Source organism: Marinobacter bryozoorum, from assembly GCF_023156245.1.
In the GTDB taxonomy this organism is placed as follows: Bacteria; Pseudomonadota; Gammaproteobacteria; order Pseudomonadales; family Oleiphilaceae; genus Marinobacter; species Marinobacter bryozoorum.
Genome location: NZ_JAKZAH010000025.1, coordinates 1 through 53,530 on the forward strand (window position 1 = coordinate 1; position 53,530 = coordinate 53,530).

A 53,530-nucleotide genomic window follows, 5' to 3' on the forward strand; every position below is an offset into this window, starting at 1 on the left:
CTTCCGGTTCCGCCGTCGCCGGCGTTCCCTGTCGAAGTGGGGCGCATTCTACAGCCCCACCGATTTCTGTCAACGACCTTTTTGAACTTTTTTATGCGGATTTCGGTTTGCCGCTACCCGACTGCCTAGTATTTGCCCGAAACGGACATATTTCAAGCAATATCGGGTCAATCGAGCCTGACCTGCACTTTACCGGCCGCTTCGGTCGCAGCTCGGCGCGCTTCTTCGATGGTTTCCTTGCGTGCAACCGCTACACCCATACGCCTGCGACCGGACAATTCCGGCTTACCAAACAGGCGTAGCTGCACGTCGGGTTCAGCAAGGGCATCCTGCAGGCCGAGATAAGCCGGCGCGCTGGACTCGCCTTCCGGGAGGATGACGGCGGATGCACTCGGCCCCTGCTGACGAATCGCCGGCACGGGTAATCCGAGAATGGCACGGGCGTGGAGAGCAAACTCGGACAGGTCCTGGGAGATAAGGGTCACAAGACCGGTATCGTGAGGCCGTGGTGACACTTCTGAAAACCACACCTGGTCACCCTTGATAAACAGCTCGACACCGAAAACGCCATAGCCGCCCAGGTTATCGGTAATTGAGCGCGCGATATCCTCGCTACGCTTCAACGCTGTCCCGCTCATGGGCTGGGGCTGCCAGGACTCCCGGTAATCGCCGTCTTCCTGACGGTGACCAATCGGGGCACAGAAACTGATACCACCTGTATGTCGCACAGTTAACAGCGTAATTTCATAATCAAAGTCGATAAACCCTTCAACAATGACCCTGCCCTTTCCTGCGCGACCACCGGTTTGTGCGTAGTTCCAGGCGTCCGTAACTTCCGCAACTTCACGAACCAGGCTTTGCCCCTTACCGGAGGAGCTCATGACCGGCTTCACGACACAGGGGAAGCCAATCTCGGCCACCGCCTGCTCGAACTGCTCCCGGGTTTCAGCAAACCGATAGTCCGATACTGGCAACCCCAACTCTTCAGCCGCCAGCCGCCGGATACCCTCCCGGTTCATGGTGAGGTCAACCGCTCGCGCTGTCGGGATCACTCGATACCCCTCCTGTTCCAGCGCGACCAGTTCGCCGGTTGCAATGGCCTCGATCTCGGGGACCACCAGGTCAGGCTGCTCCTGTTCGATGACCTTGCGAAGGCTGGCCGGGTCGAGCATTTCGATCACATGGCTGCGATGGGCCACCTGCATGGCAGGCGCATTGGCATAGCGGTCACAGGCCACAACTTCCACGCCCAGGCGCTGCAGCTCAATCACCACTTCCTTACCCAGCTCACCGGACCCACAGAACAGGACCTTGTATGCATTTTCCTTAAGTGGTGTACCGATCGTTGTCATCATATCGTCTTCCTGCCTGTTACTACGTGGCCTTGATGGACGCGGGTGTACTCAGATCAAGCTGCCGCTTTCACGCTCAGCGACGTACTCCAATACCCGTTTCCGTTCTTCATCCGTCATCGTGGTCCAGCGCAGTATTTCATCGCCGGTACGATGACAACCGATGCAGATATCCTTTTCGTCAAGCGCGCACACGCTGACACAGGGGGAACGGACACGGCGCCGGGATTCCATTAGCGGCCACCGCTTTCCGGCATGAATGGCTTGAGGGCATTACGGTAACGCGCTGCGTTCTCTACGTAGTGTGCGGCGCTCAGTTCAAGCATCTTCTTCTGGTTATCGCCAAGTTCACGCTTCACCCGCCCGGGCGCGCCGATCACCAGGGAGCCGTCCGGCACTTCCATGCCCTCGGGGATAAGGGTGTTCGCCCCGATAAGGCAGTGTTTACCGATCCGGGCGCCGTTCAGGACCACTGCATTGATACCAATCAGGGAATAGTCACCGATTTCACAGCCATGGAGCATCGCCTTGTGGCCAACGGTAACGCCCCGGCCCAGGGTCAGCCTGATACCCGAATCCGTGTGCAGTACCGAACCATCCTGGACGTTGGATTCGGGCCCGATCGTGATCAGGTCATTGTCGCCACGGATCACCACGTTGAACCAGATGCTGGACTGCTCGTGCAGTGCCACACTGCCGACCACCGTCGCGTTGTCTGCCACAAACTGCCCTTCACCAATCAGTTCGGGCTTACGTTCTGCCAGTTCGTATAACATGCCAGTCCTCCTTTTAACCCGCCTCCACATCAGTCATGGCGGGGCTTGAGCAAATCGATGCGGGCATCGTACACGGCATTCAGAAACTCCACCAGAACCACGGCCGACAACCCCCAGATCTGATAATCCTCCCACCGATAGCAGGGAACATGGTAGGTATTATCGAGAAACGGCAGGACATCGGTGCGCTCCCTGCGATCCTCCAGGAAGAACTCAACCGGCACACGGAAAATGCTCTCAATCTCGTGGGGGTTAGGAACCAGCGGATGGTCGGCCGGCACAATACCAACGTAGGGTGTTACTAGGATGCCGTAGCGGGAAATCACCTGGCTCAGCGGACCCACCAGCTGCACCTGATCTGGTGGCAGGCCGATTTCCTCGTGGGTTTCCCGCAATGCGGTATGGGCGAGGTTGGGGTCTGTACTATCCTTTTTGCCTCCCGGAAAGGCGACCTGGCCACGGTGGGTTGATAAATTGGAGGAACGAAGCGTAAACAGGATCTCCGGAGAGCCAGCATTATCCGACACCGGCACCAACACACTGGCTTCTGGATAGTCCATCGCCAGGCGGCTCGGCGTGTGCCGGGCTAGCCTTTCCGTCAGTAAATCGCGCAAAATCGGTCTCCACACTTGAGATGAGACAAGGCACCCGGCGAACGATACACTGGGGCCATCAATCAAACTATTATACGGGGTATTTCATGAACTTCTGCAGTAGCTGCGGTCATCCTGTGGAAAGCCGCATCCCTGCCGGCGATAACCGGCCTCGCTATGTCTGCACCCGGTGCGAGACCATTCATTACCAGAATCCACGCATCGTTGCAGGCACCGTGCCTGTCTGGGAGGGGAAGATCCTGCTATGCCGCCGTGCCATAGAGCCGCGCTACGGTTACTGGACCCTGCCGGCGGGCTTTATGGAAAACTCGGAGACCACCGAAGAGGCGGCCTCCCGGGAAACCCTGGAGGAAGCCATGGCGGATGTGGAGCTGGCAGGTTTGTACACAATGATCCATGTACCCCATATCGACCAGGTACACATGTTTTACCGGGCCTTCCTCACTGAGGAGCGTTTCGGAGCAGGCGAAGAATCACTGGAAACAGAACTGTTCGAACTGAACCGCATCCCCTGGGACGAAATTTCGTTTCCCACGGTTCGACGTACGCTCGAGCACTTTGTAGAAGATGTTCAGCGCAATGACTTCCCGCTGCGCATCAGTGATATCCGGCACCGGATCAAGCCAAAGGAATAGTTGTCCGGTCCCCCCTCGATCTCAGAAGTCTTCCAGCCGGTATACCTCGTAAGCGGGCTCTTCATAGGGATGGGCCCGCTTCATAGCAGCCACTACATCGCGAATCAGCCGGTCTTCGCAAACCAGCTCTACCTTCACCTCGTCTACCCGCTCCAATCGACCCTGCTCCCCCAGATGTGGGTTGCTTCCCTGCAGCGGCCTGAACTGCCCCTGGCCAAGCGTTTGCCATGCGCAACTGTCATAGTCGCCAATACGCCCACCACCAGCCTCGAAAACCGCCTCCTTGGTCGCTTCCGCATCGTGTACCGGCACAAAGAAACAGAATTTGTACATGGATAAATCCCCCGACCGAAAATTGTGAAATCAAGACTGAAACAGCTTGACTCGGGCGTCAACCCGGGCCGTTTAAGGGCCTTAAGGGTTACCCACAAAATCTGTGGATAACTTTGGGGATAGTTTTTGGGTAGACGCCGGAAAGGCCCGTGGTTACGGCGCTCCACTCAAATTGGCGAGAAATCCACCTTCTAATTAAAAGTGTTTAAAATCATACCGTTATAAAAGTCGAGCATTTAATGCACGAGTTGCTGGCGTTTCAGGCACTGACGTACGGATAAGTCCGCCAGCGTGTGCATAAAACCATTTAGTCAAGGGTTTTTTTCGCTATAAAAGCCGCAAAAGCCCTTGCAATACGCAGCGTTAGGCAAAAGTTTTCAACAGTCACAAAAAAGCCGGTGACAGACAATCCTGCCACCGGCTTTCAGGTCAGTGAGCGGGCCAGGTCAGCCCGTCATATCACCCCAGCCATTTGCGGGCATTACGGAACATCCTCAGCCAGGGGCCATCTTCGCCCCAGCCTTCCGGGTGCCAGGAGAACTGGGCTGTGCGGAAGACACGCTCAGGGTGTGGCATCATGATCGTGACCCGACCGTCGTCGCTGGTCAGCCCGGTAATGCCGCCTTCCGACCCGTTGGGGTTATAGGGGTAACGGGTTGTCGGCTGCCCGTGGTGGTCCACATAGCGCATGGCCACCTGCCCGGAACGGTCAAAGGCTTCAAATCCGCCCTCCCCGAACTCTGTGCGCCCCTCACCATGGGCCACCGCGATAGGCATCCGGGATCCGGCCATGCCATCGAGGAAGGCAGACCTGGAGGATTGAACCTCAACCATCACCAGGCGCGCCTCGAACTGCTCGGACTGATTGCGAACAAAGCGCGGCCAGCCGGACGTACCCGGGATCAGTTCATGGAGATTGGACAGCATCTGGCAGCCGTTGCATACCCCCAGGGCCAGGGTGTCGTCGCGCCCGAAGAACCCGGCAAACTGGTCCCTGACCCGTGCATTAAACAGAATGGACTTGGCCCAGCCCTCACCGGCACCGAGTACATCACCATAGGAGAAACCACCACAGGCGACCAGTGACCGGAAGCCATCCAGCGTCACCCGGCCCGATAGCAGATCACTCATATGGACATCCACAGCGTCGAAGCCAGCGCGGTCAAAGGCGGCAGCCATCTCGGTCTGGCCGTTAACGCCCTGCTCGCGCAGGACAGCAACCTTCGGGCGAGCGCCGCTCGCAATGTACGGCGCCGTCACGTCTTCTGAAGGGTCGAAGCTCAGCTGGGCGTCGAGCCCGGGGTCGTCACTGGCAAGCAGGTTATCGAACTCTTCCTGTGCACAGTTGGCGTTGTCGCGAAGGCTCTGGATGCGATAGCTGGTCTCTGACCAGAGGCGCTGAAGGTCTGCACGGGGCTGGTCGATGACCGGCTCTCCTTCAAAGGAGAAACGTACCCTGTCTTCGTCGTTCAGGGTGCCAATGACGGAGGTATGCTCACCCAACCCGGCTCCCGAGAACTGCTGCAGTACAAACGGGGTATCCTCGCGCCGTACCTGGATCACCGCGCCCAGCTCTTCATTGAACAGCTCACGGGCAAACTGGCTTGCTTCCTCAGCAAGGCCGTCAAGGCGGATATCGACACCGGTACGGCCAGCAAACGCCATTTCGGCCAGTGTGACGAACACACCGCCGTCAGACCGGTCGTGGTAGGCCAGCAGTTTGCCCTCCTGGTTCAGGCCCTGGATCACTGCAAAGAAGGCCTTGATATCCTCCGGGTCATCTAGGTCTGGCGCTACAGCACCCATCTGGCCAAACACCTGCGCCAGGGCCGAGCCGCCAAGACGGTTCTGGCCAGCGGCCAGATCCACCAGGATAAGGTCCGTTTCACCCTGGTCTGTTTTCAGTTGGGGCGTGAGGGTACGGGTCACGTCCGTTACCGGTGCAAAGCCACTGATGATCAGCGACAGCGGTGCAGTAACACTCTTCTGCTCCTCACCCTCTTCCCACACGGTCTTCATGGACATGGAGTCCTTGCCCACGGGAATAGCAATACCCAGCGCCGGGCATAGCTCCATACCCACCGCACGAACCGTTTCGTAGAGGTTCTCGTCTTCGCCCGGGTGACCCGCTGCCGCCATCCAGTTAGCAGACAGACGGATGTCGGAAAGCTTCGCAACAGAAGCAGCCGCCAGGTTGGTAATTGCCTCACCCACGGCCATCCGGCCGGAGGCTGGTGAATCAATACAGGCCACCGGCGTACGCTCACCCATGGCCATGGCTTCGCCGGTGATGACATCGTAGCTGGTCGCGGTTACTGCCACATCAGCCACCGGGACTTGCCAGGGGCCAACCATCTGGTCGCGGGCAACAAGCCCTGTGATGGTTCGGTCACCAATGGTAATCAGGAAGCCCTTGCTACCCACGGATGGAAGGCGCAGCACCCGGCTCACGGCATCATTCAGATCGATCTTCGTGGAATCGAAGATGGACTTGGTGAACGATGTACGGTTGATGCTGCGGTGCATCCGGGGTGGCTTGCCGAACAGCACCTCCATGGGCAGATCGACGGGAGAGTCGCCATAGTAGGCATCCGCCAGGGCAAGGTGATGGGTTTCAGTGGCTTCACCAATGACGGCATAGGGGCAGCGCTCACGACGGCAGATAGCGTCGAACCGCTCCATGTTCTCTTCAGCAACGGCCATTACGTACCGCTCCTGGGATTCGTTGCACCAGATCTCAAGCGGCGACATACCAGGCTCATCGCTGGGGATATCCCGCAGCTCGAACTTGCCGCCGCGACCGCCATCCTTTACCAGCTCAGGCATGGCGTTTGATAGCCCACCGGCACCCACGTCGTGGATAAAGGCGATCGGATTATGTTCACCCTGCTGCCAGCAGCGGTCAATCACTTCCTGGCAACGCCGTTCCATTTCCGGGTTACCCCGTTGTACAGAGGCAAAGTCCAGGTTCTCGTTGCTGGTACCGGAGTCCATGGATGACGCAGCACCACCACCCAGGCCAATCAGCATGGACGGGCCACCCAGTACGATGAGGCGGGCGCCTACCGGGATTTCGCCTTTGTCGACGTGCTCTTCACGGATGTTCCCCAGGCCACCGGCAATCATGATGGGTTTATGATATCCCCGAACTTCCTCGCCGGCAGCTCCTGCTACTCTCTGTTCGAACGTGCGGAAATAGCCGGCCAGGTTGGGCCTGCCGAATTCGTTGTTGAAGGAGGCACCACCAACCGGTGCGTCAATCATGATATCCAGTGGCGAGGCGATGCGATCCGGCCGGCCATAGCCCTGCTCCCAGGGCTGAAGATCACCCGGAATTTCCAGGTTCGACACAGTAAACCCGGTAAGGCCGGCCTTTGGCTTGGAACCACGCCCGGTGGCCCCCTCGTCACGGATCTCTCCACCGGCACCGGTAGCAGAACCGGCAAACGGGGAAATGGCGGTAGGGTGGTTATGGGTTTCCACTTTCATCAGGATGTGGATCGGCTCGCTCACATACTCATAGCGGGCCGACTCCGGGTTCGGGAAGAACCGCCCCCCGACTGAACCCCGAATGACCGAGGCGTTGTCCTTATATGCAGACAGCACGCCCTCGCTGCTCATCTCGTGGGTATTGCGGATCATCGCGAACAGAGACTTCTGCTGCCCCTCGCCGTCAATATCCCAGGAAGCGTTGAAAATCTTGTGGCGGCAATGCTCAGAGTTCGCCTGGGCGAACATCATCAGTTCGACGTCGGTTGGGTCCCTGTCCAGGTTGCTGAACGACTCAACGAGGTAATCGATTTCATCCTCGGCCAGGGCCAGCCCCAGGCGCTGGTTTGCTTCGACCAGGGCGGGACGCCCACCGGACAGGACCGGCACGCGCTCCAGTGGACGGGGCTCTTCACGGTGGAACAGGAGCTCAGCCCCCCCCATCTCGTGAAAGACGGTCTCCGTCATGCGGTCATGGAGCAGCGCGGCAATTGCCTGGCGATCTTCCCGGCAGAGCTTCTTGTCCGCTGTGACATAGTAGGCGATACCACGCTCGATCCTGCGCACCTGACGCAGGCCGCAGTTACGTGCGATATCCGTTGCCTTGCTGGACCAGGGAGACACAGTGCCCGGCCGGGGAACGACCAGGAACAGGACACCATCCGGTTCGCGGCGGGAAGCGCTGGGGCCATAGGTCAGCAGCCGGTCAAGCACCGCCTGGTCAGCGTCACCAAGATCGGACTCGGCATCCACAAAATGCATGAATTCCGCATAGATGGCTCGCACGCCTTCAACGGCGCCGGCCAGTTGGCCAAACAGTTTTTCGGAGCGGAAAGGGGAAAGAGCGGGGGCGCCGCGGAGTTCCAGCATGGGTTATAACCTGTATCGCGCGAACTTGGGAAACCGGTACTTTACCACCCGGGGTTGCGTGGCTGGCAGGCGGGGGTCAGGGCACCGTTGATGATCGGGCGCAATAATACTGGAAACTGAAGCGGGGATACAGCAGCGAACAACAAATGTACAATAACGACAGGTACACGCGATCTTCCCCTGGTGAATTGACCTTCTTCGCCGTTCCGGGGGATGATGCAGGATCCTTTTCCGGAGGCCATGAACTTGGGTAACTCCCGAGACTTCATAACACACCGGCTCCCCAGGCACGGCATACTGGCCCTGTTGCTTTGGGTGCTGGCAATCGGTGGCTGCACCCGCCCAGATACCCTCGCAACCGTGAAGGCGGAGGGGGTGTTGCACGTGATCACTCGCAATGCTCCCTCCATTTATTACCAGGATCGGGAAGGCGCGACCGGTTTCGACTATGAGCTGGCGCAACGATTTGCCGATCACCTCGGTGTTGAACTCCGGGTCCGACTGGCCGAAGGCAACAGCGAGATCCTCCGTGTGCTGGACGACGGCTATGCCCACATCGGTTTTACCGGACTGTCGGCTGACCGTGACTGGGGGGACCGTTTTCGTTCCCTGGCCAACGGCCTGACCTCAGAATCGGTCATGACCTACCATCGCGGACTGGAACACCCCGAAAGCATCGAAGACCTGTTAGAACAAGAAGTGGCTGTGCATGTGGCCGCAGAGTCCAACCATCTGCCTCATCTGCAGCAATTGCAGTCAGAACACCCCACCCTGTCCTACCAGGTCCATGAAAACCTGGATTCCGCGGGCATGCTCGAGCGGGTAGAAACCGGCGAATTCCCGGCCGCCGTGGTGGACGCCAACGAACTGGCCCTGAACCATGTTTTCTACCCCAATGTGAAACGGGCTTTCAGTGTCAGTGACCAGGAAGCCATCGCCTGGCTTTTCCCGACCAGCAACGACGGCACCCTGTATGACGAAGCCCGCCGCTTTCTCCAGCAGATCGAGCAGGATGGCACCCTGGCTCACCTGCGGGAGCGCTTTTACGGCCACCTGGGACAACTGGGCTACGTGGGCGCCCTCACCTTTGAGGAACATATCCAGGAGCGCCTGCCTCAATACATCGACACATTCCGGGGCAACGGCGAAGAAACCGGCCTCGACTGGCGGCTGCTGGCTGCGATCGGTTACCAGGAATCCAACTGGCGCCGGGATGCCGTATCGCCCACCGGGGTTCGTGGCATCATGATGCTGACCCGGGCAACCGCCGAGCACATTGGCATCGACAACCGGCTCAACCCACAGCAGAGCATCGAGGGAGGCGCCCGCTACCTTCGCCAGGTCCACGGGATGATTCCGGAACACGTGCAGGAACCGGACCGGACCTGGTTCGCCCTGGCCTCCTACAACGTCGGCTTTGGTCACCTGGAAGACGCCCGGAAACTCACAGAATCCGCAGGCCGGAATCCGGACCGCTGGCTGGATGTAAAAGAGTTCCTGCCGTTGCTATCGCAAAAAGAGTGGTACTCGAAAACCCGCCACGGCTATGCGCGGGGCCATGAGCCAGTCATCTACGTGCAGAATATCCGCCGCTACTACGACGTGCTGGCGCGTCGCTATGACCTGCAATCCGAGCAGGACGCTCCCATGATCGCCGATGCCGGCAGCGGTGAGCTAAGCCCCCCAGCCACGACCCGAACCCGGAAAACCCGGGAGCCGCGACCAGAGCAGCAGGAAACCACCCTGACGCTACCCCGGGAAATGAGCCTCACTCCTCCGACGCTCTGACCGTCGCCAGCGCCTGCTCTATATGTTCAGCGGAATAGCCACGACGAGCTAGGAATGCGCCCTGGCGCTGGCGCTCGTGCCAGTCATCAGAAACATCCCCCAGGCCGAATCGCTTGTCCCTGAGCTGTACCGCCATGGCGACCCATCCTGAATCGGGTATGGCGGCCAATTCCGCGGGCGTATTCCGAATACCCTTTTGCTGGAGGTCAGCCAGTATCTTTAACGGACCATAACCGGCATCGACACGCTGGCGCACAAAGACCTCTGCAAAGCGGTCGTCGCTCAGCCACTTCCTTTCTTCGAAGTCATCCAGCACCTGCTCAATAACCTGTGTGTCGACCCGGCGCTGACGAAGCTTCATGGCCAGTTCGAAACGGCTGTGCTCACGACGCGCCAGCAGGCGCAGCGCGATTTCCGGCGCCTGTTCGTTGGGATCCTTTTTTTTGGTCAGGTTTGCCATACAGACCCTTTCCGCCAGCGGTTTCCAGAGGATAGACTATGCCACCTGCCCGGGCCCCGAGACCCTGACCAGCATCCTGGCCTGTTTCGGGGCCCGCTACCCGGGTAGCTCAACACACCCGATTGCATCTACGGGCGATACGCCCGGTGAACTGACTCCTGAAGGATACCGACATGGCCGCATTTATCCAGAGACTCTTCCAAAAGCGCTTCAGTGCCGCGACCAGTCAGGAGAACCGAAAGAAAGCCCGACAGGGAAGCACACCGGAAAAGACAACCACACCCGGTTCAGAGACATCAAATGAAAGCCAGGAAGCCATCGATGCCCAGCGTGCCCTGCTGGCGCAACAAAATTGCAGTCAACAGGCACTGGCCGGGCTGGCCATCGATGGCCAGGCCGCAGACATACGCCTGGGAGCTGCCCAGCGCCTGACCGACCAGGACCAACTGCAGCAGGTACAGAAACGTGCACGGGGCAAGGACAAGGGCGTTTATCAGCAGGTTCGCAATACCCTCAAACAACTGCGTCGCGATGAAGAACAGGCACAAGCCACCAGCGACGCCCTCGCAGCCGTTCAGCGCCAGGCCAGCGAACTTGCCTCAACCCGGGACACAAACCTCTACGAAGCCCGTTTACAGAAACTGGAACAGCAATGGCACCTGCTGGAGCCACAAGCCGATAACGACATTCGCACCCAGGTACTCAGCGCCCTGCACGAATGCCGACAGCGGGCCCGGGAGCTGGAACAGCAGCACCAGGCAGAAAAGCAGCAGGAAGCACAGCGGGCACAGCGGGAAGAGACCCTGGAACTACTGCGTGAAACCGCCGAAGACCTGGCAAGCGAACCACCGGCCCATAGCGCGCTCCCTGCCCTGGATGCCCTGCAGCGGACCCAGGAAAATCGCTGGCTGGAAGCTACCCGTGATACCGAAGTGTCGCGTCAGGAGCAGAAGTTATACGAACAGGCCATGCTGACCTTGCGGGCAGCCATAACCGCCCTCCGCCGCCTTGCCCAACACCAGGACGAGGTAGACCAGGTACTGAACGCCGATACACCAGTCCCCGAGGCCGCCAGGCGCCTTCTTGAACAGCTGGACTGGCCGCGGGGCATTGCCCGTCCCGATACCATACAAGGGCTGGGCAAGGCCTCCAGGATCCGCACTCCGCAGCAGCCCATGAAGGAAAGTCCGGAGCTTCAGCGTCAGAAAACGGTGCAATTCGAACAGGCGCTGACCCGGCTGGAGGAAGCCCTCGAAGCCCGCCAACTCAAAGAGTCGAGGCAGTTCCTGAAGCAGGCACAAGCCCTGCAGCGCGAACTTGGCGGCCGGGACGGCAGCCGTTACCGTGCGCGAATGCAACGCCTTGCCGGACAGGTTCGTGAGCTCGGAGACTGGCGCGGCTTCGCGACAGCACCCAAGCAGACAGCCCTGTGCGAACAGATGGAGTACCTGGCTGACCAGCCCATGGAGCCAGAGGCCAAGGCCACCCGCATCCAGGAACTGCAACAGGAATGGCGTGAACTCGGCGGCTCCTCAGACCGTGAACTGTGGCAACGCTTCCGTGCGGCTTCTGACAAGGCGTTCGAGCCCTGCCGCGCCTACTTTGAAGCCCGCTCGGACCTGAAAAAAATTCACCTGCAAAAACGCCAGACGATCTGCGACGAGCTCGAACGCTACCTGGAAGCCACCGACTGGACCCAAAGCGTGGACTGGAAGGCCGCCGAGCAGATCGAGAAAACCGCCCGCAAGGAATGGCGCGAAGCCTGGCCGGTTGAATTCCGGGACAATCGCGCGGTACAGAAAACCTTTGACCGCCTGATGAACACCCTGGCTGGCCACCTGGACGAAGAACGCACCCGAAACGAAGCCCGCAAACAGGCCGTTGTCGACCGGGCCCGGGAACTGATTGAACACAGCCCGCTGGCAGAAGCGATGACACAAGCAAAGGACCTGCAAAAGCAGTGGCAATCCATTGGAATCACCCGTCATCGCGAGGACCGCAAGCTGTGGAAAGCGTTTCGCGCAGCTTGCGATGAAATCTTCTCGCGAAGGGATGAACAGCGGCAACAGCAGGTCCGGGCCTCCGATGAAGCAGACAGGTTGGCGAGCGCCGAACTGGCGAAAGCCCGGGCCTGGCTCGACGACCAGCAACCGGATCCGGATGCAGCAGAGCCGCTGCTATCGGCGTTAAAGGCGTCGGCCGCCAGCCCGGTTTCCGACAACCTGCAGCAAACACTTCGGAAAACGAGGCGCGAGCTGGAGGAGCGCCGGCAGCAGCTCCGCCATCAGGCGAACATACGTGACTGGCAGCGGTGGATTGAACAACGCCGGTCCGGGGACCTGGAAGTGGATCAACTGCCAGCACACTGGCAAGCCCTCTCCGCGCAGGCGGACCTGGATGACCCGCAGGAACTCGTCGTGCTGGCCGAGATACTGGGTGGGCACCCTTCCCCTGAATCGGACCAGTCCCTGCGCATGGCCCTCCAGGTTCGCAGGCTAAAGCAGGGCCTGGAAGGTGACCAGGGCAACTCACCCCTGTCGCCGGAGGCGCTCGTGGCGCGCTGGTGCCTGGAGCTCCCCGCCGGTGACCTCACCGACGACCTCGCCAAGCGACTGCAACGGGCACTGGAACTTGCCTGAAGGTTAGCGGTCTACTTATGAAGAGATTGTCATTACATGACAAACTCCCAGTGTGGTAACGAAGAGAGCGGTTGCCTACAATGGATTTACAGGCCCGCGCAGGCTGCTGCCCGGAAGGGGTTGCCGGGAAACCGGACCCGATCGGCAGACAGCCTGGTGTGTGTCGCCGATACTGGTCATCGGCGCGTGAGCCCAGGCTTTAGCAGGTAACCCAAGATATGAAGACAACAAACATGCCGGTAGCATTCCGGGCCAGGAGCATCGCATTCGGACTTCTGGTTTCCCTTCCCCTGGCCGGGATCGGCACTTCCGTTTCGGCAAACGTCGACGAAAATGCCTATGAAGCAGTGGCACCCACCATCGAACAGGCCCGTGCCAACATCCTGATTTCCCGTCAGCTGCAGTTCACCCATTTCCGCGACCAAGCCATCAACGATGACCTCGCCAGTGAGGTATTCGACGATTACCTCGACTACCTCGACGGTCAGCGCGCCTACCTTACCCAGGAAGACATACGTTCATTCCAGTCGCTGAAACAAGACATGGCCTCGGCCCTGCGGACCGGCCAGTTACAGCCGGGCTTCGAGATCTATAACCGGGTGCAAAAACGCATTATCGAACGTATGGATTACGCCCTTGACCTGTTGGACCAGGGGCTGGACCAGTTTAACTTCGATAGCGATGACCAGATCCTGCTGGACCGCTCCGAGGTAGACTGGGAGCCAGATCAGCAAGCCCTGAACAACCTGTGGCACAAGCGCATCCGCAATGCCGTTCTCGCCCAGCGCCTGAACGGCAGCAGTGACGAGCAAATTATCGAAGTGCTTACCCGGCGCTATGAAAGCCAGCGTAAACGGGTTTCACAGATGCGCAGCGAGGATGCCTTCCAGGCTTACATGAACGCCTTTACCGGCACCTGGGACCCGCACACCAACTACTTCTCGCCGCGCAACTCCGAGAATTTCAACATCAACATGAGCCTGTCCCTTGAGGGCATCGGTGCGGTTCTCCAGGCGGATAACGAGTACACCAAGGTGGTACGCCTGGTACCCGGCGGGCCAGCTGCGCGCCAGGGTCAACTCGGGCCTGCCGACCGGATCGTTTCCGTTAAGCAGGAAGACGAAGAGCAGCCGACAAATGTTATTGGCTGGCGCCTTGACGAGGTCGTTGACCTTATTCGTGGGCCCCGGGGCTCCGTGGTCACCCTCGAAGTGGTTCCGGCCAGCGCCAGCGACGAGACGGTAACCCGTACCATTGATATCAAGCGAGACAAGGTAAAGCTGGAAGAACAGAGTGCCAGCAGCGACGTCATCGAGCTCGAACGCGACGGGCAGCCCTACAGGATCGGCGTGATCGACATTCCGACCTTCTATGCCGACTTCCAGGCAATGCAGCGGGGCGATCCCGACTACAAGAGCACCACCCGGGATGTCCGCCAACTGCTGGAAAAGCTACAGGAAGAACAAGACGTTGACGGCCTGGTCGTCGACCTTCGCAACAATGGCGGCGGCGCCCTCCACGAAGCGAATGACCTGGTAGGTCTGTTTATTGACCAGGGTCCGACGGTCCAGATCCGCAGCCCGGACAACCAGGTCCAGGTGCTCGCAGACCAGGACCCGAACGTTGCATGGGACGGCCCGATGGTCGTACTGGTCAACCGTATGAGCGCGTCCGCCTCGGAAATCTTTGCCGGCGCAATCCAGGATTACGGTCGCGGCCTGGTGGTGGGGTCACAAACATTCGGCAAGGGTACGGTACAGGCCGTGCGCTCGCTGAATCACGGTCAGCTCAAGATCACCCAGTCCAAGTTTTACCGGGTATCCGGTGGCTCCACCCAGCACCGGGGTGTGATTCCGGACATCCAGATTCCGTCACGGGTGGATACCACCCGGATTGGTGAGGATGCCCTTGAGCGCGCCCTGCCCTGGGACCAGATTGAGGCGGTGCCCCATGCCCGCTACTTCGACTTCAGCGGTATGATCGACGAACTCCGTGACCGCCATGCCCAGCGCTTTGATGAGAGCCCGGAATTCAGGCTTCTGCAGCAGGAAATCGACTTCCTCAAGGAGCAGCGCAAAACCACGATGGTGAGCCTGAACGAAGACGAGCGTCGTACTTACCAGGAGCAACTGGAGTACCGTCAGCTCACCATCGCCAATGCACGACGGGAACTCCGGGGTAAAGAGCCCTTTGAGAGCTTCGAGGCCATGGAGGAATACGAGGAACAGCAGGCCGCAGCCGCCAACGGCGGCGAGGACGACGAGCTCGACTTTATTGTCCGCGAGGGCGGCCACATCATGGCGGATATGCTGGAACTGGACCGCCGGATGGCGTCTATACTGCCGGTCGGAACGGTAACTGCGAAGGCCGAATAAACGTCCATACGCAACACCCTGCCCCCTCGGAAAGGCCGGCTGCCCCCAAACGCAGCCGGCCTTTTACGTTCGGTCAGCCCCCCTGACTGCGGGTCAGTCAAACAATCTGTGCATTCCCGTCATTTCCGGGGTACGAACCACGCCACGCTCGGTGACAATCATGTCGATCAGATTGGCTGGGGTAACATCGAAAACCGGATTGAACACACCCGCCTTTTCCGGCGCCAACGTGATGCCGCCAACCTGGCGTAACTCGCTGCCGTCTCGTTCCTCGATGGGAATATCCTTGCCACTCTCCAGCGACATGTCCACGGTACTGGCAGGCGCTACGACCATAAATTTCACCTTGTGGTGACGGGCGAGAACGGCCAGCCCATAGGTGCCAATCTTGTTAGCCACATCGCCGTTGGCGGTGATTCGGTCAGCCCCCACAATTACCCATTTCACCTCACCACGGGCCAGGATAGCCGCCGCTGCCCCATCGGCATTCAGGGTGACGGGGATCCCATCCCTCGCCAGTTCCCAGGCGGTCAGCCTGGCGCCCTGGAGCCAGGGCCGGGTTTCATCGGCGTAGACCTGCTTTAACAGCTTTTGCTCATGAAGGCGACGAACCACTCCGAGGGCGGTTCCGTAACCTCCCGTCGCCAGCGCGCCAGTATTGCAGTGGGTCAGTACCGCGCACGGCTTGTCCAGTTCCATGGCTTCCACGGCCAAGTCTGCCATGGCCATATTGGCAGCCAGGTCCTCCTTGTGAATAGCTACCGCTTCCTCGGCAAGCCGGGCAACCGCATCCTCCCGGGACTGACACTGTCTCAGCACGCCACCCATCCGCTGCAGGGCCCAGAACAAATTGACCGCAGTCGGGCGAGACTCGGCCAGGGTATCGATGGAAGCCTCCACCTCACGCCGCCAGTCGTCCTCACCTGCCCCCCGGGCTGCCAGGGCCACCCCGTACGCAGCACTGATGCCAATAGCCGGTGCACCCCGGACCACCATATCCCGGATAGCCTGGGCCACCCCTACGGCACCCTCGATGGTAAGCCAGTGTTCTTCCAGGGGCAGGCGCCGCTGGTCCAGCAACTGGACCCCATGGCCCAGCCAGCGAATCGCTACCGTGTCAGGAGAGGCTTTCTGCCGGAAAGCATCGGGGTTGCTCAGGGTCATCTGCTCACCTCTTGTGGAAAACTTAGCAGGCCAGCGACCTGACGGGACACTGGCTGCTGTCTGACTCGACCGTTATACTCTGCCCTTCCAGACAAACCAAGCCGGAGTGACAGGCCTGTCCATGACAGCAGACACCATTATCGCCGCTGACGTCCGCATCAACGCCCGCTGGGTCATTCCTGTCGAACCTTTCGGCGAAGTGCTCGAGAACCAGGCGGTACTGCTGCTTGGGGATCGAATCGAGGCTATTGTCCCACAGCAGGAGGCAGACCGGGCCTACCGTGCCAGGGAGGTCATCGACCTGCCGAGCCATGTGGTATTACCGGGGCTGATCAATATGCACGGCCATGCCGCGATGACGCTGTTCCGCGGACTTGCCGACGACCTGCCCCTGATGACCTGGCTGAACGATCACATATGGCCAGCGGAGGGGCGCTTCGTGAGCGAACGCTTCATTGCCGATGGTACCCAGCTGGCCATGGCGGAAATGCTCCGGACCGGCACCACCTGCTTCTCGGATATGTACTTTTTCCCGGAGGTTGCCGCCCAGGCCGCCAGGGACGCCGGCATGCGCGCGCAGATCTGCTTTCCGCTGATGGAAATGCCCACCCCCTGGGGCAGCGGACCCGATGAGTATCTTGCCAAGGGCGCGGCCCTGCTGGACGAGTGGCAGGACGACCCCTGGGTGCGTATTGCCATCGGGCCCCACGCGCCCTACACCGTGGCAGACAGCACCCTTGAACGGGCCGTCGCTCTGCAGCAATCGACCGGCGCAGCGCTGCAGATTCACCTGCACGAAACCGCCTTCGAGGTGGAAGAAGCCATGAGCCAGGCCGGCCAGCGCCCGATCGACCGGATGTATTCGCTTGGCGTACTGAACAGCAACAGCCAGAGTGTCCACATGACGGCACTCAGTGACAGCGACCTGGAGCTGGTCGCCAGCAGCGGCACCCATATTGTCCACTGCCCCGAATCCAACCTGAAACTGGCCAGCGGCTTCTGCCCGGTCAGCAGGCTGCAACAAGGCGGCACGAACGTGACCATTGGTACCGATGGCGCCGCCAGTAACAACGACCTGGACCTTTTTGGCGAGCTGTCGACAGCTGCCATGCTGGCGAAGGCGGTTTCCGGGGATGCGGCAACCCTCAGCGCCCACGAAGCCCTGGCCATGGCCACCATAAATGGTGCCCGGGCCCTCGGCAGGGAGCATGAGATCGGCTCCCTGAAGGCCGGCAAGCAGGCAGACCTGATCGCAGTCGACCTGAGCGATCCGTTCCTGCAGCCGGTCTACGACCCGGCCTCTCACCTGGTCTATAGCAATCACGGCCGCCAGGTAAGCCACAGCTGGATTGCCGGCGTACCACAGGTACAGGAAGGCCGCCTCACGCGGATAGACGTGCCTGACCTGATGCTGAGGGTCAGCGAGTGGCACCAGCGGATCGCCGGCACCGACGCGTCCGCATCCTGAACCGTATTCCCTACCTGAATAAACAGCCAGGCCTGATACCATGAGCAGAACCAACGTAGACCAGAACGAAATCGCCAAGTTCGAGGCCCTAGCCAGCCGCTGGTGGGACCCCACCAGCGAGTTTCGTCCCCTGCACGACATCAATCCCCTGCGCCTGAACTACATCGACGAGCGCACCCCCCTCGCGGGCCGACGGGTAGTCGATGTGGGCTGTGGTGGCGGTCTGCTTTCCGAAGGCATGGCTCGCCGGGGCGCGAACGTCACCGGTATTGATATGGGCGAAGCACCGCTCGCCGTTGCCAGGCTCCACGGCCTGGAGTCCGGGGTCGAGGTGGACTACCGCCAGACGACCGTGGAAGAGTTGGCCGCCGACCCGGACCATGAAGGCCAGTACGATATCGTGACCTGCCTGGAAATGCTCGAACACGTGCCCGAGCCGGCATCGGTGATCCGTGCCTGTGCGCGCCTGCTCAAACCCGGAGGCCACCTTTATGTGTCCACCATCAACCGGAATCCCAAGTCATTCCTGTTCGCCATCGTAGGGGCCGAGTACATGCTGAGGCTGCTCCCCAAGGGCACCCATGAGTGGAAGCGCTTCATTCGTCCGTCGGAAATGTCTGACCACCTGCGCCACGCCGGGCTGGATATCCATGACCTCACCGGCATGACCTACAACCCGCTGACCAAGGTATACCGCCTCGCCCGGGATGTTGACGTCAACTACCTGATGCACGCGGCCAAACCGGTGGGGGAATAAAAGCATGGCAAGTCCACTGCCCAGGCCTCCTTCAACGGTCCTGTTTGACCTCGACGGAACGCTGGTTGATACCGCGCCAGACTTCATTCGCTGTCTCAACCACCTGCGCCAGGAGCAAGCGCTGGACCCCCTGCCTGCTAGCGGCATTCGTCCGCATGTGTCTGACGGCGCACGGGCCATGATTCGCCTGGGCTTTGGCCTGGAGCCGGAAGACCCGGGCTACCGGGAGCGCCATGCCCGTTTCCTGGACCTCTATGAAGCGGGAATCTGCGAGGAAACCGAACTGTTCACCGGCATGGACAGGCTGCTGGCCGCGCTGGAAGATGCCGGCATACCCTGGGGTATTGTGACCAACAAACCGGCAAGGTTTGCCGAGCCCCTGCTGGCAGCGCTGGCCCTGGATGGGCGCTGCAGCGCACTTATCTGCCCGGACCATGTCACCAACCGCAAGCCAGCCCCCGAAGGCCTGCACCTGGCCTGCGATCGCATGGGTGCTGACCCGGGTCGCGGTATCTACGTAGGGGACCATGTCAGGGACATCGAAGCCGGGCGTAACGCGGGCATGGTCACCGTCGCCGTGCGTTATGGCTATATCGTAGAGCCGGCAGAGGTTGATCTCTGGCAAGCCGACCATATCGTAGATACCGTCGACGAACTGGTAAAACTGCTACAATAGCGCCCGCTGAATACGGCGGCAGACCGACACACGAGCACATCAGGCAGGAGCACACTCTCTTATGGCGGACACTCCCATGCATACCTACCAGGCCCCCGAGGGTTTGCTGAAGGATCGCATCATCCTGGTCACCGGCGCAGGCGACGGCATTGGTCGCGTTGCCGCAAAGACCTACGCCGCCTACGGTGCGACGGTAATCCTGCTGGGACGTACCATTTCCAAGCTCGAGTCCGTCTACGACGAGATCGAGGCTGCAGGCCACCCCAAGCCCGCTATCGTGCCGATGAACCTGGAAGGTGCGGCAGTCAAGGACTACGAAGAAATGGCCATGACCATCGAGGACAACTTCGGCAAGCTGGATGGCCTGCTCCACAACGCCGGTATCCTCGGTACCCGCAGCCCGGTAGAACTCTATGACCCGGAGACCTGGAACAAGGTCATGCACGTGAATGCCACGGCCCCGTTCCTGCTGACCCGGGCCGCCATCCCGTTACTGCGCAAGGCGGATGATGCCTCCGTCATCTTTACGTCATCCGGTGTTGGCCGCAAGGCGAAGGCCTACTGGGGCGCCTACGCCGTATCCAAGTTTGCCATGGAAGGATTGAGCCAGCTGCTGGCGGATGAGCTGGACGACGAGCGCCACAACATTCGCGTCAACAGCCTGAACCCCGGGGCCACCCGCACCAACATGCGGGCCCACGCCTACCCGGCAGAGAATCCCATGCACAACCCGACTCCCGAAGACCTGATGCCCAGCTATCTCTATCTGATGGGTCCGGACAGCAGGGGCGTGACCGGGCAGCAGCTGAACGCCCAGGGCAAGTGATGCAACTGACGTTCTTCACCACCAGCCATTGCGAACTGTGTGACCTGGCCGAGCAGTTGCTGGTCAACGCTCCACTACCGTACCCAATTCCCGTGGAAGCCGTGGATATTGCCACCTCCGAGGAGCTGGTAGAGCGCTACGGCACCCGGATTCCGGTACTGCGGCGGGAAGACACTGGAGCGGAACTGGGCTGGCCTTTTACCCGGGAACAGCTGCTGGATTTTCTGGGCCCCAACGCAGGCAAGCCGTCATCAGGCCAATTTCACTGAGGATTTGCTGACATGTTAATGGTTGTTTCCCCTGCCAAGAACCTGGATTACGAGAGCCCGCGGGCCACCGAGAAGCATACCCAACCGCAGTTTCTCGACGATGCCTGCGAGCTGATCGACCAGCTGAAGACTCTGGAGCCTCACCAGGTCAGTAACCTGATGGGTATCAGCGAAAAGCTTGGCCAGCTCAATGCGGAACGCTTCCAGCAGTGGCACACACCCTTCACACCGGAAAACGCCCGCCCTGCAGCCCTGGCCTTTAACGGCGATGTCTACACCGGCCTGGCAGCACAGGATTTCAGTGATAAAGAGTTCGAGTTTGCCCAAAAGCACCTGCGCATTCTGTCTGGCCTGTACGGCATCCTGCGCCCCCTGGACCTGATGCAGCCCTACCGGCTGGAGATGGGCACGAAGTTCGAGAACAAGCGGGGCAAGGACCTCTACGAATTCTGGGGAGACATCATCACGGATGCCCTGAACAGCGAACTGCAGGCCGATGACGGCGTGCTGGTGAACCTGGCTTCGAACGAATACTTCAAGAGCGTCCGCAAGAAAAAACTGGACGCCCGCATGATTACTCCCCAGTTCAAGGACTGGAAAAACGGCCAGTACAAGATGATCAGCTTCTACGCCAAGAAGGCCCGGGGGCTGATGTGCCGTTACGCCATTACCAATGGCATCACCCGGGCCGATGACCTCAAGGGCTTCGACCTGGCCGGCTATCGCTTCAGCGAGGAGCAATCCTCCGGCGATAACTGGACCTTCCTGCGCGACGAGCAATAACCCGCAACAACAAAGCCGCCGTTCCGCACTGACTGAATTCACTTTATCACCGGCCTTCCGGGGCCGGTGCTGACTGCTTTTGTGTTTAAAAACTGACGGAGTGTTGAATGAACGAAGCACTGTTCTCTGAAATTGCCCTCTACGTCTGCCTGACCGGGCTGATTGGCTGGATGGGTTTTATTGTCTGGGACCTGGCGAAGAAGTCCCAGGCAGGTCGTTTTGGTACCATCGCCCTCTTTACTGTGCTGGGCGCCGGTGTGGTGGGCTTTGTCGTCAAGACGGTACTGGTTGAAGTGATGCAGATCTGACAGACCCGGCCTGACCGCTTCCACCCGCACAAACGACTGACAGACCTGAACAACAACGCAAGGACCCGACCCCATGTGGTTTCGTAACGCCCGAGTTTTCCGCTTCACCAAACCCTTTGATATCAGTGCGGAGGCGCTGGAAGAAAAACTGACGGCCGATGCCTTCAAGCCCTGCGGCCCACAGGAAACCACCCGCCATGGCTGGGTGCCCCCCCTGGGCAAACACGGCGAACTGCTGGTGCACAGTGCCGGCGGTTACCACCTGGTCGCCCTGCGCAAGGAAGAGAAAGTGCTACCGGCATCGGTGATCAAGGAGATGGTGGAAGAGAAAGCCGAAGCCATTGAGCAGGAACAGGGCCGCAAGGTTCGCAAGAAGGAGAAGGACGAAATCAAGGAGGAGGTGACCCTTGAGCTGTTACCCCGGGCCTTTTCCCGCAATCGTCGCACCTATGCCTACCTTTCCCCCGCCGACGGCGTAATGGTGGTGGATGCCGGTTCGGCGAAGCAGGCAGAAGATGTGGCCTCGGCACTGCGTCAGAGCCTGGGTTCGCTACCGGTACGTCCGCCGGTACTGGAGCAGGCGCCGGCCTTTACGTTCACCGGATGGCTGGATGAGTCTATCGATCTGCCGGGCTCCATTGAGCTGGGCACGGAGTGTGAGTTGAAGGACCCATCCGAGGATGGTGGCGTGGTTCGCTGCAAGGGGCTGGACCTGAAGTCCGAGGAGATCCAGAACCACCTGGCCGCTGGTATGCAGGTAACCAAGTTGTCGTTGACCTGGGATGAGAATGTGTCGTTTGTGCTGGATGAGGAGTTTGGCATTCGTCGGCTGAAGTTCGGGGAGACGCTGCAGGAGAAGCTGGACGATGTGGACTCAGACGATGCTGCTGCAAAGTTTGATGCCGCGTTTTCGTTGATGACGCTGGAGTTGTCCCGGCTCATTCCGGGCATGCTCGATGCTATGGGTGGGGAGGATCGGTCGGCTATTGTCTCCGAGTAGGGCTTGTAGGGTCCCCAGCCTGATTGGGTCGGTGCCGGGTAGCAGGCCGAATTGGTATGGGTACTGCGTCCCCAAGCCTGGTCGGTTTGGTGCCGGGTCGCAGGCCAGGTAGCGTTTTCCGGGACACGCCGTGAATACGTCCCTGTAGGCTCTTCAAAAACGTCCCTGTTTTTGAAGGTCCCGGAAAACGCTACCAGGCCCACGCCCTTTGAACTGCGAGATAACGCATCCCCCCCGAAGGCACGAGAAGTGCCAGAAGCGTGTGGTCGGAGGGGGACTTTTCTGGACCTTCAAAAACAGGGACGTTTTTGAAGAGCCTCCATGGATGGATTTACGGCGTGTCCAGAAAAGTCCCCCTCCGACCATGCGCCTACACCCCAATTCGCCTTCAACCTCGGACGAAAACTGGTTTAATGGTGTGCCTTCGCCAACCGCTCCCGCTGCCAGTCCTTCTCCGGTTCGTTGAGCACCAGGCGCAGATCCATCACCTCTTCTTCCCGGTTGTAATGGATATCGAAACCCAGGTGCTCCGCGAGTTGCAGCATGGGCCGGTTCTCGGGCAGTACGTTGCCCACCATCTCCATGGTGCCCCGGGCGCGGCAGTAGTCGATCATTTTCTGCATCAGGGCTACCCCTAGTCCCTCGCCTTTCATCTTGTCATGAACCATAACCGCGAACTCGCAGCGCAGGTTGTCGGCGTCGGTCCACACCCGGACGGTACCCAGGGTTTCCTCCCCTTCGCTATCCTCCCGGGGCGCGTTGGCGATGAATACCATCTCCCGGTCGTAGTCGATCTGGACCATCTGGGCGACGTCTTCCCGGGAGAAGTGCTTGCGGAACTGGAAGAACCGGTAGCGGATGGATTCCGGTGACTGGTGTTCGTGGAACGCCCGGTGGGCCGGTTCGTCTTCCGCCAGTACCGGGCGGATGATGACCCGGCGGCCGGACTTGGGCAGTACGATCCATTCTTCCAGCTCGCGGGGGTAGGGCTGGATGATTGGCTTGCCCGGTTCGTCCGCCAGGTCTATGGCGACGTCCACGGCCAGCACCCGCTCGTTGTCGAACATCAGCGGGGAGATTTCCAGGCCACGGATTTCCGGCTGGTCGATGACGATCTGGGACAGGGTGATCAGTACTTCACAGATGGCGCGGATATCCCGTTCCGGTTGTGTGCTGAACTCTTTGAGCAGCCGGTACATGTAGGTTCGCCGCAGCAACTCGCGGGCGAGCACCATGTTCAGGGGCGGCAGGGCAATCTGGCGGTCGGTCATGACGTTGATCTGGGCACCGGCGGCACCGCAGACCACCAGTGGGCCGAACAGGGGGTCGCGGGTGATGCCCACGCTGAAGGCGATGCCGTCAATGTGTTTGTAGGACCGCTGCACAGCAAAGCCCAGGAAACCACTTTCCGGGAAGTGCTGCTGGTAGTCCTCCATCAACTGGCGACAGGCGTCGATGATGTCGTTTTCGTTGGTCAGGCCGTGCACGGTGGAGCGGTATCGCCCCTGTCCTGACTGGTATTCCATGAACGGATGGCAGGCCCGCTGGTGCATCAGGGTGACATCCACCGGTCGGCGCTCCACGGCGAAGGCTTCCAGAACCTCTTCTACGTCGTCGCAATAGACCGTTGGCACGGTGTTAATCTGGTAATCGCCGAGGATCTGCCGGGCTTCGTTGTTGGTGAGGTGATTTCGCCCGGAGCGTTTGACGTTCACGATGATTCGCCGGGTGCTGGAATGATCGGCAAAGTGGTCGGTGAAAGACTCCGGGGTTTCCCCGAGCAGTCGCTGGACCCGCTGGTGGTTGACGTGCTGCATGAACGCCATGACCGCCTTCTCCGGTGAGAAGAACGAGGGCACACCGGCCCGGTAGAATTCGTCCCGGGCATCCATGACCGTACTCTGCCCCAGCCAGCAGGTGAACACGTTAAGACGGCTGCCTTTGACGGCCTGGACCACCGCGTCGGCAATCTGCAGGGTGTCTTCAGTCAGGCTGGGCGAATACATGATCAGTACGTTGGATACGTCCGGGTCTTTCGCCAGGATACGAATGGCCTTGGCGTAGAGCTCCGGTGAGGCGTCATAGTTCAGGTCAATGGGGTTTTTACGGGTCCAGTATGGCGGCAGGATTTCCGCCAGCGCGTCTACGGACGTCTGCGACAGGGTCGCAAGCTGCCCCCCCAGGGCCGCCAGGCGGTCTACTGCCAAAACACCAGGGCCAACACCATTGGCCATGATCGCCAGGGATTCCCGCTTCAGGGGCCGCATACGGCTGAGGGTTTCCAGGGCATCAAACATCTGCCCCAGGCCGTCTACCCGCAATACACCGGCCCGCTGGAGCATGGCGTCGTAGATCGGGTCGCTGCGGTTGAGACCTGCCGGCAACTCGTGGCGAAACCACTCGGATTCCGGAACCCGGCCGCTCTTGACGGCAATCACCGGCTTGGTGCGGGCCGCTACCCGAACAGCCGACATAAACCGCCGGGGGTTGGGAATATTCTCGATATGCAGCAGGATGGCGCGGGTCTGGGAGTCCTGGGCCAGGTAGTCGATCAGGTCGTCATGATCGATGTCCATGGAGTCGCCCAGGGTCAGGAAGTAGGAGAACCCAACCCCCCGGGCGAAGGCCCAGTCAACCACACCACTGGCCACGCTGCCCGACTGCCCGACAAAGGCGACCTTGCCCGGTAGCGCGCCCATGTGGGCGTAGGTGGCGTTCAGGCTGCGGGCAGGAACCATCACACCGATGGTGTTGGGGCCCAGCACCCTGATCCCGGTTTCACGGGCCGCCTCCCCCACGGAGTACATCAGCGGCTGCCCCGTCTTCGAGTGGGCACGGGACATGCCCCCGGTCATCACCATGGCGGTTCGGACACCGGCCTTGCCCAGTCGTCGCACCACCTTGGGCACTGTGTCCGGCGGTGTACAGACGATGGCCAGCTCCGGACTGAAGTCCATCTGCGACACCCGCCCAACACAGGGCACGCCATGGACCGATTCATAGGAGTTCTGGTTGATCACCAGCATCCGGCCCGGATAGCTACCCCCCAGCAGGTTCCGCAAAACCATACCCCCAAGGTTGTCCGCGCGCTCAGAGGCGCCCACCACCACAATGGATGAGGGATTGAACAGGCTTTCCAGGTATCGGGTGCCCAAAATGCAGTCTCCTTTTACATTAACGCCATGGGATAGCCTCTATCTTAGGCGCTGCGTCCTTGATGTAAAACGAAATCCACGCCGGGTTTGACTACGACCAAAGAAACGCAGCGAAGCCGGTTGATCCCTGTTACCATAACCCCATCCATTTACGCCCCGGGGGGCTTGTCAGGAACATAACAAGACCATGACAACAGCGTTTTTCTCCCACGACGACTGTGCAAAGCACAACATGGGCGCAGAGCATCCGGAGTCACCGGAACGTCTGAGCCGGATTATCAGTTACATCGAAGACACTGGCCTTGACCAGGAGCTGGACTGGGTCAGACCCGACGAGGCTACCCGCGACCAGCTGTTGATGGTGCATCCGGAAAAATACCTGCATCAGCTCGATCTCATGCAGCCCACCAAGGGCCGCGTGTTTACCGACCCGGACACGGCTCTCATGCCGGACACCCTGCGGGCCGCCCGGCTCGCTGCCGGCGCCAGTATCGAGGCGGTAGACATGGTGCTCAGCAGCCAGGTCACCAATGCTTTCGTCTGCGCGCGCCCGCCCGGTCACCATGCCGAGCGCACCAAGTCCATGGGGTTCTGTTTCTATAACAACATTGCACTGGCCGCCATGCGGGCGCTGACGTTCCACCACCTGGAACGGGTCGCCATCGTGGACTTTGACGTACACCAGGGTAATGGCACCGTAGATATCGTGCAGGGCGACGAGCGTATCCTGATGTGCTCCAGCTTCCAGCACCCCTTCTACCCTCACTCCCATGTCTACCGACTGCCGGAAAACATCGTCAACATACCGGTGCCTGGCGGATGCCAGGGCCCCGAGTACCGCAAACTGGTGGAAGCGGGCTGGCGCAAGCGCCTGGAGGAGTTCAAGCCGCAGCTGATCCTTATTTCAGCAGGCTTTGACGGCCACCGGCTGGACCCGATGGCGGAGATGAACCTGGAAACCGACGATTACTTGTGGCTGACCCAGATGCTGACGGAACTCGCCAGTGAATATGCCAACGACCGGATCGTATCGACGCTGGAAGGCGGCTATCACTTGCGGGCCCTGGCAGAAAGCGTTGGCGCCCATGTCGGAGAACTGGTCAGGGCCGGGCGCTGACGCTCACCCCTCCCGGAACAGGCACGCCGTTTCAGCCGTTCACCTGGCCAGGAACTATGACTGGCCAGGGACCTCAGCCGTTATAGGCACCCGCACCGCGATCCGCACGTCGGATACCTTCATTATCCCCTTCTCTCTCCAGGCGAATTGTCGTGCGACGATTGTCCGCCGGGTTATTGGATACCGGGAACTCATCCGCGTGGGAGCGCACAATAATCATGGAATCCGGCACACCGGCCTGGATCAGGTAGTCCGCAACCACCTGCGCCCGCTCTTCCGCAAGTGCCCGGTTCCGGATACGGCTGCCGATGCTGTCCGAGTGCCCATCAACCAGCAGCCGCTCCACGGTCTGGTCAGCCGCCACGTAGGTCGCAATGTCATCCAGCTGTTGACGGTCGCGGTCTGACAAGGAAGTACTGGCGGAGGCGAATGGAATCCGGGAGCGCTGGATCTGATCAAAGTTCACCGGCAGCAGGCCACTCACACAACGCCGGTAATCTTCAAAGGGCGCACGGAAGTTGATGTTGGACAGCCGGACACGCACCGGACCACCGTCATAGCGCGCCTGGCGGGTAACTGTTGGTGCCATACCGGAGAGCAGCCCCTCCACCATGGCCATCGCCTCCCGGTGCCCCACTTCCACCGTTTTGCGACTGTCGCTGACATCCACATACCCCAATCGCCGGGTCGGCTCCCCGGGGCGCCAGGCCGGGGCCTCCACCACCAGAAGGCCTCGGCCCGGGCGCATCAGGGGCAGGTCAGACTCCAGGTAGAAGGTCAGTTTTTCACCGGCCCGGTGGCTGAATACGGCACGGCCATAGCCCGGCACTTGATGACTGAGGGCACAGCTGAAAACCGAGTCGGAAAGATACCAGTCACTGTTTTCAATACCGGCACCGAAACTCCGCGCGTCGACAGTGGTCGCCAATGTCAGGCTGCCACTTACCAGCAGTGCCAGTAGCGATCGGCGAAACCGTCCGCCCTTTGGCCCCGAGTGTGGGAACTGCTCCGCCTGTTGCCGTGTCGCCATAATCGTTACCGGATATCGGATTAAGAGTTACCTGGGGAGGTTGTCGGCCGGCGGAGCGAATTCTTTAGGTCAGGAGTCTGTTATACTCGCGGCGATTTTTTACGAGCCAGGAGCCATTGCCACCATGACCGACCAGATCACCCTTACCCGCCCCGACGACTGGCACCTGCACGTGCGGGACGGCGATGTGCTGGCGGACGTGGTACCGGCGACCGCACAGCGTTTCGGCCGTGCCATTATCATGCCCAACTTGGTGCCGCCGGTTTCCAAGGCCGCCCAGGCCCTGCAGTACCGGGAGCGGATACTCGCCGCACGGGGTGGGCACACCGGGTTCGACCCCCTGATGACCCTTTACCTCACCGGGACCACCACCGCAGACGACATCCGTGAGGCGAAGCAGGCCGGCATCCCGGCCGCCAAGCTTTACCCGGCCGGCGCCACCACCAACTCGGCCTCGGGCGTTCGTGATATCAACGAGATCGATGACGTACTGGCCGCCATGGCCGAATGCGGCATGCTGCTGCTCGTCCACGGCGAAGTCACCCATGACGACGTGGATATCTTTGACCGGGAGAAACAGTTTATCGACCAGGTGCTGGCACCGGTCATGGCAAGGCACCGGAACCTGCGGGTAGTGATGGAACACATTACCACCCGGGACGCGGCCACCTTTGTGAAAGAGCACAGCGAGGACCGACTGGCTGCCACCATTACGCCCCAGCACCTGATGTACAACCGCAACAACTTGCTGGTTGGCGGTATCCGGCCCCACCTGTACTGCCTGCCGGTACTGAAGCGGAACATTCATCAACAGGCCCTGCAGGATGCCGTGGCCAGCGGTGACCGGCGTTTCTTCTTGGGAACGGACTCGGCTCCCCACGCCCAGGACCGCAAGGAAACCACCTGTGGCTGTGCCGGCTGTTATTCCGCCTTTGCGGCCATTGAGCTGTACGCTGAGGTGTTCGAGGACCTGGGCGTTCTCGACAAACTGGAAGCCTTCGCCAGCTTCAACGGCGCGGATTTCTATGGCCTTCCCCGTAACACCGACACCATCACCCTGATCCGGGAGCCCTGGACGGTGCCGGAGTCGCTGCCCCTGGCCGGCGACCGGATAGTGCCGCTGAAAGCCGGCGAAACCCTGCGCTGGCGCCTGGCCTGAACGCTACATTGACTATTATTCCGACCGGGAGACGTTGTGACTGAAGAAACCAGGACACCCCACCCCATGGCCCGGCGCTTCCGGGGCTTTCTGCCCGTTGTGGTGGACGTGGAAACCGGGGGCTTCAACCCGCGTACCGATGCCTTGCTGGAAGTGGCCGCCGTGCTCATTACCATGGACGATGAAGGGTGGCTGCACCGGGGTGAAACCATTTCCCGGCACGTGCACCCGTTCGAAGGCGCCAACCTGGAGAAGTCCGCCCTGGATTTCACTGGTATCGACCCCTGGACCGAGGACCGTGGTGCGATCAACGAAAAAGACGCCCTGCGTGAGGTATTCCTGCCCATCCGCAAGGCAGTGAAGGAGTTTAACTGCAAACGGGCCGTGCTGGTGGGCCATAATGCGACCTTCGACCACAACTTCGTGTTCGCAGCGGCCGAACGGGCGGATATCAAGCGTAACCCCTTCCACCCGTTCTCCACCTTTGACACCGCCACCCTGGCGGGCCTGGCGTACGGTCACACGGTACTGGCGGAAGCCTGCAAGAGGGCGGGGCTGGAATTCAGTAACCGAGAAGCCCATTCCGCTGCCTACGATGCCGAGAAAACCGCCGACCTGTTCTGCGGCATCGTGAACCGATGGAAGTCCCTCGGCGGCTTCCCGCTGCCAGAACCGGCCAGCCAGGAGACCACCGGTACCGCCAGCGCCTGAGGGAAACCCGTCAGACGCCTCCCTACCAGTGAATGCCGCGCATCAGTGCGGCAAAGGCCACCTGTTCCGACGTCACCTGCGCCTGCTCGCCCTTGCGCCCCGAGGCCCCCGGCGAGTCCGGGAACATGCGATACCCTGTGTTCATTACGATCTCGCCCAGCTTCGGAGCCACGGCGTGGGTCACCTGGGCAAACACACCCAGGCGGGTGGCGATGCGCTTGGGGCGGTGAATGATGGCTTCGGCCACCATGTCCGCCGCCTCATCCGGGGTCAGCGTGGGCACTGAGTCATAGATCCTGGTGGGGGCAATCATCGGCGTTTTCACCAGCGGCATGTTGATGGTGGTGAAGGTGACGTTGCGGTCGGACCACTCGGCTGCAGCGCATCGACTGAAGGCATCCAGGGCCGACTTGGACGCCACATAGGCCGAAAACCGGGGTGCGTTGGTCAGCACACCGATGGACGAGAGATTCACCACGTGCCCCCGCTTGCGCTTCAGCATTTCCGGGGCAAATCCCATGATCAGCCGCACAGCGCCAAAATAGTTGAGCTGCATGGTGCGCTCGAAATCATGGAAGCGGTCAAAGGAATGCGACAGTGACCTGCGAATGGAGCGGCCGGCATTATTCACCAGTACATCCACACCTCCGTGGTTAGCCAGTACCTCGGTCACGAACCGGTCACAGGCCTCCATATCCGCAAAGTCACACTGGTAGGCATGAACCTCCGCACCCCGCTCCCGCAGGGCCTCGGCAACCTCTTTCAGTCTTTCCGGCTTGCGGGCACCGATCACCAGTATGGCGCCGGCGTCCGCCAGCTTTTCCGCTGTGGCAAGGCCAATCCCGGAGGTTGCACCGGTCACCACACAGACCCTGCCCTCAACCGCGCCCCGCAGGCTGCGATCACGAAACAGGTCCGGGTCCAGGTGGCGCTCCCAGTAGTCCCAGATAACGGGTGCGTAGTCGGTCAAACGGGGTACTTCAATACCACTTCCCTTTAATGCCCGCTCTGACTCCCGGTTGTCAAAGCGGGTCGGGTAGTTGATGAACGAGAGCACGGATTCGGGAATACCCAGGTCATCCAGAACCGCTGACGTCAGCCGCTTTACCGGCGGCAACCCCTTCAGGGACTGGCGGATAAACGGCGGCACAAACCCGAACATCCGAGAATCCACCCGCATCGCCATCCTTGGGGCGTGGCCTGCCTCGCAGAAGATGTTGAGGATCTCTCCCACCTTGTAGGGATCCGGGTCGACCAGGTGGAAACACTGGCCATCCTCCCCTTCCTTATGGGCCAGGTAGTCAAGCGCGTCTGCCACGTAATCCACCGGCACGATATTAAGCCTGCCCCCTTCCACGCCGATGGTGGGGACCCACTGGGGCAAGGCGTGGCGTACCTTCTGGATCAGCTTGAAGAAGTAATACGGGCCGTCCACCTTGTCCATTTCGCCGGTGCGGGAGTGGCCAATAACCATGCCAGGGCGATAGATGCGGAAAGGCACCTGGCACTCATTGCGAACCAGTGCTTCCGAATCATGCTTGCTTCGCAGGTAGGGATGCTCGAGGCCGGTGGCCTCATCAAACATGTCTTCCCGGAAGGTACCCTTGTACAGGCCGGCAGCAGCAATGGATGACACATGGTGGAAGCAACCAGCCTTCAGGTCTTGCGCCGCTTCCAGGGCATGCCGGGTGCCGTCCACGTTGGCCCGTTGTTGTGCCTCGGCATCAGAGGCCATGTCATAGACGGCTGCCAGGTGGAAAAAGTGGTCGACGTTGCCAGCCAGGGCCTTTCGGGTTTTGGCGTCGAGCCCCAGCCCCGGCCTGGACAAGTCGCCCACCACCGCGTGGACCCGGTCAGCCCCCTCACCCCATCGCTCCCGCAGGGCCTCCAGCTTGTCCAGGGATTCCCGCCGCACCAGCACATGCACCTTGCCACCCCGGGCCAACAACCTGGCCACCAGGAAACGGCCAATAAAACCGGTACCACCCGTCAGAAAATAGTTCATGATCATCCTGCCCTGCGTTGTTGTAATGATTGCGTTCCTCACCCTTACTTTATGCCAACATGGGAGATCGCGAAACGCGAACAGAACAAAGTGTTGACCTGCCTCAGGGTCACCCCGGAATGCATCCGGCGGAACCAGATGCGATAATCCGGGTCTTATCCACCCCGGAGTCCCGGAACAGTCATCAGCAGGAGAACCTTGAATGTCCAGCCAGGACAACGCTGACCGTTATATATCCATTGCCCGCGCCTGCCTCAGGGCCATCAACGACACCGCTACCAACAGTGGCAGCCGCGAAGAGAAGATCCAGGCCGTGTACCAGGCGATCGACGAGGCCTTCCAGGCGGAATTCGCTGAACAGCGCCAGTCCATTGCGGTGATGGCCTCCGTACTCGAGCGCATTGCCTCCGGAAAGCTCAGTGGTGATGAAGCCGCCACCCTCGCCAGGATCACCCTGGACCAGCACCCCGGCACCGATCAGGGCCAGGTGCACTGAGCGGATAACTGACCTGAAACCAGCGCCACTTCCCAGACCCGCTAAAGGAACCCCGTATGGCTAACCATTCTGTTGCACGCCTGATGTTCACCTGGCTGGCCACACTGCTGGCCCTGCTGGCGATCTCGACGGCACAGGCAGCCACCGAGGACCGGCTGGAGCCGATCAAGAGCCCCGCGGACAGCAATGAATACCGGTACCTGAGCCTGGACAACGGTCTGGAGGTACTGCTGGTTTCCGACCCGGACGCCGACAAGGCCGCGGCCTCACTGAACGTAGCGGTCGGTAGCGGCAACAATCCGGCCGGTCGTGAAGGGCTGGCGCACTTCCTTGAACACATGCTGTTCCTGGGCACCGAGAAATATCCGGACCCCGGCGAGTACCAACAGTTCATTCGCAGTCATGGCGGAACCCACAACGCCTTTACTGCCTTCCAGGACACCAACTATTTCTTTGATATCCAGGCCCAGCACCTGGAGCCGGCCCTGGACCGCTTCGCCCAGCAGTTCGCCGCGCCCCTGTTCACGGCCGACCTGGTGGACCGTGAACGTAACGCAGTGCACTCGGAGTACAGCGCCTCACTGAAAGAGGATGGCCGCCGTTACTTTTCAGTGCGCAAAGCCATCAGCAATCCGGACCATGCCTTCAGTCAGTTCTCGGTAGGCAACCTGATTACCCTGGACAACACCGACGAACGGCGCCTGCGGGACGACCTGATCGAGTTCTGGGAAAACGAATACTCGGCCAACCTGATGACCCTGGCGGTCTACGGCCCCCAGTCGCTGGACGAACTTGAAGCCATGGTTCGCCCCCGCTTCAGCGTGATCGAAAACCGGAACCTGGAAGTCAGGGAACATCCGCAGCCGGTGTTCGACAAGGACGCGCTTCCGGCCCGGCTGCAAGTTCAGACGATTAAAGATATCAAACAGCTACAGCTGGTTTTTCCCATTCCATCTCAACAGGAAAACTACCGCACCAAGCCCCTGCACTATGTGGCCAGCCTGCTGGGCCATGAAGGTCCGGGCAGCCTGTTCGACGTGCTCAAGCGCAAGGGCTGGGTAGAAAGCCTGTCCGCCGGCAGCGGCACCGACACCGGGCATCACTCGAGCCTGGAACTGAGCATGGCCCTGACCGACGACGGCCTGGACCACCAGGAAGACATCATTGCCCTGACATTCGACTATATCGACCTGGTTCGTACCGAAGGTATCGACCGTTTCCGCTTTGAGGAAGACCGTCAGCTGTCAGAAATCGATTTTCGCTACCAGCAACGTCCCGAGCCCCTGCACCTGGCCATGCGACTGTCCATGGAAATGCAGGAAGTAGCACCGGAGGATGTGTTAAGGGCTCGCTGGATGATGACCGAGTACGCCCCCAATCAGTACCGTGACCTGCTGAGCAGGCTGACGCCAGAGAACGTGCTGATCACCCTCCGCACCAACGAACCCTTGCCAGAGAGCGCCAGCGAGACACCCTGGTATGACACACCCTACCTGCTGAAGAAGAACATCAGTGTGCCCCAAGGTGACAGCCAGGCGGAATCGCTTGCCGGACAGCTGGCGCTGCCCGAAGAGAATCCTTTTATTCCGGACGATCTCAGCGTTCTTGAGGGGCCTTCGCTGGAACAACCGGAAAAGCTGGCCACCCGGGCCAACCTGGAGCTCTGGTACGCAAGGGACACCCGCTTCGGCCGCCCGGAAGCGAACATTTTCCTGAGCCTTCGCTCGCCCATGACCACCGAGTCACCCCGTGGCCAGGTACTGACCCACCTGCTGGCAGACGCCGTGTCCGTTGAACTCAATCCCTGGGCCTACCCCGCCCGGATGGCCGGGCTGGACTACCGCGTTTACCCGCACTTGCGCGGCCTGACCATACGAACCGGTGGTTACCATGATCGCCTGCCGGTGTTGATGAACCGGGTAATGTCGACGCTGGCCGACCCGGTGATCAGCGAACAACGCTTCCGCATTGCCCGCCAGCAACTGATGGACAGTCTGCGCAATCGCTTGCAGGACAAACCGGTGGCCCAGGCCGCCTCACTGGTACAGGACACGCTGATTCTGGGAGCCTGGACAACGGAAGAGAAACTGGCCGCTGCAGAGGCGCTTACGGTGGACGACCTGCGGGCATTCGCCGAAGCGTTCAACGAAGAAGTTGACGCGGTAATGCTGGTACATGGCAACGCCACACGGGCCTTTGCACTCAATACCGCCGGGCAGGCCCGGGCCACGCTACTGCACAACTCACAGGCTGCAACGGTTAACCGCAGCCAGGTTCGGGACCTGCCGGAAGGACAGACCGGGATACAGCTACAGGTACCCCACCCGGACACCGGCTACCTGCGGTATAGCCAGGGCGCGGACACCAGCTTTGCCGAGCGTGCCCGCTATCGCCTGCTAGCCCAGGTAATCAGTGGCGCCTTCTATGAGGAACTCCGTACTAAACGACAGCTGGGCTATATCGTCTATGCCACGCCGTTTGAGATGCTTGAAACACCCGCGATCGGACTGGTCGTGCAGTCACCCGAGGCCAGTGCAGAAATCATTGACCAGGCGGTCGCTGATTTCGCTGCAAGCTTCCGGGAGCACATTGAGGGCATGGACGACAGCGCACTGGAGCGGGAACGCCAGGCCGTTATCAGCAAGTTGAAGGAACAGGAGCGCACCCTGTCAGAGGTGTCTGAACGATACTGGCGGGAAATTGACCGGCAGGCGACCGACTTTGACAGCAAGGAACAACTGGCCGCTGCAGTGGCACAGGTGAGCAGGGAACAACTGCTGGCCACCTTCGACCACGCACTCGCCGAGCTGGATTCCAGCCTGCTGGTCGTGACCGGGTCGGAACTGGAAACCTCGGAGGAAACCATCAACACGCTGCGAAATCAGCCGCCGGTAAAAGACTGACCTACCATAGCGATGAACCGGTCCCAGTCGGCCGGTTCATCCACGTCCCAGCGGGGCTCCAGGGTAGCCACGGACAGCCCCGCCCGTTCCACCGCCAGGAGACTCTGCACCAGCGCCTGCTCGGATCCCCAGGTTACGCCATCAAGCATAGCTTGCCGGGTATCCCGGGCTCCAATCAGTACGTAGCCGCCATCATCGGACGGACCAAACACCACATCGGCGTGATCTAGGGCCTGCCTTGCCTGCTCGATATACTCCGGGTCTACCGACGGACAGTCACTGCCAATCACCATGGCCTTGCCCGCACACTCAAGACCCTCTGCCAGCGCATGGGTCATCCGTTCGCCAAGGTCAGCACCCTGCTGGATGGTAGAAGGCAAGTGGTTCCTTTTCATGGCCGCCAGAACCGGCCCGGCCTCCGGCGGGGGTGTCGCGAGGGGCTGGTCCCACGCCAACAATAGCGGATGACCGCTGTTACGTAGCCGCTCCATCACGGTCAGGGTCAGCCGGATGTGGGCTTGCAGGGCTCCTTCCTGGCCCAGGCGGGGCTCAAGTCGGGTTTTCACCCTCCCGGGCTGGGGCCACTTGGCAAACTGGATCAGCTGAACGGTTGAGCTCATGCCGGTCCTGCCTCCGACCTGCCACGCCTGACGTCCGCCCGATAAGCCCGGGCCAGTTCGCCGGGGTCGGCACCACGCCAGTAACGCCACCGCAGCCGCCACATCAGCCAGATCGTCCGGCAGGCACCGTTCTGTTCCCAGCGCCGGCTGTCAGTAATCACGGGGCTGGCCACACAGAACGGGCGTGACACACGTTTGAGCCGTCGGCACAGCTCGATGTCCTCCATCAGCGGCATTTCCCGGTATCCTCCCTGCGTGTCGAGCACCGACCGGCGCACGAATATGCCCTGGTCCCCGGTCGCGATACCGGTGAGCCGGGAGCGCAGATTCATCATAAAGGCGATAACCCGGTAAATTCGGCGATTACCGCTGAGGCGAACATCAAAACGCCCCCAGGCCCGATCGCTGCTCATAAAGTCGTGCAAACGGCTGGCAGCGTCTGGCGCCAAGACCGTGTCACCATGCAGGAACAACAGCACATCACCGCTCGCTTTCTCGGCCCCACAGTTCATCTGCACCGCCCGCCCCCGCGCAGAGACCACCAGTTGATCACAGAAGGGGGCCGCCAGCGCACGGGTATCATCCGTGCTGTCGCCGTCAACCACGATGACTTCGACGCCCTGCTCACGCAACGCGGCGAGGCGCTGAAGCGTTGGCACGATGGCCGCGGATTCATTAAGAACGGGAATGATGATACTGACAGCAGGCGACCGTGGCACCGGGTGCTCCGACGCAAAAAAGTGAATGGGACCGACGGATCAGCGAACCCGCCTTGAGACATGGGCAACAGCCCGTTATTATACCGGCCTTTCCGGCGAAACGCCCCCGTAGCTCATCTGGATAGAGCGTCCCCCTCCTAAGGGGAAGGTAGCAGGTTCGAGTCCTGCCGGGGGTACCAATTACCCTTCCACCAAGATCCACCATCCTCCGCAAACTACCGTTTTTAAACACGTTTTACCTTATACTTAGTCCATGACCATCCATTGACATCCATGCTCAGCCACAACCTTTGGGGGTACATCTGGGGGTGCAAACTGAAATGCACCCCGCTATAGTAAGTTTTATACCCCCAACCGCTGCAGGATACCCCCAATGGCAACGGACAAGCTGACCGACAGACAGATCAAATCTGCCAGCTTCGAAAAGTATGGCAAGCGCACCAAGCTCTCTGACGGTGCAGGCATGTACCTGGATATCCAGCCGTCGGGCAAGTATTGGCGCATGAAGTACCGGTTCGGCGGCAAAGAAAAAACATTGGCTCTGGGGGTATACCCGGACGTTCCACTAAAGCTCGCCCGGCAGAGGCGCTCTGAGGCACGAGCATTAATCGCTGACGGCGTAGACCCCAATGAGATCAAAAAGCAGGAAAAAGCCACTGAGCAGGAGAAAAGCGACACCTTCAAGGTTGTTGCGGAAGAATGGCTGAAGCTGAAAAAAGGAGAGCTCTCCGAAGGCACCTTGAGAGTAGCACGTAGAAGACTGGAGACCTGGACCTACCCGAAACTCGGCCACTTACCTATCGCAGACATCAAGCCTGCCAAGATTCTGGAAACGCTTCGCGAAATCGAGAACCAGGGTAAACACGAAACAGCGCACCGCATACGCCAGCGCATTGGTGAGATCTATCGGTACGCCGTCGCAGAAGGCCGAGCTGAAACAGATCCTACCTCCACACTGAAGGGCCTATTGAAGACGGTACCTACACAGCACAGAGCTGCTATAACCTCCGCAGAAGAATTGGGGGCACTATTACGGGCCATCGACGCCTACAGTGGCCACGCATCAACCAGAGCGGCACTGAAGCTCGCTCCGATGCTGTTTCTGAGACCCGGTGAACTCAGGAACGCTGAGTGGGCGGAGATAGACCTGGAATCGGGCACGTGGGTCGTGCCGGGCAAACGCATGAAAGGCACTCAGAAGGCAAAACGGGCCGGTTTAGTGCCGGACCACATTGTTCCCCTGCCCAAGCAAGCGGTTGCTGTTCTGAAGGAACTCCAAGCGGTAACGGGCCATCAGCACCTGGTATTCGAGTCTGTGAAATCGGGCCGTCCACTGTCCGATAACACCATTAACGTCGCACTTCGATCCATGGGCTTTGATGGCTCCACGATGGTCGGGCACGGCTTCCGCGCAACAGCTTCGACACTACTACATGAGCAAGGATGGCAGCCAGAAGTCATTGAGCTACAGCTTGCGCACAAACAGCGCAACCAGGTTGCTGCCGCATATAACCGTTCCGCTCGACTCAAAGAGAGGAAACAGATGATGCAAGCCTGGGCTGATTACTTGTTTGAACTAAAGGGCTAGTATTTACACGCTGCAAGCGTGATCAACAAGTAAAATCACTACTATCCCAGTTTGCTCAAAGCATCCGCAACGAGCTTATCTATAACCTCACCACCACTTCGATATCCATAAATCGCTCGCAAGCTTTTAATTGCTGCCTTTGTCTCAGCCTTGACCAATACATTGGACTGAACCCTCTCCTTGCTCTTCTTTCGACCACGAGCTTTCCACTGTGCCTTCAGACTGTTGATAAAAGCCCTTTTCATTCCGACAGAAAGATCAGACCTATCAATGACGCACTTAAACTTTAACACCCGATCTTCTGATGTTACCGGTGCATTTATTACTCCATAAACATGACCAAATAAATCATTTTCCTCAAGCTTTTCAAGAAGCCAAAAACCTAACCGCTCATCACGGATATTGATCCAGTTATAACTAACATCAAGCTTCAAGTTCTCTGACCATTCATACCGCAACTCCCGAACTATAGCCCGCTTCTGAGATATAGAAATATTTGCTGTATCTAAAGCAGCTAGCAAGGACTGCTGATACCCTAAAATACCACTCAACCAATCATCTTTTACATCGAAACGATAAACCTCTTTAAACTTATAAAAAATCCAACTAGACAAGCGACCATCAGCACCATCAAAGAACGATAATTCGCTATCTGGAATTAGGCTTTTATTATGCTCCTCTCCGATCTCCTCCAAAACATATGGACTACTTTTTTCTAGCACAGAAGATATATCTGATGCCATTTGGACATAATCATTAAAGTTTGAATAGCTTAGTTGATACCCTCTTCCCACCAAGTAATACCATAGCCATATAAGATCACGCTCACCGTATCCAGAAAAGACCTTTGGCAACTCTCTCTGAAACCGAAGACCAACAGACATACACCACCCTATCAATTCATTTAATCATCTAACTGAGGAATATACCTAAAATAGAATAGCACAGTTCTACCGCAAAAAATGGCTCAAACTAGCATTTTTCTAGGGTCATTCTAGAATGATATTTCCTATCTGAATTCATTACATCAATAACTTACGAACGTTTCAGCAATTAGTAGGCGGCCGTCCCTGGTTTTTCTTGGGATGGCTTGAGGCTCGGGGTTAATCACCATCAGCCTACGCCCTGCCCCATCCATATAAATTTTTACTGACGTCCCTGGATCTTCTGAGACCAACCGTTCAGGAGATCAGCCATGAGAATCCTCAGACTCAGAGACGTGATGGACAAGACAGGCCTTGCCCGCTCGACAGTTTACAAGTACATCGAAGCAGGCACTTTCCCTAAGCCAATTGATTTAGGCGGCAGGTCTGTAGGCTGGGTAGACGAAGAAATAAACGACTGGATACTGGAGAAGATTAGCCAGCGTGACTCCTGTCAGTGAACAGGAGTCCCCTCTCAAATCCTACAAGATTTTTGCAGACCAAAAACCCACTAATCCCACACATCCTCTACAGCCCAGGTTACAGCTTATGGATAATTCAAAGACGAAAATCCATGTAGGTTTTAAATATTATTAACCAATAGCATCAATAAACACATACACATCCAATAGAGATAAGACCAACAACCAACACCAAGATACGGAGACCATGACAATGACTCAGGCATACAACATGCCCCTCACTACAGAGGGCATGTTTAACACAAAGCCCCTCCTTCCAAAGCACGGCCCATATATAGAAAGTTATCTTCATCGGATAGAAGGCACTATCAATCAGGCGGTCATTAACCATCCCCATTCAATTGCCATAAGAATAGATCTCAGACTTCCCTGCTGGTACGACTGGCGTAATGAAGCCGGGCGGCCTTTGTTCAACAGATTTATCGACTCACTAAAAGCGAAGATCAAGGCCTATGGCAACTCACTGTCCCGTCAAGGTAAACGATTTCATCCAACCAATGTTGGTTTCATCTGGTGTAGAGAGTTCACCAACCCTAATTATCCCCACTATCACTGCATCCTGTTCTTCAATAAACAAACCTTTCGGGGACTGGGTGAATTAGGGGTTGGTAGTACCGGCTTGTATGGAATGATCAGCAGGGCCTGGTGCAGCGCATTGAACTGCACCCAGGAAGAAGGTGACGGGCTCATTCACGTCCCACAGAACTACCTTTACCATCTTCGTCAGGGAGAACGGTACGATGACTTGTTCAAGCGCGCCAGCTATCTGGCGAAATACGACACCAAGGTGTGGGGATTAGCCAGCCACAATTTTGGGACAAGCAGGAGATGAAGCACCAGCAACTGAGTGAGCACCCCCAACCGGCCACCTCTCATCAGCCGGTTGATCATCCGTTTCCTAGCGGGCAATATCACCCCACTCAAACGCAACATTCGCGACACCCTCCGACTCAATCTGTCGCACCTTTCGAATAGCGTTCCCAGAAACACCAAACGGAAGTACCCATGGCCTTAACGCTCGAACAACTTGAACGCCACCTGTTCAAAGCTGCTGACATTCTCCGGGGCAAGATGGATGCCTCGGAGTTCAAGGAATACATTTTCGGCATGCTGTTCCTCAAGCGCTGCTCTGATGTGTTCGAGCAGCGCTACCAGGAAGTTGTCTCCAACCAACTGGCAAAAGGCAAAGGCGAGGTGGAGGCGAGAGCCATTGCGGACATGGAGAACTGGTACAAGTCCACCTTCTATGTGCCCAAGCAGTCCCGCTGGGAGTTCCTGATGAACGATGCCCACCATGGCGTGGGCAACTACCTGAACAAAGCACTGGCAGGCCTGGAAGAGCACAACGTAAGCCTGGCAGGCGTATTGGAGCATATCGACTTCACCCGAAAGGTCGGCTCCACCACCTTACCGGACAAGAAGCTGCGGGATCTGATCGTGCATTTCAGTCAGTACCGTTTGCGGAACGAAGACTTTGAGTTCCCGGACCTGCTGGGTGCCGCCTACGAATACCTGATTGGCGACTTTGCCGATTCTGCCGGCAAGAAAGGCGGCGAGTTCTACACGCCACGCTCAGTTGTGCGGATGATGGTCCGGCTAACCAATCCCCAGGAAGGTCAGAGCGTGTACGACCCATGCTGTGGCTCTGGTGGCATGCTGATCATGTCCAAAGAATATCTGGAAGAACAGGGTGGCGATCCAAACCTGCTCTCATTGTTCGGTCAGGAAGCGTCTGGTTCAGTTTGGGCCATCGCCAAGATGAACATGCTGTTGCACGGTATCACCAGCGCCGATCTGCGAAACGAAGACACTCTTACTGATCCTCAGCACGTCGAAGGCGGTGAACTGATGCGTTTTGACCGCATCCTCACGAATCCACCGTTTTCTATCGGCTTCACACCCAGCAACCAGTTCCCGGAAAGGTTCCAGTATGGCCAGGTGCCGGAAGGCGCGAAGAAAGCCGATCTGATGTTCCTACAGCACATGGTTGCCAGTCTGAAATCCGATGGCACGCTGGCCACGGTTATGCCCCACGGCGTGCTGTTCCGGGGTGGTGATGAAAAACGCATTCGTGCCGGGCTGCTGGAGAACGATCTGATTGAAGCCGTGATCGGCCTCGCCCCCAATTTGTTCTACGGCACCGGCATCCCTGCCTGCATCCTGGTATTGCGCAACAAGGGTGCTAAAGCACCAGAACGCAAAGGCAAGGTGCTGTTCATCAATGCAGACCGGGAATACTACGAAGGCCGGGCACAGAACCACTTGCTGCCGGAGCATATCGAGAAAATCGCCAGCACCTTTGAGACGTTTGACGAGGCAGACAATTTCTCGCGCATTGTTAGCCTGGAAGAGCTGCGGGAAAACGACTACAACCTCAACATCCGCCGCTATGCGGATAACGCCCCACCACCGGAACCCCAGGACGTGCATGCACACCTGGTGGGCGGTATCCCCCTGAAAGAAGTTCGGGCCAAGCAACCTCTGTTTGATGCCCAGGGTCTTGATCCCATGGACCTATTCACGCCCAAGCCTGGTGAAGAAGATTATGTGGACTTCCGGGATGAGCTCACTGATAAAACCGCGATTAAACCAGCCATCGAACAAAATGCCGGCATTCAACACAAAGAGGCTCGGCTCAAGGACAGCTTCGAAACCTGGTGGAAGCAACGAGCTCCACATATTGCCGAGCTCTCCGGCAACGGCCAGCAACTGAGCGCTCTGCGGGATGAACTGATAGGCACCTTCACTCACGCCCTGGACCCGATCGGCATGCTGGATCGGTTTGCTGTACGTGGCATCATCGCCGGTTTCTGGGATCAGAATAAGAACGAATTCCGCACCCTGCAGGCCCGTGGCGTACAAGGCGTGGTGGACGCCTGGCGTACCAGCGTCATCACGCTGCTGGAAGATGACCAGAAGAAGACCAATCCACTGGCTCACAAACTGGTGACCTTCCTGCTCGCCGACTACGTGGCCGAGCTGGAAGACCTGCAGGCTCGCAAGGCCGAATTGGATGCCCGCATCAAAGCCGCCACGGCACAGCCTGAGGAAGACGATGAAGCGGAACCGGATGAAGACGCGCCCACCGAAGCGGATATTAAAGCGTGGAAATCCGAACGCACCAAAGCCACCAAAACACTGAAAGGCAAACGGGCCAGCTTTGAGGCTCTTCTGAACGAAGCGGTGGATGCACTGGACGAAGCCAGTGCTGCAGAGCTGATGTTAACGATTCTGCGCAACGACATGTTGGGGATACTGGACTCCTACATTCGACAGCAGCGGCAGGAAGTGATCGATGCGTTCGAAGCCTGGTGGGATAAATACTGGGTAACGCTGGCCAATATTGAGGCTGAGCGGGACTCATCAGCCGAAGAGCTGAAAGGATTCCTTAAGGAACTCGGCTATGTCTGATTACCAACGTGTACTAGCTGATTTACCAGACGACTGGAAGACAGCCAAGATTGAAGATCTGGGATCAGTTGTGAGTGGCGGAACGCCCAGCCGTGAAATCACGAATTATTGGGGCGGCACCATTCCGTGGGTTACCCCCGGCGAAGTAACTACTTTAAAGGAAAAAACGCTCCGTCTGACGCATGAATCGATTACCAATGAGGGGCTTCGTCAAAGCGGAGCGAACCTTCTGCCTGCAGGCAGCCTGCTAGTCACTACCCGGGCATCTCTTGGGTACTGTGCCATCAACTCAGTCCCGGTAACGACCAATCAGGGATTCAAAAGCATTGTCTTTCGCCAAAGCTCAAACCCCGATTTCTATTATTACTGGACGAGAAAAGCTTGCTCAGAACTGAAGCGGAGAGCGTCTGGGACGACCTTCCTGGAGATATCTGGATCAGACTTCAAGCAAATTAAATTCCCTGTTCCGCCATCAGCAGAGCAGCGAAAAATCGCCCAAATCCTGGACACTCTGAACACCCAAATCCAGAAAACCGAGGCCCTTATCGGGAAACTGGAGAAAATCAAGGAAGGCCTGCTTCACGACCTGCTCACCCGAGGCATCGACCAGAATGGCCAGCTCCGCCCCACGCCGGAACAGGCGCCGGAGCTTTATCGGGAATCGGCTTTAGGGTTGATTCCGAAAGAATGGAAGGTTCGAGAATTGGAGGACGTCGCAAGCGTCGAGCGCGGACAGTTTACTCATCGCCCGAGGAACGATCCGAAGTTTTACGGTGGCCCTTATCCATTCATTCAAACGGGAGACATTGCGAGATCTCGAGGAAAGCTCGTGTCGTTGTACTCTCAAACTCTAAGCAGCAGAGGACTGACTGCAAGCAAAAAGTTCCCCGCTGGAACGATAGCCGTTACCATCGCTGCCAATATTGCCGACTCTGCAATTCTAGCAATACCTATGTATTTCCCCGACAGCATTGTTGGAATTATACCTTCTGAAGGCGTGAGCACTCGCTTTATTGAGCTCTGTATAAGAAGGGCGAAACAGCATTTGGACGCAAGAGCGCCACAAAGTGCGCAGAAGAACATTAACCTTCAAGATCTAAGGCCCCTGAAAATCCCGTTCCCAGGCCAGAGTGAGCAACAGCAAATTGCAGAAGCTTATGAAAGTATTGCTCAGCGCATTGCCCGTGAAACGCATTGCTTAACGAAGCTCTCATCCCAGAAAACTGGCCTAATGGACGACCTTCTCACCGGCCGAGTCCGCGTCACCCCCCTACTCAAGGATGCAGTATGACCACCTTCGACAGCACCAAACGCTCGCTACCCGAACTGCTCAAAGACATCACCAATGGCAAAATCCAGCTGCCGGATTTTCAGCGTGGCTGGGTGTGGGATGATGAGCACGTAAAGAGCCTTCTGGTTAGTGTCGCACGGTCGTTTCCTGTGGGTGCGGTCATGCTTATGGAGACCGGTGGTGAAGTGCAATTCCAGGTGCGGCCGGTTGAGGGCATACCCGCAAACGATGTTACCGATAACCCTGAACAACTCATCCTGGACGGCCAGCAACGCCTGACGAGCCTGACGCAAGCCATTGCCCTGACTACCCCGGTGGACACGCGCACCGCGAAAGGCAAGGACATCCTTCGTCACTATTACTTCGATATTGCGATGGCCCTGGAAGGCGACGACCGTCTGGATGAAGCCGTCAAAGCGGTGGATAAAGGTCGCCAGGTTCGCAGCAATTTTGGCCGCGACGTGGAGCTAGATCTTTCCACCCGTGAGCTGGAATGCCAGCAATTGCACTTCCCGTGCGACAAAATTCTGGACGACTCCCAATGGCTGCAGGATCTGTTTCAGTTCAACCCGGAAGGTATGGAACAGTTCCTGAAGTTCAAACAGAAGATCATTGGCGCGTTCGTCGCCTACCAGATCCCGATCATCGAGCTGAAAAAAGAAACTTCAAAAGAAGCCGTTTGCCTGGTTTTCGAAAAGGTGAACACAGGCGGCGTTCAGCTTTCTGTCTTTGAGCTGATGACGGCCAGCTATGCCGCCGAGGGCTACAACCTTCGAGACGACTGGTTTGGCTCTGATATCCGTAATGTGGCTTCAAGACGGGAACGCTTGGCCAAACACGAATTACTCAAAGGCGTCGAGAGCACCGATTTTCTGCAAGCCATCACCCTGCTCCACACGCGACAGCGCAAATACCAGGACATCGCAGACGGGAAACAGGGCAAGCAGGTTCGACCAGTCAGCGCCAAGCGGGCCTCTGTACTGGAGCTGCCGCTGAGCGCTTACCAGAAATGGGCAGATGAAGTTGAGGCCGGCTTTATTGAAGCCTCCAAGTTCCTGTCGGGTGAATGCTTCTTCAGCCGGAAAGAGCTGCCTTACGGTACCCAGCTCGTGCCACTTGCCGCGACACTGACCTTGCTCGGTGAACGCTGGCGAGAGCCGAAGGTTCACCAGAAGCTGGCCCGCTGGTTCTGGTCTGGTGTATTGGGCGAGCTATACGGTGGCGCGGTTGAAACCCGCATAGCAGTGGATCTCGAAGAGCTGATGAACTGGTTCGAGGACGACAGCTCAACACCTCGCACCGTCACCGATGCTTCCTTTGACCCAGAACGCCTTGAGTCTCTGCGTAGCCGATTGAGCGCAGCGTACAAGGGCATCAACGTCCTGATCCTGCGTGAAGGCGCCTCCGATTTCTTCTGGAAAGGCCGCATCCAACAGTTGGACACTCAGGAAGTGGCGCTGGATATTCACCACATCTTCCCTCGCGCCTGGTGTGAGGCCAATGGAATCCCGCCCAAGGTCTATGATTCGATCATTAACAAAACCCCGATTTCCTATAAAGCCAACCGGATGATTGGTGGAGATGCGCCGTCACGTTATCTGGCCAAGCTTCAGAATCATGATCAGGTGCAGCTCGAAGACCCTGAGATGAATGCCATTCTGGAGGGACACTTCATTCCAACAGCCCAATTACGGGCCGATGATTTTACTGGGTTCTTCGAGTCGAGAAAGCGTTTGCTGATGGGGCTAATCGAGAGAGCCATGGGCAAAAAAGCACTCTCGGAAGATATGCATTCGTAGCCACACGCCGGAGTAACTGCCATGGGGTTTGAGAAAGACCTGACGCCAGAGAAGGCTCTGATATTTCGAATCACTCATCGGAGAAATCTCCCTTGGGTGTTTGATAATGGCATCCACTGCCGGTCCAGCGTCCAACAAGATCAGGGCTTCGTCAGCATTGGCAACCAGGAGCTCATTGAAGGAAGAAAGGAGCGGACGGTTCCCATGGAGCCGTCCGGCGTGTTGTCGGATTACATTCCGTTTTACTTCACACCCTACTCTCCCATGCTGCTCAACATTGTCACAGGCCGTAACGTGCCCCAGCGCCTCAAGGCAGACATCGTCATTCTGGTCAGCTCTCTTCACAAGGTGAACGAAGCAGGTATCCGGTTCCTGTTTACGGATCGGCATGCGTATCTTTTCAATGCCAGTTTCAGCAACGACCTCAACCAGCTGGCGAACATGGTTCCGTGGGAGCTTTTGCAAGCCAGGGATTTTCGGAAAGATCCGGAAGACCCCGCCAAGTCGGAACGCTACCAGGCCGAAGCGCTTATTCACCGCCACCTCCCGGTGGATGCTCTCTTGGGCGTGGTAACCTACAATGACCGGATTAAAGCGGAAGTTCAGGCATTGGCTGCTGAGCGGCAACTGAATTTGGGCATACACAGTAAACCGAGCTGGTTCTTCTGATGATCGAATATACGAAAGGCAATTTATTGGAAGCGGATGTCGACGCGTTGGTGAACACGGTCAACACCGTTGGCGTGATGGGCAAAGGCATTGCTTTGATGTTCAAGGAAGCCTTCCCTGAGAACTTCCATGCCTACGCGAAAGCCTGCAAGGAACACCAGGTTCGCACCGGCCATATGTTTGTGACCGAGCGGACTGACTTGATGGGACCACGTTGGATCATCAATTTCCCGACGAAGCAGCACTGGCGCACCAAAACGAAGCTGGAGTGGATAGACACTGGCCTTCAGGATCTTCGCAAGGTGATCTCTGAAAAGGGCATAAAGTCGATCGCCATCCCACCGCTGGGGAGTGGCAATGGAGGGTTAAATTGGGCCACAGTGAAACCCCGGATTGAAGAAGCACTGGGTGACCTTACCGATGTTCGTATTGTTCTGTTCGAACCGACGGCCGAATACCAGAACGTAACGCGTCGGACAGGCGTGGAGAAACTGACACCACCCCGCGCACTGATTGCTGAACTGGTTCGCCGCTACTGGGTGCTCGGAATCGAGTGTTCATTGCTGGAAATCCAGAAACTGGCCTGGTTCATGGAGCGCGCCATTGTGAAGTCTGGCCTGAAAGATCCAATGGACCTGCGCTTTGAAGCCAACCGCTATGGCCCTTATGCCGACCGGTTACGGCACTTGCTGGACTCTCTGGACGGCAGTTATTTACGCTGCGAGAAACGCTTGGGCGATGCCAAACCTGAGGACGTCATCTGGTTTGAGCAGTCACGCAAAGAGAAGGTTCACCTTTATCTCAAATCCGGCGAAGCAAACGCTTATGAAGCTGCGTTGGAGCACGTGTCGGAATTGATCGATGGCTTCCAGTCACCCTTGGGCATGGAGCTTCTCGCAACCGTCGACTGGCTGATCGAGCGCGAGGGGTGTTGCCCCAACCTGGAAAGCGTCAAAGAAGGGTTACGGAATTGGCCTGCCGGAGCAGCTGCGGCTGAACGTAAGGTGAAGCTGTTTGACGACAGCATGCTCAATCTGGCCATCGAGAGATTGCACAATTTTTAATGGATTAAAAAAACAGGAGTTGTAATGCCCGGCCCGGAATTTACTGAAGTCGAGCTCCCTTTCATTCGACAATTGGAACAGGAAGGCTGGGATTACATTGAGGGCTCACTGGAGGAGCCCGCTGTTACCCATCGTGAAACCTTTGCCCAGGTCGTCATGGAGTCGTTGCTTCGTGAACGGCTTGTGGCCATCAATACCCGGAACGGCTCGCCATGGCTGGATGAACGGCGGGTTGATCAGGCGGTTTCAGCCATCACCCGCCTTCCCGCGAATAAAGTGATGGAAGCCAATCAACTGGCCACGGAGCTACTTCACGGTGGAATCACCGTAGAGGGCCTGCCGGACTGGGATGGCGGCCGAGGGCAAACTATCCAGTTCATTGACTGGGCAACCCCTGAGAACAACACCTTCACCGTAGTGAATCAGTTCAAGGTCAAATGCCCACCCGGGCACGATGGCTGGAAAGGCCACGTGATCCCGGACCTGGTTCTGTTTGTTAACGGCATCCCCCTCGTCGTCATCGAATGCAAAGGCCGCACGGTACCCGAGGGCCTTACCGACGCTGTAGACCAGTTGCGCCGTTATCATGATCAGCGCTACCACGATCTCGAAGTGGAAGAACACGAGGGCGCCCCTGCCCTGTTCTCTACCAATCAGTTTATGGTGGCCTCGAATTTTGACGATGCGCGAGTGGGAACGATCGGTGCCGGACTCGGCCATTACCTGAATTGGAAAACCGTGGTGCCTCGGTCAGAAGCCGAGGTAGCAGAAAAGCTCGGTTTTAGTTCACTGTCCTCTCAACAACGGTTGATCGCTGGCATGCTGCCACCGGCCAATCTGCTCGATATCGTCCGCCACTTTATGCTGTTCATGAGCACGGGCGGCCAAACCATCAAGCTCGTATGCCGGTACCAACAGTACCGAGCAGTGACACTCGCCGTCCAGCGCCTGAAAACCGGCAAAACCCGAATTGAGGACGGCGAGCATGACCGCCGGGGCGGCATCATCTGGCACACCCAGGGCAGTGGCAAAAGCCTCACAATGGTATTCCTTGTTCTCAAGATGAGAACCGACCCGAATCTTCGCCGGTTCAAAGTCGTCGTGATCACGGATCGAAAGGATCTCCAGGATCAGTTGTCTGGCACGGCCACTCTGACCGGTGAAACCGTCAAGATCGCCAACAACACCGGCAAACTGAAATCACTTCTGGGGCAGCCCGGTCCGGGACTCGTTTTCGCAACTATTCAGAAATACCGTGAGCATGAGAGCGTTTCTGCCGCATACCCACCTCCCAAAGAGGAACGTGGGCTTGAGCTCAACCGCCGGGATGCGGCGGAAGAAACTGACGGCCAACCGGTAAAGCCCATTCCCGCAAAACCACTAGGGCTGATCAACGACGGCCCGGATATTCTGGTGATGATCGATGAGGCTCACCGGACCCAGGCGGGTGATCTGCACGCCAACCTTTTGCAGGCTGTACCCAATGCTGCCCGAATTGGGTTTACGGGTACGCCCATCATCATGGGCAAGAAGAAACAGACCAGCGATATCTTTGGCGAGTACATTGACCGCTACACCATCAAGGAAGCGGAAGAAGATGGCGCCACGGTACCCATCCTCTATGAGGGTCGAACGGCAGAAGGTGCCGTCAAGGAAGGCGCCAACCTCGACGATCTGTTCGAAGATCTATTCAAGGAGCGAACCAAAGATGAATTGGAGCTGATCAAAAAGAAATACGCGACCAAGGGCCAGATCTTTGAAGCACCCCTGCTCATCGAGGAGAAGGCCGCCGACATTCTCCGCCACTATGTAACCAACATTCTTCCGAATGGATTCAAGGCTCAGCTAGTCGCCTACAGTCGTCGCGCCGCAATCCGGTACTTGGAAGCACTCAAACAGGCCCGGTCGAAGCTACTTGAAGAGGCCATGGCACTGCCGGCTGAAGACAAAAACATCGCTGAAACCGACGTAATTACTCGACCACCGCGAGTCCAAGCGGCTATTAAAGCCTGGCAATACCGCGACCTGTTGCAGAAACTGGATTTTGCCGTGGTATTCAGTAGCAGCAACAACGATGACAGCGGCTGGGCGCAATGGAGTGACAGGGCTGAAATCGAGCACAACATCAGCCGGTTCAAAAAACCGCTGTTTCATAAAGATCCTGAAAAGGCGGACCCGCTCAGTTTCCTGATCGTCAAATCCATGCTGCTAACTGGTTTTGACGCTCCCATTGCGGGCGTGATGTATCTGGACCGCCCTATCCGTGAAGCGGAATTGCTGCAAGCAGTTGCCCGGGTGAACCGTACCGGCTTCGGGAAACGCTGTGGGATTGTGGTGGACTACTATGGCGTTGCCAATCACCTGAAAGAAGCACTTGCCGCCTACAGTGATGAGGATGTCGAAGGCGCATTGCAAAGCCTGAAAGACGAGATCCCGATGCTACGGGACCGCCACCTGCGTGTCGTCGATGTGCTGAGGAAACAGGACGTCGATAGCCTGGAGGATGCAGAGGAGGCAGTTGCAGCCCTGGGTGATGAGAGATTGAGAGCCGAGTTCATCGTTAAGCTGAAGGAATTCAACCGAACGCTGGATGATGTGCTGCCCCGGCCCGAAGCGCTTGAGTTTGTGAACGATGCAAAACAACTGGCCTACATTCACGCCCTCGCGCGGAATCGCTACAAGGACAGCCCGGAGCTGGGTAAAGACGTTGGCAACAAAGTCCGCAAGCTGATCGACGACTACATGATCTCTCTGGGCATCAACCCGAAGATTCCGCCGGTGCAATTAACGGACACCGATTTTGATCAGCACATAAACCGGCAAGTCAGTGATCGAGCCAAGGCATCCGAAATGGAACATGCTGTTCGCTCTCACGTGCGCAAGCACCTGGACGAAGACCCAGTGAAATACACCAAGTTAAGCGAACGCCTGAAAGAGATTCTGGACCAGTTGGACGGGCTCTGGCAGGAACAAGTGGATGCTTTATCGAGTCTGGTCAAGAAATTGAAGGACGACGAAGCAACGGACGATGAACCGACGTCTGCCCTTCCCTCAAATCACCTACCCTTTTTTAGGCTGATGACCGAAGTAAAATACGGAACCGATGCGCTCCCTGCAGCTGATGAGCAGGAGAGCCTGGAGCAAGCCACCGCCTCCACTGTTCAAATTATCCAGGAAGAAATGCGCATCCCGGATTTCTGGAAACCGGCCCATCTGCCGGACCAGGAGCGTTTGCGAGGCAGGCTGTTCGAAGAATTGTTCGAACTTGATCTATTCCCCATGGATCAGCTGGATGGATTGCTAGACAAGCTAATCGACCTGGCCAAAGCCAATCACACCAAGCTGGTAAACGCGTGATGGAATTGCAGGTAGACGATCTGACTTTCGAGGTGCGCCATAGCAAACGGCGAAAGACCCTGGAAATCATCGTAGATCGCGAGGGCGACCTGGTGATTGCCGCTCCCAAAGGTGTGGAAGATCAACTGCTCAAGGACTTCGTTCAAGAGAAAAAATTTTGGATCTACCAGAAGCTGGCAGAGAAAGCCGAGCTGCAAAAGCCTCAGCCTCGGAAGGAGTACGTGAATGGTGAAGGCTTCCTTTACCTGGGCCGGAGCTATCGCCTGAAACTCGTTGATGACCAGCAAACTCCCCTCAAGTTGGTAGCAGGTCGATTCTGCCTACGCAGAGACCTGCAGCCTGACGCGAAACAGCACTTCATTCACTGGTACAGCACCAAAGCGCAGATCTACCTGAACGAGAAGGTTCAGGCGCTCGCCGCACGCATGGGCGTTGAGCCGGCTGGCGTAAAAATCCAGGACCTGGGTTATCGCTGGGGCTCCTGCGGCCGGGGAAACCGCCTTTACTTCAACTGGAAGACCATCCTGTTACCGCGTGAGATTGTGGAGTATGTGGTGGTACACGAGCTGACCCACCTGGATGAGCCGCACCATACGCCGCAGTTCTGGAAGCGAGTGGAGAGGGTTCTGCCGGATTATGAGCGGAGGAAAGGGTGGTTGGCTAAGAATGGGATTGGGGTGGAAGGGATTGATTGAATGCTTATGGCCCTTCGTATTTGACTCTCGAAAAAGCCATCCACTCTGGTAACGGGGAGGCAACGAACCGGAGTGTAGTTAGTCTCCATGTGCAGCCTATAGTTATGCAAAGATCGCTCATATCGAATTACCCATGGGAACTCCTTGCCAGATTGGATTTTTCAAATCCGGCCCAGTTGCTCCTAACTCTGAGATATCATGAGTAACTTGGTAGCGTTTCCCGTTTGCGGAGATCACCTCAAGGCTCAATATTGTATACCGATGCTGATTTGGATCTGATTCCTTTGGCGGCCGATAGGCTGCATCGTGCACCACAGTGAAAGGCCGAATTCCCCCTGGTTTTAACACAAACGGATCAAGATGATTGATTGGGACTTCAAGGTACGGAGCATCATGCTTCAAATGCCCAAGCGGAGATGGTCCCATCAACAGAGCGATATCCTTGATGTAAAGTTCCTGGTTACCGGTATTGCTGAAAGTGTAGCTCAGTTCTCTATTCGTCCGTTCACTGAGGCAATCAAAAAACCGGCTATTAAAGCAAAGAACTGCTTTTGAAGATTGATGCCAGTGGGAAAAGTACAATGCTAGTAAAGAGACCAAAAAGGCACCCACTGAAATCACCATTTCCATTAACTATCCCCTTTTCATTTCGAACAACTGCTGCTTGATCACTCGCTTGTCGCATGCATAGTTTCACCAGGAAAAATTAGTAGTCGTCATCCATAAAACTCTCATCGCCAACCTCTGCACAAATAAGCCCTTTCTCACGCATTTTCGCAACAAAAGGTATGCCATCATCGATGAGGTGACTGCCATCATCCATCTTCGGATCAAATTCACTAGCTGCTAAAATTGGCTCTTGAAAGGTTTTCTTATGAAGGCGAAACACCTCAGTTCCAATACCAAGTCTCTTGCAGCCATTTAAGTCAAGGTTCTGAAGGTAAAAATAACTAGACACCCCCCAGTCATCTTCATTTACATGCATAAATGTAATAGATCCCACTCGATTCTTACTACAATCGAATACTGTAATATCCTGCCCATCGTCTAAATCAATATAATATCGGTTTCCATCTTTAGCAGTGAACTTGTGCATTCCCATCTCCACATTGACACCATATACGACTCTGTTAAGGAAAAACGCATCGGGGGGAGGTGTTCCCGTTGATCATCTGATTAGCTGATGCCCCCGTTTACCAATCCATGTTTGCAGCTGCGTCCATTTGATTCTCTAGGTACTCTACCAACTGTGACATTGCTTCTTTTGACTTCATAGCTTTTGAGTATGAACCGTCAGAGGCGAAAGTGAGTATGCTGGGCACTTTGCTAAAAAGATGAGGTTCCGCTGCAGAGATCTCACTTGACCAAAGATCACTCAAGAACGAGTCGATTGATTTGATTGCCTCCACTTCATCAAAGCCGGGGTCTCCTGAAAACGAGTAACTGTTGGTTGCATCTTCAGTGAGCAGGATCGGAACCGCACCAGCCCCAGAGTGAAACAAGAATGCCTCACCGCGCTTACCAAAAGCACCATGAGCCATAAAATTTCGCATCTGCTCCCGTAAGACCGAGTTATGGTGATTTCTGGTGTATGGAAGCAGGTTGAAGGGGTGGCGTATCCTGTTGGTTGATCTCCGCCAAGATCACAACCAACAGAGGAATGATACGCCATGTCCGAGTCTAACCTGCATGCTCTTTCACAACCAGAGGTAGCCAGCAACGACCCGTTGCACGAGTTGATCCGGCAGGGTGCC

44 protein-coding genes and 1 tRNA gene are annotated in these 53,530 nt (G+C 57.9%); 28 read left to right on the forward strand and 17 right to left on the reverse strand.

The genetic code is table 11. The features are described from left to right. Positions 1–167: 167 nt before the first annotated feature. The 4 genes from purT to MLC59_RS13355 are packed head-to-tail and all read right to left on the reverse strand — an operon-like array spanning position 168 to position 2,742. Positions 168–1,352 (reverse strand): formate-dependent phosphoribosylglycinamide formyltransferase, encoded by a 1,185-nt coding sequence (gene purT, locus MLC59_RS13340; RefSeq protein ID WP_248234969.1) that lies wholly within the window; start codon positions 1,350–1,352, stop codon positions 168–170. Between the two features lie 51 nt (positions 1,353–1,403). Beyond that, entirely contained in the window at positions 1,404–1,586 is a 183-nt protein-coding gene (locus tag MLC59_RS13345) for a DUF1289 domain-containing protein (protein WP_248234886.1), read from the reverse strand. Beyond that, the gene (locus MLC59_RS13350) at positions 1,586–2,128 is read right to left on the reverse strand and encodes a gamma carbonic anhydrase family protein (protein WP_248234889.1); all 543 of its coding nucleotides are present in this window, start codon (positions 2,126–2,128) and stop codon (positions 1,586–1,588) included. Before MLC59_RS13350 ends, MLC59_RS13345 begins: the two co-directional genes overlap by 1 nt. 29 nt (positions 2,129–2,157) lie before the next feature. Continuing rightward, complete coding sequence (locus tag MLC59_RS13355; RefSeq protein ID WP_248234891.1) at positions 2,158–2,742, reverse strand: NUDIX hydrolase; 585 nt, start codon at positions 2,740–2,742, stop codon at positions 2,158–2,160. 86 nt (positions 2,743–2,828) lie between these two features. On the opposite strand from MLC59_RS13355, the gene MLC59_RS13360 reads away from it, so the two are divergent. After that, entirely contained in the window at positions 2,829–3,377 is a 549-nt protein-coding gene (locus MLC59_RS13360; protein WP_248234893.1) for an NUDIX hydrolase, read from the forward strand. A gap of 21 nt (positions 3,378–3,398) precedes the next feature. On the opposite strand, the gene MLC59_RS13365 is transcribed toward MLC59_RS13360, so the two are convergent. Together MLC59_RS13365 and purL are read right to left on the reverse strand one after the other, a co-directional pair. Next, positions 3,399–3,710 (reverse strand): YqfO family protein, encoded by a 312-nt coding sequence (locus tag MLC59_RS13365; protein ID WP_248234895.1) that lies wholly within the window; start codon positions 3,708–3,710, stop codon positions 3,399–3,401. A gap of 459 nt (positions 3,711–4,169) precedes the next feature. Continuing rightward, entirely contained in the window at positions 4,170–8,069 is a 3,900-nt protein-coding gene (gene purL / locus MLC59_RS13370; protein WP_248234898.1) for a phosphoribosylformylglycinamidine synthase, read from the reverse strand. Between the two features lie 246 nt (positions 8,070–8,315). Here purL and mltF point away from each other — a divergent pair, with 246 nt between their 5' ends. Beyond that, positions 8,316–9,857: a membrane-bound lytic murein transglycosylase MltF gene (gene mltF, locus MLC59_RS13375; RefSeq protein WP_248234899.1), complete on the forward strand. Its 1,542-nt coding sequence runs from the start codon at positions 8,316–8,318 to the stop codon at positions 9,855–9,857. Here the strand turns inward: mltF and MLC59_RS13380 are convergent. Beyond that, positions 9,838–10,317, reverse strand: coding sequence for a regulatory protein RecX (locus MLC59_RS13380; protein ID WP_248234901.1), 480 nt, complete (start codon positions 10,315–10,317; stop codon positions 9,838–9,840). The two genes, mltF and MLC59_RS13380, sit on opposite strands and share 20 nt — an antisense overlap. Positions 10,318–10,490: 173 nt before the next feature. Here MLC59_RS13380 and MLC59_RS13385 point away from each other — a divergent pair, with 173 nt between their 5' ends. Together MLC59_RS13385 and MLC59_RS13390 are read left to right on the forward strand one after the other, a co-directional pair. Next, a complete protein-coding gene (locus MLC59_RS13385) occupies positions 10,491–12,956 on the forward strand; it encodes a DUF349 domain-containing protein (RefSeq protein ID WP_248234903.1) in 2,466 nt (821 codons plus the stop codon). Positions 12,957–13,174: 218 nt separating this feature from the next. Then, positions 13,175–15,331: a carboxy terminal-processing peptidase gene (locus MLC59_RS13390; protein ID WP_248234904.1), complete on the forward strand. Its 2,157-nt coding sequence runs from the start codon at positions 13,175–13,177 to the stop codon at positions 15,329–15,331. A 93-nt stretch (positions 15,332–15,424) separates the two neighbouring features. Here MLC59_RS13390 and mtnA read toward each other — a convergent pair whose 3' ends face one another. Continuing rightward, complete coding sequence (gene mtnA, locus MLC59_RS13395) at positions 15,425–16,495, reverse strand: S-methyl-5-thioribose-1-phosphate isomerase (RefSeq protein ID WP_248234906.1); 1,071 nt, start codon at positions 16,493–16,495, stop codon at positions 15,425–15,427. A 121-nt stretch (positions 16,496–16,616) separates the two neighbouring features. Here mtnA and MLC59_RS13400 point away from each other — a divergent pair, with 121 nt between their 5' ends. From MLC59_RS13400 to rdgC, 8 genes are all read left to right on the forward strand, one after another. After that, positions 16,617–17,963: a TRZ/ATZ family hydrolase gene (locus MLC59_RS13400; protein WP_248234909.1), complete on the forward strand. Its 1,347-nt coding sequence runs from the start codon at positions 16,617–16,619 to the stop codon at positions 17,961–17,963. A gap of 40 nt (positions 17,964–18,003) precedes the next feature. Beyond that, complete coding sequence (ubiG, locus tag MLC59_RS13405) at positions 18,004–18,720, forward strand: bifunctional 2-polyprenyl-6-hydroxyphenol methylase/3-demethylubiquinol 3-O-methyltransferase UbiG (protein ID WP_248234910.1); 717 nt, start codon at positions 18,004–18,006, stop codon at positions 18,718–18,720. A gap of 4 nt (positions 18,721–18,724) precedes the next feature. After that, positions 18,725–19,396, forward strand: coding sequence for an HAD family hydrolase (locus tag MLC59_RS13410; protein WP_248234912.1), 672 nt, complete (start codon positions 18,725–18,727; stop codon positions 19,394–19,396). Between the two features lie 76 nt (positions 19,397–19,472). Beyond that, complete coding sequence (locus MLC59_RS13415; RefSeq protein WP_248234971.1) at positions 19,473–20,222, forward strand: YciK family oxidoreductase; 750 nt, start codon at positions 19,473–19,475, stop codon at positions 20,220–20,222. Further along, a complete protein-coding gene (locus tag MLC59_RS13420; protein ID WP_248234915.1) occupies positions 20,222–20,491 on the forward strand; it encodes a glutaredoxin family protein in 270 nt (89 codons plus the stop codon). Before MLC59_RS13415 ends, MLC59_RS13420 begins: the two co-directional genes overlap by 1 nt. A gap of 12 nt (positions 20,492–20,503) precedes the next feature. Continuing rightward, positions 20,504–21,274, forward strand: a complete 771-nt coding sequence (gene yaaA, locus MLC59_RS13425) for a peroxide stress protein YaaA (RefSeq protein WP_248234916.1) — start codon at positions 20,504–20,506, stop codon at positions 21,272–21,274. A 107-nt stretch (positions 21,275–21,381) separates the two neighbouring features. Beyond that, positions 21,382–21,582 carry a DUF2788 domain-containing protein gene (locus MLC59_RS13430; RefSeq protein ID WP_248234917.1) on the forward strand — a complete coding sequence of 67 codons (201 nt, stop codon included), beginning with the start codon at positions 21,382–21,384 and terminating at the stop codon, positions 21,580–21,582. Between the two features lie 73 nt (positions 21,583–21,655). Further along, entirely contained in the window at positions 21,656–22,582 is a 927-nt protein-coding gene (gene rdgC, locus MLC59_RS13435; RefSeq protein ID WP_248234919.1) for a recombination-associated protein RdgC, read from the forward strand. Between the two features lie 410 nt (positions 22,583–22,992). Here the strand turns inward: rdgC and MLC59_RS13440 are convergent, their stop codons facing one another. Beyond that, a complete protein-coding gene (locus MLC59_RS13440) occupies positions 22,993–25,737 on the reverse strand; it encodes a bifunctional acetate--CoA ligase family protein/GNAT family N-acetyltransferase (RefSeq protein WP_248234924.1) in 2,745 nt (914 codons plus the stop codon). 187 nt (positions 25,738–25,924) lie between these two features. Here MLC59_RS13440 and MLC59_RS13445 point away from each other — a divergent pair, with 187 nt between their 5' ends. Then, a complete protein-coding gene (locus tag MLC59_RS13445) occupies positions 25,925–26,854 on the forward strand; it encodes a histone deacetylase family protein (protein ID WP_248234925.1) in 930 nt (309 codons plus the stop codon). Between the two features lie 73 nt (positions 26,855–26,927). On the opposite strand, the gene MLC59_RS13450 is transcribed toward MLC59_RS13445, so the two are convergent. Next, positions 26,928–27,884: a flagellar protein MotY gene (locus MLC59_RS13450; protein ID WP_248234926.1), complete on the reverse strand. Its 957-nt coding sequence runs from the start codon at positions 27,882–27,884 to the stop codon at positions 26,928–26,930. Positions 27,885–28,008: 124 nt separating this feature from the next. Between MLC59_RS13450 and pyrC the strand changes: the two genes are divergently transcribed. Continuing rightward, on the forward strand, positions 28,009–29,043 hold the full coding sequence (pyrC, locus tag MLC59_RS13455) for a dihydroorotase (RefSeq protein WP_248234927.1): 1,035 nt from the start codon (positions 28,009–28,011) through the stop codon (positions 29,041–29,043). Between the two features lie 66 nt (positions 29,044–29,109). Further along, on the forward strand, positions 29,110–29,754 hold the full coding sequence (rnt, locus tag MLC59_RS13460; RefSeq protein WP_282450996.1) for a ribonuclease T: 645 nt from the start codon (positions 29,110–29,112) through the stop codon (positions 29,752–29,754). Positions 29,755–29,776: 22 nt separating this feature from the next. On the opposite strand, the gene MLC59_RS13465 is transcribed toward rnt, so the two are convergent. Further along, a complete protein-coding gene (locus MLC59_RS13465; protein ID WP_248234929.1) occupies positions 29,777–31,759 on the reverse strand; it encodes an SDR family oxidoreductase in 1,983 nt (660 codons plus the stop codon). A gap of 202 nt (positions 31,760–31,961) precedes the next feature. Here MLC59_RS13465 and MLC59_RS13470 point away from each other — a divergent pair, with 202 nt between their 5' ends. Beyond that, positions 31,962–32,255, forward strand: a complete 294-nt coding sequence (locus tag MLC59_RS13470; RefSeq protein ID WP_248234930.1) for a hypothetical protein — start codon at positions 31,962–31,964, stop codon at positions 32,253–32,255. A 56-nt stretch (positions 32,256–32,311) separates the two neighbouring features. Next, positions 32,312–35,158: an insulinase family protein gene (locus tag MLC59_RS13475; RefSeq protein ID WP_248234931.1), complete on the forward strand. Its 2,847-nt coding sequence runs from the start codon at positions 32,312–32,314 to the stop codon at positions 35,156–35,158. Here the strand turns inward: MLC59_RS13475 and MLC59_RS13480 are convergent. Continuing rightward, positions 35,137–35,778 (reverse strand): TIGR04282 family arsenosugar biosynthesis glycosyltransferase, encoded by a 642-nt coding sequence (locus MLC59_RS13480; RefSeq protein WP_248234932.1) that lies wholly within the window; start codon positions 35,776–35,778, stop codon positions 35,137–35,139. The genes MLC59_RS13475 and MLC59_RS13480 overlap by 22 nt on opposite strands. Continuing rightward, positions 35,775–36,497, reverse strand: a complete 723-nt coding sequence (locus tag MLC59_RS13485; RefSeq protein ID WP_248234934.1) for a TIGR04283 family arsenosugar biosynthesis glycosyltransferase — start codon at positions 36,495–36,497, stop codon at positions 35,775–35,777. Before MLC59_RS13485 ends, MLC59_RS13480 begins: the two co-directional genes overlap by 4 nt. Positions 36,498–36,599: 102 nt before the next feature. Between MLC59_RS13485 and MLC59_RS13490 the strand changes: the two genes are divergently transcribed. Together MLC59_RS13490 and MLC59_RS13495 are read left to right on the forward strand one after the other, a co-directional pair. Then, positions 36,600–36,676 (forward strand) — tRNA-Arg (locus MLC59_RS13490). A 194-nt stretch (positions 36,677–36,870) separates the two neighbouring features. Further along, positions 36,871–38,085 carry a tyrosine-type recombinase/integrase gene (locus tag MLC59_RS13495; RefSeq protein WP_248234936.1) on the forward strand — a complete coding sequence of 405 codons (1,215 nt, stop codon included), beginning with the start codon at positions 36,871–36,873 and terminating at the stop codon, positions 38,083–38,085. A gap of 41 nt (positions 38,086–38,126) precedes the next feature. Here MLC59_RS13495 and MLC59_RS13500 read toward each other — a convergent pair whose 3' ends face one another. Next, positions 38,127–38,969 (reverse strand): hypothetical protein, encoded by an 843-nt coding sequence (locus tag MLC59_RS13500; RefSeq protein WP_248234939.1) that lies wholly within the window; start codon positions 38,967–38,969, stop codon positions 38,127–38,129. A gap of 311 nt (positions 38,970–39,280) precedes the next feature. Between MLC59_RS13500 and MLC59_RS13505 the strand changes: the two genes are divergently transcribed. The 9 genes from MLC59_RS13505 to MLC59_RS13545 all read left to right on the forward strand — a co-directional run bounded on the left by MLC59_RS13505 (position 39,281) and on the right by MLC59_RS13545 (position 51,776). Next, on the forward strand, positions 39,281–39,469 hold the full coding sequence (locus MLC59_RS13505) for an AlpA family transcriptional regulator (RefSeq protein WP_248234940.1): 189 nt from the start codon (positions 39,281–39,283) through the stop codon (positions 39,467–39,469). Positions 39,470–39,683: 214 nt separating this feature from the next. Next, the gene (locus tag MLC59_RS13510) at positions 39,684–40,322 is read left to right on the forward strand and encodes an inovirus Gp2 family protein (RefSeq protein ID WP_248234943.1); all 639 of its coding nucleotides are present in this window, start codon (positions 39,684–39,686) and stop codon (positions 40,320–40,322) included. A 173-nt stretch (positions 40,323–40,495) separates the two neighbouring features. Next, positions 40,496–42,901 carry a type I restriction-modification system subunit M gene (locus MLC59_RS13515; RefSeq protein WP_248234945.1) on the forward strand — a complete coding sequence of 802 codons (2,406 nt, stop codon included), beginning with the start codon at positions 40,496–40,498 and terminating at the stop codon, positions 42,899–42,901. Next, on the forward strand, positions 42,894–44,192 hold the full coding sequence (locus MLC59_RS13520; RefSeq protein WP_248234947.1) for a restriction endonuclease subunit S: 1,299 nt from the start codon (positions 42,894–42,896) through the stop codon (positions 44,190–44,192). The genes MLC59_RS13515 and MLC59_RS13520 overlap by 8 nt, the downstream gene beginning before the upstream one ends. Then, positions 44,189–45,991 carry a DUF262 domain-containing protein gene (locus MLC59_RS13525; RefSeq protein WP_248234948.1) on the forward strand — a complete coding sequence of 601 codons (1,803 nt, stop codon included), beginning with the start codon at positions 44,189–44,191 and terminating at the stop codon, positions 45,989–45,991. Before MLC59_RS13520 ends, MLC59_RS13525 begins: the two co-directional genes overlap by 4 nt. Positions 45,992–46,012: 21 nt before the next feature. Then, positions 46,013–46,660, forward strand: a complete 648-nt coding sequence (darT, locus tag MLC59_RS13530) for a type II toxin-antitoxin system toxin DNA ADP-ribosyl transferase DarT (RefSeq protein WP_248234952.1) — start codon at positions 46,013–46,015, stop codon at positions 46,658–46,660. Further along, the gene (gene darG, locus MLC59_RS13535) at positions 46,660–47,724 is read left to right on the forward strand and encodes a type II toxin-antitoxin system antitoxin DNA ADP-ribosyl glycohydrolase DarG (protein ID WP_248234955.1); all 1,065 of its coding nucleotides are present in this window, start codon (positions 46,660–46,662) and stop codon (positions 47,722–47,724) included. Before darT ends, darG begins: the two co-directional genes overlap by 1 nt. Positions 47,725–47,748: 24 nt before the next feature. Further along, the gene (locus MLC59_RS13540) at positions 47,749–51,081 is read left to right on the forward strand and encodes a type I restriction endonuclease subunit R (RefSeq protein WP_248234959.1); all 3,333 of its coding nucleotides are present in this window, start codon (positions 47,749–47,751) and stop codon (positions 51,079–51,081) included. Continuing rightward, positions 51,081–51,776 carry a M48 family metallopeptidase gene (locus MLC59_RS13545; RefSeq protein WP_248234960.1) on the forward strand — a complete coding sequence of 232 codons (696 nt, stop codon included), beginning with the start codon at positions 51,081–51,083 and terminating at the stop codon, positions 51,774–51,776. Before MLC59_RS13540 ends, MLC59_RS13545 begins: the two co-directional genes overlap by 1 nt. A gap of 117 nt (positions 51,777–51,893) precedes the next feature. Here MLC59_RS13545 and MLC59_RS13550 read toward each other — a convergent pair whose 3' ends face one another. The 3 genes from MLC59_RS13550 to MLC59_RS13560 all read right to left on the reverse strand — a co-directional run bounded on the left by MLC59_RS13550 (position 51,894) and on the right by MLC59_RS13560 (position 53,329). Then, positions 51,894–52,406 (reverse strand): hypothetical protein, encoded by a 513-nt coding sequence (locus MLC59_RS13550; protein ID WP_248234963.1) that lies wholly within the window; start codon positions 52,404–52,406, stop codon positions 51,894–51,896. 76 nt (positions 52,407–52,482) lie between these two features. Beyond that, on the reverse strand, positions 52,483–52,872 hold the full coding sequence (locus tag MLC59_RS13555; RefSeq protein WP_248234966.1) for a hypothetical protein: 390 nt from the start codon (positions 52,870–52,872) through the stop codon (positions 52,483–52,485). Between the two features lie 97 nt (positions 52,873–52,969). Further along, positions 52,970–53,329, reverse strand: a complete 360-nt coding sequence (locus MLC59_RS13560) for a hypothetical protein (RefSeq protein WP_248234967.1) — start codon at positions 53,327–53,329, stop codon at positions 52,970–52,972. Positions 53,330–53,530 lie beyond the last annotated feature (201 nt).

Excerpts from the sequence above, each read along its gene's own strand:
- mtnA (WP_248234906.1), bottom strand. The coding sequence starts at position 16,495 with ATGACCCTGAGCAACCCCGATGCTTTCCGGCAGAAAGCCTCTCCTGAC.
- ubiG (WP_248234910.1), top strand. The coding sequence starts at position 18,004 with ATGAGCAGAACCAACGTAGACCAGAACGAAATCGCCAAGTTCGAGGCC.
- MLC59_RS13495 (WP_248234936.1), top strand. The coding sequence starts at position 36,871 with ATGGCAACGGACAAGCTGACCGACAGACAGATCAAATCTGCCAGCTTC.
- MLC59_RS13475 (WP_248234931.1), top strand. The coding sequence starts at position 32,312 with ATGGCTAACCATTCTGTTGCACGCCTGATGTTCACCTGGCTGGCCACA.
- MLC59_RS13540 (WP_248234959.1), top strand. The coding sequence starts at position 47,749 with ATGCCCGGCCCGGAATTTACTGAAGTCGAGCTCCCTTTCATTCGACAA.
- purL (WP_248234898.1), bottom strand. The coding sequence starts at position 8,069 with ATGCTGGAACTCCGCGGCGCCCCCGCTCTTTCCCCTTTCCGCTCCGAA.
- MLC59_RS13400 (WP_248234909.1), top strand. The coding sequence starts at position 16,617 with ATGACAGCAGACACCATTATCGCCGCTGACGTCCGCATCAACGCCCGC.
- MLC59_RS13500 (WP_248234939.1), bottom strand. The coding sequence starts at position 38,969 with ATGTCTGTTGGTCTTCGGTTTCAGAGAGAGTTGCCAAAGGTCTTTTCT.
- MLC59_RS13390 (WP_248234904.1), top strand. The coding sequence starts at position 13,175 with ATGAAGACAACAAACATGCCGGTAGCATTCCGGGCCAGGAGCATCGCA.
- MLC59_RS13410 (WP_248234912.1), top strand. The coding sequence starts at position 18,725 with ATGGCAAGTCCACTGCCCAGGCCTCCTTCAACGGTCCTGTTTGACCTC.
- MLC59_RS13345 (WP_248234886.1), bottom strand. The coding sequence starts at position 1,586 with ATGGAATCCCGGCGCCGTGTCCGTTCCCCCTGTGTCAGCGTGTGCGCG.
- pyrC (WP_248234927.1), top strand. The coding sequence starts at position 28,009 with ATGACCGACCAGATCACCCTTACCCGCCCCGACGACTGGCACCTGCAC.
- MLC59_RS13450 (WP_248234926.1), bottom strand. The coding sequence starts at position 27,884 with ATGGCGACACGGCAACAGGCGGAGCAGTTCCCACACTCGGGGCCAAAG.
- MLC59_RS13545 (WP_248234960.1), top strand. The coding sequence starts at position 51,081 with ATGGAATTGCAGGTAGACGATCTGACTTTCGAGGTGCGCCATAGCAAA.
- rnt (WP_282450996.1), top strand. The coding sequence starts at position 29,110 with ATGGCCCGGCGCTTCCGGGGCTTTCTGCCCGTTGTGGTGGACGTGGAA.
- MLC59_RS13480 (WP_248234932.1), bottom strand. The coding sequence starts at position 35,778 with ATGAGCTCAACCGTTCAGCTGATCCAGTTTGCCAAGTGGCCCCAGCCC.
- MLC59_RS13555 (WP_248234966.1), bottom strand. The coding sequence starts at position 52,872 with ATGCACAAGTTCACTGCTAAAGATGGAAACCGATATTATATTGATTTA.
- MLC59_RS13505 (WP_248234940.1), top strand. The coding sequence starts at position 39,281 with ATGAGAATCCTCAGACTCAGAGACGTGATGGACAAGACAGGCCTTGCC.
- MLC59_RS13510 (WP_248234943.1), top strand. The coding sequence starts at position 39,684 with ATGACTCAGGCATACAACATGCCCCTCACTACAGAGGGCATGTTTAAC.
- MLC59_RS13525 (WP_248234948.1), top strand. The coding sequence starts at position 44,189 with ATGACCACCTTCGACAGCACCAAACGCTCGCTACCCGAACTGCTCAAA.
- MLC59_RS13415 (WP_248234971.1), top strand. The coding sequence starts at position 19,473 with ATGCATACCTACCAGGCCCCCGAGGGTTTGCTGAAGGATCGCATCATC.
- MLC59_RS13470 (WP_248234930.1), top strand. The coding sequence starts at position 31,962 with ATGTCCAGCCAGGACAACGCTGACCGTTATATATCCATTGCCCGCGCC.
- rdgC (WP_248234919.1), top strand. The coding sequence starts at position 21,656 with ATGTGGTTTCGTAACGCCCGAGTTTTCCGCTTCACCAAACCCTTTGAT.
- MLC59_RS13520 (WP_248234947.1), top strand. The coding sequence starts at position 42,894 with ATGTCTGATTACCAACGTGTACTAGCTGATTTACCAGACGACTGGAAG.
- MLC59_RS13515 (WP_248234945.1), top strand. The coding sequence starts at position 40,496 with ATGGCCTTAACGCTCGAACAACTTGAACGCCACCTGTTCAAAGCTGCT.
- darG (WP_248234955.1), top strand. The coding sequence starts at position 46,660 with ATGATCGAATATACGAAAGGCAATTTATTGGAAGCGGATGTCGACGCG.
- MLC59_RS13430 (WP_248234917.1), top strand. The coding sequence starts at position 21,382 with ATGAACGAAGCACTGTTCTCTGAAATTGCCCTCTACGTCTGCCTGACC.
- MLC59_RS13360 (WP_248234893.1), top strand. The coding sequence starts at position 2,829 with ATGAACTTCTGCAGTAGCTGCGGTCATCCTGTGGAAAGCCGCATCCCT.
- MLC59_RS13550 (WP_248234963.1), bottom strand. The coding sequence starts at position 52,406 with ATGGAAATGGTGATTTCAGTGGGTGCCTTTTTGGTCTCTTTACTAGCA.
- MLC59_RS13365 (WP_248234895.1), bottom strand. The coding sequence starts at position 3,710 with ATGTACAAATTCTGTTTCTTTGTGCCGGTACACGATGCGGAAGCGACC.
- yaaA (WP_248234916.1), top strand. The coding sequence starts at position 20,504 with ATGTTAATGGTTGTTTCCCCTGCCAAGAACCTGGATTACGAGAGCCCG.
- MLC59_RS13385 (WP_248234903.1), top strand. The coding sequence starts at position 10,491 with ATGGCCGCATTTATCCAGAGACTCTTCCAAAAGCGCTTCAGTGCCGCG.
- darT (WP_248234952.1), top strand. The coding sequence starts at position 46,013 with ATGGGGTTTGAGAAAGACCTGACGCCAGAGAAGGCTCTGATATTTCGA.
- MLC59_RS13560 (WP_248234967.1), bottom strand. The coding sequence starts at position 53,329 with ATGCGAAATTTTATGGCTCATGGTGCTTTTGGTAAGCGCGGTGAGGCA.
- MLC59_RS13420 (WP_248234915.1), top strand. The coding sequence starts at position 20,222 with ATGCAACTGACGTTCTTCACCACCAGCCATTGCGAACTGTGTGACCTG.
- MLC59_RS13350 (WP_248234889.1), bottom strand. The coding sequence starts at position 2,128 with ATGTTATACGAACTGGCAGAACGTAAGCCCGAACTGATTGGTGAAGGG.
- MLC59_RS13465 (WP_248234929.1), bottom strand. The coding sequence starts at position 31,759 with ATGAACTATTTTCTGACGGGTGGTACCGGTTTTATTGGCCGTTTCCTG.
- purT (WP_248234969.1), bottom strand. The coding sequence starts at position 1,352 with ATGACAACGATCGGTACACCACTTAAGGAAAATGCATACAAGGTCCTG.
- MLC59_RS13445 (WP_248234925.1), top strand. The coding sequence starts at position 25,925 with ATGACAACAGCGTTTTTCTCCCACGACGACTGTGCAAAGCACAACATG.
- MLC59_RS13380 (WP_248234901.1), bottom strand. The coding sequence starts at position 10,317 with ATGGCAAACCTGACCAAAAAAAAGGATCCCAACGAACAGGCGCCGGAA.